This is a genomic window from Selenomonas sp. FC4001, assembly GCF_000701565.1.
Lineage (GTDB): Bacteria > Bacillota > Negativicutes > Selenomonadales > Selenomonadaceae > Selenomonas_A > Selenomonas_A ruminantium_B.
This window is the reverse complement of sequence record NZ_JNJF01000015.1, coordinates 1-57,671: the sequence shown is the minus strand read 5'-3', so window position 1 is coordinate 57,671 and position 57,671 is coordinate 1. Positions and strand designations below refer to the sequence as shown.

The following is a 57,671-nucleotide window of genomic DNA, read 5'->3' as shown; positions in this document are numbered from 1 at the left end:
ACTTCAATGTAATCAGCCGTTACATTTTCAACCACACCGGCGCGCTTAGCCAGAATCATAACGCCGGAGTCGCAGGCTGCCTTGTATTCCATACCAGTACCAACGAGCGGTGCCTGCGTACGGAGCAGAGGTACAGCCTGACGCTGCATGTTCGCACCCATGAGGGCACGGTTCGCATCGTCGTTTTCCAGGAACGGAATCATAGCCGTTGCAATGGAGAACACCTGGCGCGGGCTAACGTCCATGTAGTCAACGGATTCGCGGGTATGCAGACCGGTTTCCTCATTGAAACGGGCCGTTACACGCGGGTTAACGAACCATTCGTTTTCGTCGAGCGGTTCGTTGGCCTGTGCGATTACGAGCTCATCCTCTTCATCAGCGGTGAGGTAACGCACTTCATCCGTTACACGGTGGGTTTCCTTGTCCACACGGCGGTACGGCGTTTCCATGAAGCCAAACTGGTTCACGCGGGCATAAGTAGCCAGAGAACCGATAAGACCGATGTTCGGACCTTCAGGAGACTCTACCGGGCACATACGGCCGTAGTGAGAGTTGTGTACGTCGCGGACTTCGAAGCCTGCACGCTCACGGGACAGACCGCCCGGGCCGAGGGCCGACAGACGACGCTTATGCGTAAGTTCGGACAGCGGGTTGTGCTGGTCCATGAACTGGGACAGCTGGGAGGAACCAAAGAATTCCTTGATAGCTGCCACAACCGGACGGATGTTGATGAGTGCCTGCGGCGTGATAACATCCACATCCTGAATGGTCATGCGCTCACGAACGACACGTTCCATACGGGATAGACCGATGCGGAACTGATTCTGCAGGAGTTCGCCCACAGCACGTACGCGGCGGTTGCCCAGATGGTCGATATCATCCGTATTGCCTACACCATCCATGAGGTTCAGCAGGTAGTTAATGGACGCAATGATATCGTTCTTCGTGATGGTACGGTCATGGATATCGAGCGTCGGCGAGCACAGCAGTTTCATACGGCTGCCATCTTTCTTCAGCAGATAGAGCTGAACGATTTCACCTTCGCCGAAAATCTGACGTTCACGCTCGATGTCAACGGCATCCAGCATGTCTTCCGTAACCACTTCGCCCTGCGGAATGACGATTTCGCCCGTTTCCTTATCCACAATGGGTTCTGCCAGCACTTTGCCCAGGATACGGCGCTTCCAGCCCAGCTTCTTGGTCAGCTTGTAACGGCCAACCGTAGCGAGGTCATAGCGCTTCGGGTCAAAGAACAGCGAATCCAGCAGCTGCTGAGCATTGTCTTCATTGGCGGGTTCACCCGGACGCAGACGGCGGTAAATTTCGATTACAGCCTTGCCCTGGGATTTTACATCCTCGCCATCACGTTCCAACGTGTTCATGATGCGGGGATCTTCACCAAAGAGGTCAATGATTTCTTCATCAGTAGCAAAGCCAAGGGCGCGAATGAAGTAGGTCACCGGCATCTTACGGGTACGGTCGATACGGACGGAAACCACATCATTGGTATCCGTTTCGAGTTCAATCCACGCACCACGGTTCGGAATAACCGTTGCATTATAAAGATGCTTACCCGTCGGGTCAATTTCCTCTCCATAATATGCACCTGGAGAACGAACCAACTGGCTGACGATAACACGCTCTGCACCATTGATGATAAACGTACCGGTATCGGTCATGAGCGGGAAATCGCCCATGAATACTTCCTGTTCTTTAATTTCGCCTGTCTCACGGTTGATAAGACGAACATTTACGCGGATAGGTGCAGCCAGCGTTACGTCACGCTCTTTGCACTCATCGAGCTCATACTTGGGCTCGCCCAGCGAGAAGCTCTCAAAGGACAGCACGAGATTGCCCGAGAAGTCCTGAATCGGCGAAATGTCATTAAAGATGTCCTGCAAACCTTCATCAAGGAACCACTGGTAGCTGTTCCGCTGGATATCCAGCAGATGCGGCATTTCCATGACTTCCTTGATTTTAGCATAGCTATACCTGGTTCTTTTGCCTACCGGCACAGGATTAAATAACAAATCCTTCACCCCTTAGCCTGATTTTACTAGAATATTATTTCTTGAAATGAAGGGCATTATAGCGCGCTTAAAGAAACGGAATGGATGAACAAGAAAAAAAACAAGGTCTAACCTAACTTTACACCTTGCTTCCAGTTCCTTTCCGCTTGCGCACACTAATCCCTATTCAATTTCCTGTAGTTTACAATATTAGCATCTTTCTTCAAATCTGTCAAGGGCCTGTCCTTGGCAAATTTGAAAAAATAACAAGTGATAAAAAAAGGGACGTTCCCGCAGGAACGTCCTCTTTGTTATTGCTAATTATCAGCAAACTGAAATTACTTCAGTTCAACCGTAGCACCAGCTTCTTCGAGCTTCTTCTTGAGTTCTTCAGCTTCAGCCTTAGCAACGTTTTCCTTAACAGCAGCCGGAGCGCCATCAACGAGTTCCTTAGCTTCCTTCAGGCCGAGACCCGTAGCTTCACGAACAGCCTTGATAACGTTGATCTTCTTGTCGCCAGCGGAAGCGAGCATAACCGTGAACTCGCTCTTTTCTTCAGCAGCACCTGCAGCAGCGCCACCAACAGCAGCAACTGCAACCGGAGCAGCAGCGCTAACGCCGAACTTTTCTTCCATAGCTTTTACGAGCTCAGACAGCTCGAGGACAGTCATGTTTTCAATGGCTTCCATGATTTCTTCTTTAGTCATTTGAATATACCTCCAAAAATCTTTCTTGTTAATTCTTAATTAATTATATAGGAAGAACTCGCAAATTATGCGGATTCTTTCTGAGCGCGAACAGCATCAAGCACATAAACAGCGTTGCGAATAACACCCTGCAGTACGTTGACCGTATTGCTGATAGGAGCATTCATGCTGCCCAGCATCTTGGCGATGAGTTCTTCGCGAGACGGCAGGGATGCCAGAGCCTTAACTTCGTTAGCATCAATAACCTTACCTTCAACGGTACCAACTTTAACAGTCAGCACTTCGTTTTCATCAAGCTTGTTCTTCTTGATGAAGCCGCAGATAACCTTTGCCGGAGCAATAGCATCCTCCGTGGAGAATGCGAAAGCCGTGGTGCCCTCAAGATGAGCATCGAAGCCTTCGATACCTGCTTCTTTCGCTGCCAGGCGGAGCATCGTGTTTTTAACAACATGGTACGTTACACCAGCGGCGCGAAGTTCACGACGGAGCTGCGTATCCTGAGCAACCGTAAGACCACGGTAGCTGGTCAGCACAACACCTTTAGCATTCGTCAGCTGATCCTTAAGTTCAGCAACGATAGCCTGTTTCTTCGTCAGATTTGCCATTTTCTAATTACACCTCCTGCCTGTTTGAGATTTATTAAAGCCTGTAAAAAAACCTCCGGCTGCGTCCGCCGGAGGTAGAATTTTCAAAGTTCATCTGCTCCGGCCTCGGCAGGCGACAAATTGTCGTTAGATGATAAATTATCAAACCTGCTGTCTACAGCCATCGTTATACAGTTGTCGGAACATTACATTCCTGAGACCGGAGCCTCGTTTCTGAACCTTCTCTAAAAGATTAGAGCTGCACCGGGATGCCAGGGCCCATCGTTGCGCTAACCGTGATGGAGCGCATGTACTGGCCTTTAGCAGCCGCCGGTTTTACGCGGTTCAGTGTATCAATCAGGGCCTGGAAGTTCTGCTGGAGCTTCTCAGCGTCGAAAGATGCCTTGCCGATCGGGCAATGCACGTTACCGGCCTTATCGGTACGGTATTCGACTTTACCTGCTTTAATCTCGGATACTGCCTTCGTGAGGTCCATGGTAACCGTACCCAGTTTCGGGTTCGGCATGAGGCCGCGGGGGCCGAGAACCTTACCAAGACGACCGACAGTGCCCATCATGTCCGGAGTAGCTACTGCGACATCGAAGTCGAGCCAGCCGCCCTGGATCTTCTGGACGATTTCATCGGAACCAACGAAGTCTGCACCTGCAGCTTCTGCTTCCTTAACCTTTTCGCCCTTAGCGAAAACGAGTACGCGCTTGGATTTACCAGTGCCGTGCGGCAGTACCATAGCGCCACGTACCTGCTGATCAGCATATTTCGGATCTACGCCGAGACGTACGTGCAGTTCGATGGTTTCATCAAACTTCTTCGTAGCCGTCTTCTTAACGAGTTCCATAGCTTCAGCAGCCGTGTAGAACTTGCCAGCTTCAACGAGCTTGCAAGCGTCCTGATATTTCTTACCAGCTTTAGCCATTGTAAGTTTTCTCCTCTCGTGGTAATAACGGTTATTGCCTCCCACAGGGATGAAACGTGAACTTATTAGTCAACGATTTCGATACCCATGCTGCGAGCCGTGCCCTCGATCATGCGAGTAGCAGCCTCGATATCAGCAGCGTTGAGGTCTTCCATCTTGCTTTCTGCAATCTTCATTGCTTCAGCGCGCGGCAGCTTAGCTACCTTGTTCTTGTTGGGTTCGCCAGAAGCCTTGTCGATCTTAGCAGCCTTCTTCAGAAGTACAGCAGCCGGCGGAGTCTTCGTGATGAACGTGAAGGATCTATCTTCGAAAACCGTGATTTCAACCGGAATGATGAGACCAGCCTTATCTTTGGTTCTTTCGTTGAATTCCTTACAGAACCCCATGATGTTGACACCAGCCTGACCAAGTGCCGGACCTACCGGAGGAGCCGGATTAGCCTTACCTGCAACAACCTGAAGTTTTACAACCTTAGAAACTTTCTTTGCCATTTATATTCACCTCCCAAAAAGGATTTACGCGGTTTCAATCAGATAGCTTCTACCTGATCGAAACCAAGGTCAATCGGGGTTTCCTCGACGAGAACCTTGAGACGGCCCTTTTCAGCATCGATAGCTGTAATGGTGCCCGTGTAGTTCTCGAAAACGCCCGAGTTGATACGAACCACATCCCCGACCTCGACATCGAGTTCAGGTTTGAGCTCTTCCTCGCCCATGGATTTCAAGATACGTTTCGCTTCAGCATCGGTAAGCGGAATCGGGTGTTTTTCAGAACCAACGAAACCGGTAACACCGGTAGTGTTGCGCACAACGTACCAGGAATGCTCATCGACAATCATGTCAACCAGCACGTAGCCTGGGAAGACTTTTCGCGGAACGACTTTTTTCTTGCCGTCCTTGATTTCGACCTCATCCTCAACGGGAACCACAACATTAAAAATCATGTTGCTCATGTTGGCCGTATGAATCAGGCGTTCGAGATTGGCCTTAACCTTGTTCTCATAGCCCGAATAGGTATGCACTACATACCATGCTCTGCCAGGATTGTCCTGCCGCAGATTCATCTCTTCGTTTGCCATGCTGCCCTCACTTAGCTTACCGTAAAATGATGTGGAACAATCTTGCAAAGATGGTATCACAGAACCAAATCAGCGCGCAGACAATTGCTACGGCGATGCCAACCACGATTGTGTAGTTGACCAGTTCTTTTTTGGTCGCCCATGATACTTTTTTCATTTCGGCGATTACTTCGTCTATGAATTTCTTCACAGTTACTTCACATCTCCGTTCAATCCGCTAGAAGCGATTATTTCGTCTCTTTGTGCGTCGTATGTTTCTTGCAGAACTTGCAGTACTTATTGAACTCCAGACGATCCGGGTTGTTCTTCTTGTTCTTGTTGGTACGGTAGTTACGGCTATGGCACTCCGTGCACTCCAACGTGATATTGTTGCGCATCTCTTATTTACACCCCTTACGCTCAGAAACTATGACTCTTTCACAATGTCACTAATACAATTTAGCACACTTGGAAAAGCCTGTCAACAAGAAACCCTTGACAAGTCAAAAATTTTCTTACCGACATAAAACATAAAATAAAACCCCTGATACAGGGGTTCATTGGTAAATTTGGTGGCGGCAAAGAGATTTGAACTCCTGACACTGCGGGTATGAACCGCATGCTCTAGCCAACTGAGCTATGCCGCCATATATGGAGCTGATAACCAGGATTGAACTGGTGACCTTATCCTTACCAAGGATACGCTCTACCGACTGAGCTATATCAGCAACATTAACATTTGGTTGCGGGAATAGGACTTGAACCTATGACCTTCGGGTTATGAGCCCGACGAGCTACCGACTGCTCCATCCCGCGATTACTTTATCATAACCTGTCAGCCTTGTCAAACATAAAATTGGTTGCGGGGACAGGACTTGAACCTGTGACCTTCGGGTTATGAGCCCGACGAGCTACCGACTGCTCCACCCCGCGATAACCTTCGCTCTGTTGCGCTGTCGCGCTTCATCGCTGTGCCGTATCGGCGGCTGACAATAAAAGATTATAGAGCAAAAAAAAGAGGGTGTCAACCCCCTTTTTTAAGTTTTTTTGATTTTTTTATGCTTCAGCCGTTACTTCCTGTTCTTCCGGGAACAGATAGCTGTATCTTTCCTTGAACTCTGCCGGTTCCATACGGTAAGCATTAGCCAGGCCCGGGTCATCCAAATCGCCTTTTTCGAGGCGCATCATCAGGCCGCGGGCAATCTGATAATGAACAGAGTTGATATTGACCTTGCGCACCATGGTCTTGCCGGTAGCCGGGTCCTTGATGTCTTCGAAGCGCATGGGCACGGCTTTGTTATCCTGAATGGAAATCAGGGCGCCGCTGTCGCCGGACATCAGGAACTGTACAGCGGAGTAACCCAGCTGACGGGCATAGTCGATATCGTAAGCAATCGGTGCCGTGCAGCGCAGTTCATAGCCGATTTCCTTATCGATGATGCTGACCTTGATGCCCAGCTTCTTGACTTCTGCCAGTACAGCCTGCTTGAGGATTTCACCGAAGTCGAGTTCGCTGTAGCGGATGTGGCCATGTTCGTCAGTGACCACCGTCCCCAGCTTCTTGAAATCTTCCGGTGCAATCTTTTCAATAACGCCTTCCGCGATTACAGCCACGCCGTAATTCTTGCCGGTCAGGTAACGCTTCACGATAGCACCCGTGATGATGTCCACCACCTGCTGCAGGGGAATCTTGTCTTCCGGGAATTCTTCCGGAATGATGGTCAGTGCTGCGCCGGCGCTGCGGCCCATGCCCAGTGCCAAGTGACCTGCGGTACGGCCCATGGCGATGGTGAAGTACCAGCGGTTGTTGGTGGTGCGGGCATCTTCCATCAGGTTTTCTACTTCCTGCGTACCGAATGCTCTGGCGGTTTCAAAGCCGAATGTCGGAATCCCCTCCGGCAGCGGCAGGTCATTATCAATGGTCTTCGGCACATGCACTACATTGATGGTGCGGCCCATCTTGCGGGCATAATCAGAAACTGCAGCAGAGCTGTATGCCGTATCATCACCGCCGATGGTCACGAGATGCGTAACACCTAGTTCCGTCAGCGTTTCCACCACCGTGCGCAAATCCGATTCTTTCTTGGTCGGATTGAAGCGGGACATCTTGAGAATGCAGCCGCCGGTCAGGTGAATGCGGCTGATGTTCTTCGGTTCCAGACGAACATAATTCTTCTCACCGCGAGCCAAACGGGAAAAACCGTCATACATGCCCAGAACATCCCATCCCTGACGGGTGGCTTCATTAACCACACCAGAGATAACGCTGTTAATGCCGGGAGCAGGTCCCCCTCCGCAAACCACGGCAATCACATTTTTGATACCAATCATGACAAATCCCCCTTTATTTAGTCTACAATGGTAAAAATTCGACTAAAAAGGGGGATTTCCTGCTTTATTATGAAATTTTCAGCCTGTTAATGCTTGCCCATATGGGAACGCTTAGTGGCGTTGGATTTATTTCTGACTTTTGCCCGGCGGCTGCGGTCATTTCTGCCCTTATGAGCAGCACCTTTGCGGTTGGCGTATTTGGATAAAGGTTTGGCCTTGGCCTTCTTCTCCTGGCGTTCCTTCTTGATTTCCTGCATAATCTGCGCCTGCTTTTCCAGACGCTTGTGATGGCGCTCGGAATGCTCCTTGCGAATACGGCTCTTGATGCCGGCTTCAATGCGGCGCAATAAATCATACTGGCGGGCGTTGACGAAAGTCACGGCCTTGCCATCCTGCCCCGCCCGTCCGGTACGGCCAATACGGTGGATATAGCTTTCCGTATCATGGGGAATATCGTAGTTGAATACATGGGTCACGCCTTCGATATCGAGACCACGGGCTGCAATATCCGTAGCGCAGAGAATCTGCAGTTCTGCCTTGCGGAAGCGCTTGAGTACAAGCGCACGCTGTACCTGAGACAAATCACCATGAAGCTCGTCCACCAGATACCCACGGGCTGCCAGCGCCATCGTGACCATATGTGCCCGCTGTTTCGTATGACAGAATACCATGGCCAGATACGGATTATCGCTGTTGATGCACTCACAGAGGCGGTCAATCTTATTTTCTTCCGTAGTATCCAGAATTACCTGCTCAATGGCATCCAAAGTGATGTGCTCGCTCTGGATTTGGATGTTTTCCGGTGCTTTCATATACTGTGCGGCCAGTGCCTTGACCCGCGGCGGCATGGTAGCGGAGAACAGCATAAACTGACGGTCAGCAGCAGAAGCCTTCAATAATACTTCTACGTCTTCGATAAAGCCCAGCTTCATCATTTCGTCAGCTTCATCCAGAACCACCTTGTTTACATGGCTCAAGTTGATGGTCTGACGGCGCAGATGGTCCAGCAGACGTCCCGGCGTGCCGATGATGAGCTGAGGATGGCGGCGCAGTTTCTGCTTCTGGCGTTCGATATCCTGCCCGCCGTAAATAACCAGCGAGGATATGCCTGCAGCTTCGCCGACAATAGAAGCTACCTTAGCCACCTGAATGGCCAGTTCCCGCGTCGGAGCCACAATCAAAGCCTGCGCCACATCTGCCTGGGGCTTGATTTTTTCCAGAATGGGCAGCAGGAAAGCCAATGTCTTGCCTGTGCCGGTCTGAGCCTGCACGATAACATCCTTACCGGCCCTGGCCAGCGGAATGGCCTTTTCCTGTACCGGCGTTGCCTCGCGAATTCCTTTTTTCGCCAAGGTTTCGCATATTTCCTGGGAGATGCCCAGTTCTTTGAACATAGTCATTACGACGAAAGTACCTCCGTGCCTGTTTCCGTAATCAAAATCGTCTTTTCCCACTGAGCGGAGAGCTTGTTGTCCTTGGTGCGCACTGTCCAGTTGTCCTTGCTGTCAACAACCACGGTCTTCTTGCCCTGGTTAATCATGGGTTCTACCGTCAGTACCATGCCCGGCACCAGCAGCATGCCTGTGCCAGCTTCGCCTTCATGGGCCACAAAGGGTTCCAGATGGAAATCCTTGCCCACGCCGTGGCCGCCCAAATCCGTCACGACCGAATAGCCGTTGGCATGCGCGTAGTCTCCGCAGGCAGCGCTGATGTCCCCCAAAAAGTGCCATGGCTTAGCGGCAGCAATGCCTCGTTCCATGCACTCTTTGGTGACCCGCACCAGACGTTCCGCTTCTTCCGATACTTCCCCTACCATAAACATACGGGAAGCATCTGCATAATAACCATTCAGCGTAGTGGTGATATCCACATTGACAATATCCCCTTCCTTGAGGATGGTCTTTTTCGAAGGAATGCCATGGCACACCACTTCATTGATGGAAATGCAGCAGCTCTTGGGAAAGCCTTCGTAATTCAGGCAGGAAGGATAGCCCCCTCTGGATTCGATGAATTCACGCACCGCATCATCAATCGTGGCCGTATCCACGCCCGGCTTAATCAGTGAAGCCGCCAAATCCAGCGCGCCGTCATTGACTACACCGGCAGCTTTTATCATTTCAATATCATGCTTGTTATTGATGATTTTCTTGGGCGGTCTGACCTGTCCCTTGAAGGCGTTATACTTAATCTCGCTAATCCGTTCATCAAAATCTGCGTGGCATTTTTTATATTTCTTGCCGCTGCCACACCAGCAAAGTTCATTTCTCTGCATAAAATGCACAATCTCCTTTAAGCTTTTTCCTAATATATTGCCCATACTGTCATCCTAAGTTAATACACAATAATCTATTATAACGCCATTGTTCAGATTTTGCCATAGTAATTTTAATTTTTTATGACCTATTTGACCTGCTAGCTACTAATATGGTATACTACCTCCAGCTAAGCTTTGTGTTCACAAGTTAAGGAGGTTTTTTACTTGCGATTTACAAAACCGTGCTGTCTGCTCGCTGCAGCAGCAATCTTCTTTGGCTCTAGTTCCCTTTCCGAGGCCGCCAGCTTCCAGCTCGGCGACACAGGTAATGAAGTTATTGAAATCCAACAGGCTTTAGCCAGTCAGGGCTATGATGTACCCGTGGATGGTGATTACGGTCCTGCCACAAAAGCCGCTGTCGCCGAATTCCAGCGCGACAACCATCTGGCCGTTGACGGTGAGCTGGGCAGCAGTTCCTATCAGGCACTGCTCCACCGCGCATTGCCAACCACCAGCCATAAATCCTACTTTGCCGGGGCTAACGGTATCATCAGCCTGGCCCGTCAATATCTTGGAGTGCCTTACGTCTGGGGCGGTTCTTCTCCCAACGGCTTTGACTGCTCGGGCTTTGTCCAGTACGTTTACGCCCAGAAGGGCATTCATCTGCCCCGCACCGCTGACATTCAGGCCACGGCCGGCCGGCCGATTTCCAAAGCCGAGCTCATGCCCGGGGATTTGGTTTTCTTCGCCGGTGACTACGTGAACATCTCCCATGTCGGCATCTATGTGGGCAACGGACAGATGATTCATGCTTCCAGCACCTACGGCATTGCCTACGATTCCCTCTCCCGCGACTACCGCGTAACTCACTACGCCGGAGCCTGCCGGGTACTCAATTAAAGATGCAGCCTTCCTCTTGAGGAAGGCTTTTATATTGACAAGGGCCCTTCATTGTTATATAGTAGTCGGTATGCAATAAGAAACAAAGGATGTGTCGTCCAAAATGAAAATATGGATAAAGAGGTTGGCGCTGTTGGTGCTGGCTCTCATACTGGCAGGACTGGCCGTCTGCGCTTATATCATGCACAGCGCCAAGGATTCTGTACCGGTTCTTAACTATCACCAGATAAACGACCGGGATGAAAACGCCCTGACAGTTCACACGGACCAATTCGAGGCCCAGATGAAGTATTTGGCGGACAATGGCTATCATACCATTACCCCGGAAGAAATGATTGCAGCCTGGGATAGCGGTACTGCCCTTCCCGACAAGCCTGTTATCATTACCTTTGACGATGGTTATGCGGACAATTATCGCTGTGCTTTCCCCATTCTGCAAAAGTACAATCTGCGGGGAACCATCTTCCTGATTTCCGATTTCATCGGCACCTATCCTAACTATCTCACCTGGGCGCAGGTGGACGAAATGCAGGAAAGCGGTTTTATCGACTTTGAAAGCCACACCCTTTCCCATGAACAGTTGGACAGCACCAGCCCGGAAGAAACTTGGAACCAGTTGGACGGCTCCAAAAAAGCGCTGGAATGGCATTTGCACAAAGAGGTAAACTTCCTGGCTTATCCCTGCGGCTCCTATGATGAAGAACTGCAGCAGATGGTGAAAAAGGCCGGCTATAAGGGTGCCTTCACCGTAAACTTTGGCCTGGCTGACAAAGGGGAAAATCATTACATCCTTGACCGTGTTCCCATCTTTGGCTGCACCAATCATACCCTGATGCGTTTCAAGATGCGCCTTAACTATGCGCCCATCTTCGCACCACTGGCCAGACTCCACAAAGACATGTACGAATCCGGCCATACATTTATCGCCAGGTTTATACCGACACCGTAATTTCAAACGATATGCTTTATGTTATACTTAGAGCATATCGTTTTTTTATATTAAGGAGAAATTCGTGAACTATAAATTCCTTATCCGCCCCCTGCTGATACTTTTGTTCTTCATGGGCCTATGGCATCTGAGCCATCCTTTCGCTGCTCCCTCTGCAGCAGAAACGGTGAGCGCCAACGTGCCTGACAAAAACATCATCCTCGTGCCGCTGGATGGCCGCCCGCCCTGCAAACAATTCGTCGTGGATGGCGGCGCCATTGCCGGCTTCCATGTCCTTACGCCGCCCACGGAACTGCAGGACTACTACTCGGCCCCCGGCGATACTATAGGCATGCGCCATTGGCTCGCAGAAAATATCAAAGGCCAGCAGGCTGCCCTTATCTCCATCGACCAACTTCTCTATGGCGGATTGCTCGCCGCCCGCGAAAAGGAAGCGCCACCTGCCCAGCAGGAAGCACTCATTAAGTATCTGCGTCAACTGCACGCCGATAATCCCAACATCCCCCTGCTGGCCTTCAGCATCCTGCCCCGCCAGACGCCACAGGATACCATTGACGGCTATCAGGAACGCAAGGATTTGCTGGCCTATTCCCGCTTGAAAGGACGTCAGGCCGCAGGCCTTGCTATCGATGAAACTGAACTTGCCCGGCTCGAAGCTGCTATCCCGCCCGCCAGCAAAGAAAAATATCTGGCCCACTTCGCTGAGAACGAGGAACTCAACAAGAAGCTCATCGCGCTCGTCAAAGAGGGCGTACTGACGAAACTCGTCTTAGGACAGGATGATGGCGAGGAATACAGCATCCCCAATATTGAAAAGGCCCATCTGCGGGAATTTATAAAAGCCGAAAATCTGCCATCCCATAAAGTAATCCTGACCCACGGCGCTGACGAAATCGCCCTGACCATGCTGGCCGCCTTCCACAACGAACAAAATCATTTCGCCCCTAATGTCTATGTCACCTATAATCACCCCGAAACGCCTGATACCATCATGCCCTATATGGCCATCGATATGCAGGAAACCGCCCATGAAAAAATCGCCCTAATTGGCGGGCAGGAAACCAGTGATGCGGCTGCGGCGGACTACATCCTCTACCTGTCTGCTAACGATTACGAAAAAGACACGGTGAGCAAACGCAGTACCAATGTGCAGGAGCTTCAAAAATTGACCGCACAGGGCAGACCTGTCGCTCTCGTTGACCTCTCCAAACATTTCACGGCTCAGGAAACGCTGCTGCCTTTGCTCTTGGATAAGGATTTTCCCGTAAACAGCCTCACCGCCTACGCCGGCTGGAACACCGCCAGCAACGCCATCGGTACAGCCGCAGCCACCGCCAGTCTCTACACCAACGCACAAAAAAATGCCCCAAGCCGTAAAGAAGCTCTGGGCATTGCCGCCAGCAATCTGAAATTCCTGCACAACCGTATCTTAGAAGATTACTTCTACCTCAAAGAGGATATCGATACCATCAACCATACGCTGAAAAAGGCCGGCTATCAAAACACCGCCGATTTGGATTTGGAGCATAACTGGCGCTGGGCCAATAATATGCTGCAGCAGAGTATGCAAAAACATCTGGCTGCCTATAAGCACAGCAAATCATTCTTAGCGCCTAATATTTTTCATACGCCACAGGGAGATTTTACCCTGACCGTCAAAGATTTGACCGTCGAACTTAGTTTTCCCTGGCCCCGCACGTTCGAGATTTATCTGGAAACTATGCCTTATATCGTAGTGCAGTAAATTGGTTCGAGGCACGCCATCACCACACCCGCTTGAATTGGACGTTGCCACGCTGCAGTTTGTTTCTGCCCCAGCCATAGTCGGCATAGATAAAAGCATCGGCAGCATTTTTGTGATAGCCTGCATAGACACCGAACCGGGTATCATAGATATTCGCACTGCTGGATTCAGGAACAGGTATTTTTATGGACGATGCGTCCCGTAATTCCCAAACCCAGGAGGTATTTCAGCTGTCTTATTATTTGCCCCTGGCGTATTTGGCAAGATACCAGGACGCCGATCTACCGGTCTCTCTGTATTTTTTATTTCCGTAAAGACCTTTTTGACTCCTTTTACCAGTTTGCCACCAACTATTTCAAGGGCATTGGGCTTATCACGATTGACACTCATGATTCCGCCAGCTACCATGTCCAGTTCCATAACATCCATCTTGTTCATAAGCTTCTTATCCATTTTATATTCCTCCTCACATCTTAGCGTGTTGTTATCTTGCTTTCTATTCTTTATATCCCCGAAAGCCAAAAGTGTGTAGGAGAAAAAAAGGAGCGATTGACAAGTCAATTTTTGACATGTCAACCGCCTACCTTATGTCATTTTTCCAAATATGAAAAGTCGTTTTTTTAGGGAAATTTCTAAACGAGCTAACCTAACCGCTCATCAATAACCTTCATCGCCTCTTGCTGGATAACTTTCAGCGGCACCTGCTTCTCGACTGCCAGCGCCTTGCAATCCTCATACTCCGGCGATACACTGCAAATCTTCCCTTCCCAGGCACTGACCTTACAATTCACCACGCCGTATTTTGTCTCCACCTTGGCAATATGACGGGATGCCTCCAGGCGCTGGGCCACAGGCATAATCCGCAGGCCAATGCTTGTGGTTTCCGCAAAGATAATGGCCACGCAGGCATTCTGCTTTTCCTCATCCACCAATACCGAAAGCATCTGAGCTGGACGATTCTTCTTCATGAAAATTGACGTCGTCCAGACATCGAGTGCCCCTGCCGCCAGCAGTTTTTCGTAGAGATAGCCATAAATCTGGGGATTCATATCGTCAATATTGACTTCAATGACGGCGAGTTTACTGTCAACGGCACCGTTGTACTCACCACGATACACCCGCAGTACGTTGGGGATGTTCAGCTCGTGACTGCCTGCCCCGTAGCCAATGCACTCCGTCACAAAACCTTTGGGCAGGCTTTCACTGTACAGCCCCAATGCCCGGACGATACCGGCCCCCGTAGGCGTTACCAGTTCCTTCTCCTCTGAGCCTTTGACCGTCTGCCAGCCCATTAAGAGCTCAGCTACAGCTGGAGCAGGTACAGGCAGCAGGCCATGAGCACACTTGACAAAGCCGCCGCCCACAGTCAGGCGGGACACGAAGATGCGCTCCACTTCCAAATAGTCCAGACAAATAGCCGCCCCGACAATATCGACAATGGAATCCACGGCTCCCACTTCATGGAAGGCCACTTCCTCTGCCGGCTTGCCGTGCACCTTTCCTTCCGCCTCAGCAATGACTTCAAAGATAGACAAAGCCTGCTGTTTTACCGCCATGGACAGCGCGGATTTTTCCAGCAGTTCGCGAATATCCGCCATCCTGCGATGACCATGATGGTGTTCCTTGACATTCAGCAGAATGACATCAACATACAGGGCATGAATGCCGTTACGGGAAGTTTCATTTACTTCCAGCTTAAACTCATCAGCCATGGGCAGTTTGCCCAGTTCTTTTTCCAGATAAGCTATAGGCACCCCTGCCTGCAGCAAAGCTCCCAAAAACATATTGCCGCTGATACCGGCAAAGCAATCCAAATACAACGCCTTCATTTTAGTACAGTCACCTCAACTTGTTTATCTTGCTGGCCAAGGCACCTGCACCAAAGCCGTTGTCAATATTCACCACAGAAACTCCCATGGCACAGCTGTTCAGCATAGAAAGCAGCGCCGCGACCCCTTTGAAGGAAGCACCATAGCCCACACTGGTGGGCACCGCAATGACAGGTTTATCCGTAAGGCCGCCCACCACACTGGCCAAAGCACCTTCCATGCCGGCAATGACGATAATGACGTTTGCCGCCTTAATCTCCGGCAGATGGGCAAAGAGGCGGTGAATGCCCGCCACTCCGCAGTCATAGCAGGTCTTAACCACATTGCCAAAAAGATACGCTGTAAGCCGCGCTTCCTCAGCCACCGGTACATCACTGGTACCGGCAGTCAGAATCAAAATCTGATGGTTCTCATCCCGCTGCAAACTTCTGTCCCGGTCAAGATAGATAAGCCGCGCTGTTTCGTCATACTCAGCCTCGGGAACTTTTTCCAGCACCTTGTCATAATGCGCCCGGCTGGCCCGTGTAGCCAGCAGATTTCCGTCGCTGTGGCTGTAAAGCGAGGCGAAGATATCCCGCACCTGCTCCGGGGTCTTACCAGCGGCATAAATTACCTCGGGCATCCCCTGCCGCAGTTCCCGGTGATGGTCGATTTCCGCAAACTGCATTTCCTCAAAAGGAACTTCGGCAATCTTCGCCGCCGCTTCCTCTTCACTCAATGTTCCTTGCTTATAATCCTGCAACAGTTTTACGATGTCTTTTTTCTTCATCTCTTGTAATATCCTTAATTGTCCCAAAAACTCCACATGCGTTCTGCCTGCGCTTCTTTTTTCTCCGCTTCCACTTCCTGGGCGATATTGAGGTCTTTCTGACCATAGCCCGGCGTGAGGTTGATATTCTGCGGCAGCCATTCATCCGAGAACAGCGGCTTATTCATCAGTATCGCGCGAATCTGCGTGGCAGCTTTCTTCTGCGCCGCTTCATCACCACTGGACTGAATAAATTCGCCTAAGGTTCTCCCGATGGCCTGCATGGAGGTTTCCTTTAAGGCCCGGGTCGTGGGGTCAAGGGCTGAAAGGCGCAGGATGGGGAAGGTCACCCCGTCATCCGAGGTCAGCATAGTATCCCCCTTCACCAGGAAACCTGCCTCCCGCAATTTTCCCACCATATCATCCGGTGCCGTTCCCTCCGGCAGGCAGGGCAGAACCAGATGGTTTTCCGTATTTCCGCAAAGCGTGCGGACGCCTGCGTCGTGAAGGCCTTTTTCCAACGCCTTGGCATTTTTGAGCACCTGCTCGCAGTAGGCCTTGAACGCTTCACTGCCCGCTTCGAGGAAAGTAGTAGCCAGAGCCGCCAGCACATTTTTCTTCACCATGGAGTGACCGGTATCGAGTACGGCCTTATCCATATTGTCCGCCAATTCCTTGCTGGTGAGGATAACCGCATTATGCGGCCCCTGCAGGGAATCGCCCGTAGGCAGGGTCACCACATCTGCATAGGGAACAGGTGACGGTGCACATCCTGCGGCCACAGCTCCGGCATTCTGGCCGATATCCACCCAGAGATACGCCCCTGCGGCCTTGGCAATTTCCTTAAGTCTTGCATAATCCAAATGCAAGGGATAATTTACAGGCGAATAGATAATCAGCCGGGGCTTGCGGGCTTTTGCCAGCTGTTCCACCCGGGCCAAATCTATCTGCTCCGTTTCCGGCTCTATGCTAAACGAGATAAAATCATACTGCAGATGTTCGCCGATGCAGTGTTCAAGTTTGCGCCGATTGAAGGACAGAATGGTGTCCCCGGTCGTAGCCAAGGCCTGAAATACTACACGGGAAGCCGCGGCGATATCCGAAATGCGCACGATGGCATGGTCGGCGCCGAAAAGTTTTGCCGCCCGCGTCTCAGCAATATCCTCCAACTTCATATGGCTCTGTACCGCATGATAATCCAGCTGGCCATTGCCGAAGATACTGCCCTTCAAATATGCGCTAAAGGGAGAAACCGCATTGGATGTAGGCAGAAGCGACAGCGTAAAGCGCTGCTTTTGAATTTCTTCCTGCAGCAGCCCATATATTTCCGGGTCGAAAGCCGCGAGGCTCTCTGTAAGGGTTTGATTTTGCATAGCTTTATTCCTCCTCACATTCCCGTAATCCAGTTGACAAAGTAAATGGCCAGCGGAATCGTCACGCAGGCAATCCCGATAAAGTCAATGTAGACACCGGTCTTGATCATCTTGGTAATGGGAATGTAACCGGATGCGTAAACAATGGCGTTAGGTGGTGTAGATACTGGCAGCATAAAGCCCAAAGATGCCGACAGCGCAATACCTACGGACACCGGCACTGGACTGATGCCAGCCGAAAGGGCTGCCGTAATCGCCAGCGGGCCAATCATGTTGGTCGCTGCCGTATGGCTCGTGAGTTCCGAGAGAAGCAAAGCCATCACCGAGAAGATCGCCACCATGGCCACTTCCGAGGGGGCGCCGCCCATGGAGCTGACAATGAGGTCGCCCACCCACTGGGAAAGGCCCGTCTTGTACATCATACCACCCATGGCCAAACCGCCGCCGAAGAGAATGAGTGTCCCCCATTCAATCCCCTGCATGGCTTCCGACCATTTCAAAGTGAACTGGCGTTCCTTGAAATTCACCGGCAACAGGAACAGCAATAGTGCACCTGCCATAGCCGCAATGGCTTCCGGGAACAGGCGGTTATACATTTTGAGCGTGGGGTCGGTGCTGCCGAGGGCAATGGATAAAAAGCCCGGCAGTATCCAGAGGGTTACAGCTACAACAAAAGCCAGCAGTGTATTTTTCTGCGCGCGGGTCCAGCCCCCCAGTTCCTCCCGCTTGGTTCTGATAAACACATCCGCGCCTTCAATCCGATCCACATCAGCGGGGAACATATGAGAAAGCACCACATAGGCAATCACAAAATAAACAACCATTGCAATAAGGCCCCAGGTCATCCACTGGAAGAAGGAAACATGAATATCACACATGGTATCCAAAAAGCCCAGCATGATGAGGTTAGGCGGCGTGCCAATGGGCGTCAAAACACCGCCGATGGAGCAGGAGTAAGCCGTCATCAGCATAAGTCCGGTCGCGTATTTGTATTCATGGAGATGAATTTCCCGCCCATTGGCGGCGAACATTTCCTTGATGGAAGTTAAGAGACCCAGACAGATGGGGAACATCATAGCCGCAGTAGCCGTGTTGCTGACCCAGCCGGAGCAAAGGGCCGCTGCCAAACCGACCGCGAGGAAAATCCGCTTGGGATTCGAGCCCACCCATTCACGGGAGAGCAGCCAGTAAGCAAAGCGCTTGTCCAGTCCATGGGTCATCATGGCCTTGGCCAGAATAAATCCGCCCATAAACAGGAAAATCATGGAATTGGCAAAGGCTGCAAAAGCTGTGCCCACCGGCACCACGCCGGTAATAACCGCCAGCGTCGGCCCGATAAGGGAAGTAACAGGAATCGGCACCGGCTCCGTGATCCACCAAAGAGCAACCAATACCATGATGGCCAGCAATTTGTGAGCGGCCAGAGTCAAACCGTCAATGGGTGTCATAAACACCAGCAATGCCAGTATGGGGGCGCCGAACAAACCAATGGTTCGCCGCCTGCGGTCAAAGGCTTCTTCCGCCGCTTTCACCGCCGCCGCTTCAGATTCTCTTTTGTCCACGTTACAAACCTCCTTTACTCAATACACTTCATATCAAACAGTTCTTCTATTTGAGGTTATTCGCCTTCTCCCCCATTATTCCTGCAAGATAAAACAAAAAGCTGCCCCAACCGATAATTCGGCCACGGCAGCTGGATAATACTTATATTCTAAATAATTACTCACTCTGCTTCAGCTATAAAATGCTGTTCCTGCTGATGAGCAGCCTGCTGATTCATCTGATTCTTGGCCTGCTGCAGAACGTTCAAAGCCTGCTGCAGACCTGCTTCTGCCTGACGAACCCCCTGGAAGGTGCCATTTACATGACCAATCAGCTGATCAAATACCTGATTAGCATAGGCATCCGCATTGCTCTGGAGCTGCGTTGCATTCGCCTGCGTGCGCTCCATGATTTCCTTTTCCTGATCCTGAGCCTGCTGGACAATAGCCCGTGCTTTTTCCCGGGACTGCTTGACAATCTCACTCTCCTCAGTGATGCTCTCTGCATATTCCCGCGCCTTGCGCTTGATTTCCTCGGCTTCTTCTTCCGCCTCGCGAATAATCTGGTCATGGTTGCGCATGATTTCATCAGCCCGGTTGAGTTCCTTGGGCAAATCGTTGCGCAGTTCCTCCACATAATGCACCAGTTCGTTATCGTTAATAAGAGTTTTCTCCGTAAAGGGCAGGCGGGAAGCTCCCACCACCATATTCTCAATTTTGTCCAAGGTCTCGCGTACTGACATAGCTGCTACTTCCTTTCCCCATACTCATTTCTCTTTTTTATCTTGCATCGCCTGCTCAACACAGGCCGGGACCAAACCATGTACACTGCCGCCAAAGCGGAACACTTCCCGAACCCCTGACGAACTCACATAGGAAAGGTCAGGCCGGGTCAGCAGAAAGACGGTATCAATTTCCGGGTTCAGATGCTTAATCATATAAGCCTCATTTTCCTCGTATTCCAAATCTTTTACCGAGCGCACGCCCCGCACAATAATGTGGGCATCCTGCTGAACCATAAAGTCCGTAATCAGACTGGAAAAGGAAGTCACCCTTACATTGTTCAGATGAGCGGTTGCTTCTTCGATAAGCCGCACCCGTTCTTCCACTGAGAAAAAACCTTTTTTATCGATATTGCGGAACACGCAGATGATCAATTCATCAAACATGCGGCTGGCCCGCTCAAATACATCCACATGTCCTAATGTAACCGGGTCAAAACTGCCCGAACATACCGCCCTTCTCATTCCTCTTCCTCCTCGGCTTCCACATAAGAACGCCATTGAAAGAAACTCAGTTGGGTGGTATGACCATAGCGGCGGTTATGTACCAATTTCAACCGGTCAAGCTGCGGCACATCGTTTTCATCAGCGCCGTGCTCCACCACCAAAATTCCATTCTCTGCCATAAGGCCGACTGACTTGTCAATCTGCGCAAGCGCCTGCTGCCAGAGTCCCTTATGATAGGGAGGGTCACAGAAAATCAGCGAAAACGCCGCCTTGCCTGCCCCCTGACGGGAAAGTTCTGCAAACACATCACTGCTGCGCACCACCGCTTTTTCCGCCAGACGGGTCAGCTGCAGATTTTCACCGATGAGTTTCGCCGTGGCTTTATCCACAAAAACCGCCGACTGCGCGCCTCGCGAAAGGGCTTCAATGCCCAGATTCCCGGTCCCGGCGAAGATATCCAGTACCTTCCGTCCCGCAACCATGGCCCCCAGGATATTAAACAGCGACTCCTTCACCCTGTCCGCCGTAGGCCGTGTCACCTCTGCCCCCTTGGGCGTTTTCAAGCGGCAGCCACGGGCCGAACCGGTAATTATGCGCATCCTTTTCACTCCCTAAACACAGAAACACTATTATTTTAACATATTTTTTATAAATAGTGAACTACTATTACATAAGGAAAGGAATTTTATCGCTCCATATCCGCATAGTTTACAGGAACAATGCCTTTTTCGTCCAGCAGTGCCTTGAGTTTAGGCGAGCAGCTGGCCGCATATTCGGCTTCGTAGTCATGTTCCCAGCCACTGTATTTGACGAGTTCGTTATTGGACAATCCCGGATGCAGCATGACCTCTGTCACGCCGGCCGGCATTTCCTCAACAATAGATAAAACCGTAGCCTCATCCACGGCATCCCCGGCCACCTTGCCGGAAAAATAATCCGGGGTCGCAAAGCCGCGCCCCTTGGCCTGCCGTTTGCCAAAAGCGGAAATTCCCCAGAGGCCCCAGCGGCCAATAATCTGCCCCAATCCGCCTGTGAAGAAATCCATCGGCCGTCCGCTGACCTTAGGCGTGCGCACCCGCTTGATGCCATGTTCTTCCAGTATATCCAACACGATAGGGAAAATTCCCGGCAGGATATGGATGTGCTGATGACTGTCAGCATGGGTGGGCGTAATGCCCGCCGCTAAAACCTTATCGAGCTGTGCCGTAAGTTCTGTGCGAACCTCGGCCAGCGAAATCCCGCCCTGCAGATATTTTTTGACAAAAGCCGTGTGATTCGGCAGGAATTTGCCCTCCGGCGTAACGAGTGTGGGAATTTCTCCTGCCGGCGAAACGGGATTGCCATCCACCAGCGTAAAATGAATCCCCACTCCCAACTGGAGATATTTCTTGGCCAGCGCCACTGCCTCAGAAAAGCAGGGTTCTCCGGGCATCAAGCTGGCAGAACGCAGGCAGCCTTCCGCTACACCTTTTTCCACCGCGCCATTTATCAGCGAATGTCTGCCAAAGTCATCGGCATTCAGCAATAATCCACGCTGCATTACACTTCACTCTCCCTGTCCGGCAGTTTTCTCCCGTTCTTCACGCGTCAAATATAACGGACGATTCTTCACTTCTTTGAAGATACGGCCGATATATTCGCCCATGATGCCGAGAATCATCAACTGCACACCGCTGAACAGAACCACACAGACCATAATGGTAGTCCAGCCGGTAACCACGTTGCCATGCAAAAATTCCCAAATCACATGCCCCAGCAGCAAAATGCTGAACAAGGCAAACACACTGCCCAGATAGAAGGAAAGGCGCAGGGGAACAACAGAGTACCCCAAAATGCCATCCATGGCCAGCTTGCTCATTTTTTTCACGGAGAACTTGGATTCCCCGGCGAAGCGTTCCGGCGCCGTAAAGGGCAAAATGGTCTGCTTAAAGCCCAGCGTGCCAACCATGCCGCGGATAAAACGGTCATGTTCACGGTAGCGGCAGAGTGCATCGCAAGCCTTTCTGTCCAGCAGACGGAAATCCGAACCGCCAGGATAAACCTTCGTTTCCGACATCATATTCAGGAAACGGTAATAATACTTGGACGTGAGCTTCTTGAAGAACGAGACACCTTCCGTAGCTTCACGGATGGTCTGCACGACCTCATAGCCTTCCTCCCACTTGCCCAGCAATACCGGCAAGAGTGCAGGCGGATGCTGCATGTCCCCGTCCATGGTAATCACCGCATCCCCTTTGGCATGATCCAAACCGCAGGTCAGGGCAATCTGATGGCCGTAGTTGTGCGACAGGAAAATCGGTTTGACCTGTTCGTACTGCACAGACAACTCATCCAGAATTTTGCTGCTGTCATCACTGGAACCATCATCTACAAAAATAAGTTCAAACGCATAGCTGGTTTTCGTCATTACCTCATGTACAGCCTGCGTAAAATGAACCAGATTTTTTTCTTCGTTAAAAACTGGTACAACAATCGATACTTTTTTCATTGCTACTTAACATCTTCTTTCACTTTGCTGCGGGCCGGTAATAAACCTGATATTCACCAGCTGCCCCCAACGATTGCCACTGACCCGGAATCGCTTTCTTCAACGCTTCATAATTATTCCCGCCTGTAATCACCATTACCGGGCTATCGTCCGAAACCTCGTCATAAGCCGTTAAGGACATGACATTCTTGGCATCCCAGGATATCTCTTTATTTTTCTTAGCATTGATGCGCTCCCTGCTTTCCAGGCGGCGGGGTATCGTCTCCGTATAGAACGCAAAGGAAGCGGGCTCGCCGCAGTTAAAACAGTACACCTGCGTATCAGCAGTCAGATGCGGCTTCACCATCACAGCTATATCATGAGCAGAACGCTCATGCATGATGGGCGCAGCCACGAGGAACAACAAGGCCACATAGGTTACGGCCATTGCACCGGCCATACGGGTAAAGAATTTGGTATGCTGCTGGAACCAGGACACCATCAACAGGGCGACCGGTATCATATACGGAAAGGTATAGCTGACATATTTAGTCGCAAAGCTCTGGAAAACCACAAATACCGTCACGGCCCAGAGTAAAAGGAAACGCTCTCTGGGCATCTGCGGCAGGCAGGGACGTTTCTTAAACCACTGTCTGATTTTTGCCGGCACAAAGACAAAGGACCAAGGGAAAAAGCCTGCCATAAAAATCAGCGTATAATAATACCAAACATCATCCCGCGGATGTTCCGAAACAGTTGCCCGAAGCACATTGTGAACGCCCAGGAAGGTCAGAATAAAATCGCTGCCATGCTGCAGGTACATGGGTACATACCAGAGGCTGACAACGGCAAAGAACAGCACAAAGCCGCCCAGCGTGTGACGATTAAACAGGAATTTGAAATCCCGCTGCCAGAGCAGAAACAGCATGATGATAAGTCCCGGCAGGCACAGGCCGATAGGCCCCTTGGTCAATACCGCAATGCCGGAGGCTGCAAAAGCCGCATAATACCATTTTACATTCTTTTCTGTATAGGCAATGTAAAAGCCAATCAGCGATACCGACTCGGCGATAAAGAGCGTCATATCCGTGATGACAGCATGCCCCAGATACCAGTATTCCAGGGAAAGCATCATCAGTACAGCAGCGTACAGACCCGTCCGCTGATTGTAGAAGCGTTTACCGGTCCAATAGGTCAGCATAATGCCGCACCAGGACATGATGGCCGGGAAAAAACGCGCCGAAAAATCCGATAAGCCAAACAGCTTAAACGCCGCAATCAATTCCAGATAGAACATGATGGGCTTGTCGTACCAATAATTGCCATAAATCTGCGGTGAAAAATAATCGCCTGCAGCCAGCATTTCTCTGGCCGTTTCTGCGTAATTTCCTTCCACCGGGTCAGTGATGACCAAAAAATTATTCCCCAATACATATAGTAATAACCAGGCTAAAGTCAGCCCCACTATTACCTTATGCTCCTGCTTCATACAACGTCCTCCAATTTTCTAAATTCTCCGTATATTATTCAATCTCTAAAGCGCCGATCAAAGGCAAACCATTTCACCAAAATATAAGTCACCGGCATCCCCAAAACTGCCGCCAGCAGGAAGCTCACCAAAGGCGGCGCACCCAGCCAGTTATAGAACACGACCACAATTACGTTCTCGATAACAGCATTTGGTATATAGGAAATCATAAATTTCACATACCGCCGCCAGGACAGTGGTTCTGGGAAAATCCACCAGCTGTTCAGGGCATAAGCCAGCATATTACTCAGAAGATACCCAAGGTTAAAAGCCAGATTGCCATCTATGCTGAGCATCATCAACAGCATGGCAAACAGCGAACAGTCAAAGGTGTTAATGACCCCCACTACGAGGAACTTAAAAAAAGCAACGGTGAAAAATTCACTTGCCATATTATGCAGCCAGGTCAATTTCACTCCCACTCCTCCATTTTCAAAACTATTTCTTATAGTATCATCATTTTGCTGAGATGTAAATGAGGCCGCCCATTTTTATGGACAGCCTCAACAAAATTTTCTTATGCCGTTGTAAAGGTAAACTCACCATTAGCAAAGCCGATATTCACCGTATCGCCTTCCTGCACATCCCCGCGGATAATGGCCTTGGAAAGAGCCGTTTCGACGGTATGTACCAAGAGTCGGCGCAAGGGGCGGGCACCAAAGTTGGGGTCAAAGCCCTGCTCGGCCAGCGCCGTAAGGGCATCTTCATTCCAACCCAAGGTGATTTTGACCTGGTGTTCAAGCCGCTCGCCCAGAGCTTTCAGCAGAATCCCGGCAATATTCTTCACCTGTTCCTTGGCCAGTGCCTTGAACACAATGATATCATCCACACGGTTCAGGAATTCCGGACGGAAGTAATCCTTGAGGATATCCTTGACCGCCGTCTGGGCTTCTTCATAATCCTTGTTGAGAATTTCGTGAGAGCCCAAGTTACTGGTCATAATGATGACCGTATTCTTGAAGTTCACCACGCGGCCCTTGCCATCAGTCAGGCGGCCATCATCGAGAATCTGCAGCAGCACATTGAACACATCACGGTGTGCCTTTTCGATTTCATCGAGCAGGATTACGCTATACGGACGGCGGCGCACTGCTTCGGTGAGCTGGCCGCCTTCATCATAACCCACATATCCCGGAGGCGCACCGATAAGACGGGCCACGCTGTGTTTTTCCATGTATTCGCTCATATCAATACGAATCATGCTGCGCTCATCATCAAAGAGCGCTTCGGCTAGCGTCTTGGCCAGCTCCGTCTTACCTACGCCCGTCGGCCCAAGGAAGATAAAGGAACCAATCGGGCGGTTGGGGTCCTTGATGCCCGCGCGGGCACGCAGAATGGCTTCGCTGACGGCTTTGACCGCTTCATCCTGACCGACTACCCGCTCATGGAGCACATCTTCCAGATGAATGAGTTTTTCCCGTTCGCCCGTGAGCATCTTGCTGACGGGAATGCCCGTCCAGCGGCTGATGACCTTGGCGATATCTTCCTCGCCCACTTCTTCTTTGAGCAGGGTTTCGCCCTGGGCGCGGGCGGCAATCTTTTCTTCTTCCTCTTTTAACTGCTGCTGCAGCTGCGGAAGCTTGCCGTATTTGAGTTCCGACAGGCGGTTGAGGTCATAGGCGCGTTCCGCGCTTTCCATCTGACTGTTGACCTCGTCGATTTCCTTCTTGATGGCCCGCACGCGCAAAATGGCCTGCTTTTCGCTGTCCCATTTTGCTTTGAGCGTGTTTTCCTGTGCCTGCAAATCGGCTTTTTCTGCGGTAATTTCCGCAAGTTTTTCTTTGGATGCCGCGTCGGTTTCCTTCTTCAAGGCCTGTTCTTCGATTTCAAGCTGCATGATTTTGCGGCGGATTTCGTCAATCGGTGCCGGCATGGATTCGATTTCCGTACGCAGCTTGGCGGCTGCTTCATCCACAAGGTCAATGGCCTTATCCGGCAGGAAACGGTCGGAGATATAGCGATCAGAGAGGACCGCTGCCGATACCAGAGCCGCATCGCGGATGCGCACGCCATGATGTACTTCATAGCGTTCTTTGAGCCCGCGCAGAATGGAAATCGTATCTTCCACGCTGGGCTGGCCGACCATGACCGGCTGGAAGCGGCGCTCCAACGCCGTATCCTTTTCGATATACTTGCGGTATTCATTGAGGGTTGTCGCACCGATGCAGCGCAGTTCCCCGCGGGCCATCATGGGCTTCAAAAGGTTGCCCGCGTCCATAGCGCCTTCGGCGGCACCGGCACCGACAACCGTATGCACCTCGTCGATAAAGAGCAGAATTTGACCATCGGATTTGACGATTTCATTGAGTACCGCCTTCAAGCGTTCCTCGAATTCGCCACGGAATTTCGCACCGGCAATCAAAGAACCCATATCGAGCGAATAGAGGGTCTTGTTTTTCAGCGATTCCGGCACATCCCCGGCCACAATACGGCGGGCAAGACCTTCAACAATCGCCGTCTTGCCTACGCCCGGTTCACCAATCAACACAGGGTTATTCTTCGTGCGGCGGGAGAGAATTTCAATCGTGCGGCGGATTTCCTCGTCACGGCCAATCACCGGGTCAAGCTTGCCCTGCCGCGCAGCTGCCGTCAAATCACGGCCAAATTTTTCCAGCGATTTATAGCCTTCCTCGGGATTTTCGCTCGTGACATTCTGCTTGCGGTACTTTTTGATGGCGCCCTGAATATTGCTCTTGGTCAGCTTGAACTCCTTGCAGATGGACTGCACATCACTGCTGCCATCTTCGGCCAAGCCTAAGAGCAGATGTTCCGTGGAAAGGTAATCGTCCTTCATGGACTTGGCAAATTCCTCGGCCCGCGCCAGTACGCGCACCATATCCATGCCCATGGAAAGGCGGTCTGTGCCCCGGACGCTCGGAATCTTGCCCAGTTCCTGTTCCAAACGGGCTTTGAGCATCGGCAAATCCGTCTTGCACTCATTAAAGATATCCGTCAAAAGTCCTTCCGGTTCCTTAGCCAGTGCCAACAGCACATGCAGGGATGTGATTTCCTGATGGTAGCGCATCGCCGCCATCTGTTGGGCAGCCTGCAAAGCCGCCATGGTTTTTGCGGTGTATTTTTCCTGTCCCATAATATTTCCTCCGTAACTTCGCGGTTATTACCAACATCATCTTTACCCTTATTATACAGGATAAAGTCAAAAAGTCAAATACTATTTCTGACTTTTTGACTTTAATTCTAGTTTTCTTCTCCGATTTCATGTATAATAGGAAACATGATAAATGCAGGAGGATTGCAATATGACACAGAATGAATTTCATAAATTGGTACATCTCGTAATGGACTCCAAGGCTCATCCGCCCGAAAATCTCTTTGCCGGTGGCATGGACAGTTGGCGGGCACGGGCCAGACTTGCCCACTTCCTCGCCATGGACGAAATCGACAAGAAGGACGAAGCCAGCGAACTTTTCCACAGCGTGGTCGAAGCTAATTATAATGAAGAAAACAGCGAAGAAGTCGAAGAATACGCCTTTGCCCTGCAGAAGTTAAGCGCCTTGGAAAAGGAACAGGGGAAGTTTGACGAAGCCCTCTCCCATATCAATCAAGCGATTGAAGCTGCCGAAGGCACTGATTTTCTCTACAAGTACATCCTGCGCGGCGAGCTTTGGGCTGACCGCTGGAACCTCATGCACAAGATGAACCTCACCGCCGATGCTGAAAAGGAAGTCGATGAGCGCATCGAGGCCTATAAGGACATTCCCATCGAGCACAACAGCTACCTCTATTACGGCTACCGCTTCAAGGCTCAGCTGGCCGCTACCCGCGGTGTAACGCTCGTGGCCAAGGATTATATGCACATGGCCATTCACGCCATGGAAATTCCCGAAAAATATCAGGCAGGGCTCGAAAAAGCCTTTGCCGCTACCCATGATAATGCGGCGTGGATTCTGACCGAAGTGGATAAAGCAACGCCGAATCCGGATATGCTGCATTGGGATATATAAAATACCACCATTGATTCGATAATATTGTCCATTCCATAATAAAAGCCCGGTATAACTGTTTCTTCCACTGAGAAGCTGCGCTTCAAACGCTCCAGAAACAGTTATACCGGGCTTTTTGTTATAATATTGCTTTATTAACAGTCTTTTTCGCAGTCTTTTCCACGTCTATTCATTGACCGGTCAAAAGCTCAATACTTCTTCCAGTTCATTTTTAATAACCGTTACCTGCGGGCCGTAGATGACTTGAACGCCAGTGCCACTCTGCAGGACACCGCGGCAGCCGCTTTCTTTGAGCATGCGTTCACTGACCTTACTGCCGTCCTTAACGGTGACGCGCAGACGGGTTGCACAGCAATCCAATTCCACAATGTTGGCCCGGCCGCCTAAGCCATTGATGATTAATTCTGTGCGCTCTGCATCCTTATGGCCGGCCACCTTCTGAATGTCGGCTGCTTCCAGCACTTCATCCTCATCTTCGCGGCCCAACGTCTTGAAGTCAAACTTCAGAATCAGGTACTTGAAGGAGAAGTAATAGAGGAAGAACCAGGGAATGCCCACCATGGGAATGTAAATCCAGTTGGTCTTGTCTGCCCCCTGCAGGATACCAAACAGAATCAAATCGATGCAGCCGCCGGAGAAAGTCTGGCCGACAGTAATCTGCAGGATATGCGCGAGCATGAAGGCACAGCCATCAAAGAAGGCATGGAGAACATAGAGCATCGGTGCCACAAACAGGAAAGAGAACTCGATGGGTTCCGTGATGCCCGTAAGGAAGGAAGTCAGACCAGCCGACAGCAGGAGGCCGCCCACCAGTTTTTTCTTCTCCGGTTTTGCCGTATGATACATAGCCAGGCAGGCACCCAAAAGACCAAACATCATAGTGATGAAACGGCCGGACATAAACCGGGAAATGCCGATGTAATACTGCGTCGTATTCGGGTCACCAAGCTGGGCAAAGAAAATCCGCTGCGTTCCTTCCACCAGCTGACCCTGAATGACTTCCGCGCCGCCCAGAGCCGTGGTCCAGAAGGGAAGATAGAAGATGTGATGCAGACCGAACGGGCCAAGCATACGCAGCACGAAACCATAAATCAACGTGCCGATATAACCCGTGGATTCCACGAGACCGCCCATGCCAAAAATCAGCTGCTGAAAATGCGGCCAAATCACAAACATGGCCACGCCCAAAAAGATGGCGGAAAAGGACGTCACGATAGGCACGAACCGCGAACCACCGAAAAAGCCTAAGAACTGCGGCAGTTCAATCTTGTTGAAACGGGTATGCAATAAATACGTCATGATACCTACGGCTACACCGCCAAATACACCCGTTTCCAAAGTCTGAATGCCCAGGGCCATCCCCTGACCGACCCCGGCTAAATTATCCTTAGCCAGCGTTCCCGTAATCTTCAGCATAGCATTGATGGTGGAATTCATAACCAACAGTGCCAGTGCTGCCGACAGTCCTGCCGTCCCCTTATCGGAGCGGGCCAGACCTACCGCAATACCGATGGCAAACAGAATCGCCAGATTGGCAAAAACCACATTGCCTGCTGCCGCCATAATGGTGAACACATTCTGCAGCCAGCCAATATCCAGGAACGGATACGCCTTCACCGAATTGGGATTGGACAAAGCCCCACCAATCCCCAGCAAGATACCCGCTGCCGGCAATACCGCAATCGGCAGCATAAATGACTTGCCAAAGCGCTGTGCTTTAGCAAACAAGGAACTGTTGCTCCCCTGATTCTGTGCAAACAAATCCATGAATAATCCCCCTTATAAAATTATATGCTTCACACAGACAAAGCCTGCGCGAATCTTGCCGTAATCAGCTGCGGTCGCGTAATGGCTGAGCCCACAATCGGTGCATAGGCACCTGCCGCCATGACCCGCTGAATATCCGCCGACTCATTGATGCGGCCTTCGGCAAATACCGGAATGTCCAAATCCCGGCTCAATGCCGCCACAAGTTCCACATCCGGGCCGGAAAGCTGTGGCGAATACGGCGTATAGCCGGATAAAGTGGTCGAAATGGCATCTGCCCCCAATTTTGCCGCAGCCATGCCTTCCTCGTAGGTGGAAATATCCGCCAGTACCAGCCTGCCGCCTTCATGAATTCTAGCCAGCAAATCCGGCAGCTTTTCCCCATGTGGCCGTGTTCTGTCCGTCATATCCAGCGCAATCATCTCACAGTCTGTCGTGAGCAAATCCTCCACCTCGGCCATGGTAGGCGTGATGTATATGGGGGAATCCTCATAATTCCGCTTGACCAAACCGATAACCGGCAGGCCGGTCACCTTTTGGATTTCCCGGATATCATCACTGCTCTGGGCCCGGATGGCCACTGCCCCTCCTTCCTTAGCTGCCAGCGCCATGCGTCCCATGATAAACGAACTGTGCAGCGGTTCATCGGGCAAAGCCTGACAGGATACAATGAGCTTTCCCTGCACATCTGCCAAAAAACTCATCCAATCGCTCCCTTCATTCTTTATAGGTTATATTGACACCGCGGATAATGGGCGGCAGCAAAGCAGCCGCCTCCCTGTCCACGATAACCACCACATCCCGGTGCAGCTGCAGGATGGAAGCCGGAGCCTCCGGGGTCACATCCCCGCAAACAGCCTTGCGCACCGCTTCGGCCTTGTTGCGGCCATTGGCCAACAGAATGACATGTTCGGCCATCATAATCGTCTTGATGCCCATGCTGATGGCATACCTTGGCACCTCCGCCGCACTCTTGAAAAAGCGGGAATTGGCCTGAATGGTTTCCTCGTCCAGCTCGACCTTATGCGTGGTAGCCGCAAACTTCAAATCCGGCTCATTAAAGCCAATATGCGCATTCTGACCAATGCCCAGCACCTGCAGGTCAATGCCCCCTCTGGACTCAATCAACTGTTCGTAGCGTTCCCCTTCTGCCACCATATCCTCTGCCATGCCGTTGGGCAAAAAGACATTTTCCGGACGGATATTGATATGCCGGAAAAAATTTTCCTGCATGAAGTAGTGGTAGCTTTGGGGATTGTCCGGGCTCATGCCGATGTATTCATCGAGGTTAAAAGTTGTCACCTCGGAAAAATCCAGCCCCACACTTTGGTGAACTGCCACCAGCCGCTGATACATGGAAACAGGCGTACTGCCCGTGGCCAGCCCCAAAACACTGTTTGGCTTCAGGTATACCTGCCCCGCCACAATATTGGCAGCCTCCATCCCCATCGTTTCGTAGGAATCGGTAACGATTAAACGCATAACTATTCCTCCCCATTTAACATGCGCACGGCCTCTGCTGTACGCCGTTTATTTTCCAAAGCCTGCTCCGGCATCTTCTTGACCACCTGGGTATAGAGCAAATCCATCACGAAGAACTGCGCCAGCTTCGCCTTGATAGAGCCGGTTTCGAGCAGAGATTCCTTGGCTTCATAGATGATGCAGGCGTCGATAAATTCCTGCTGCCCCGCTGCTCCATCAGCCGTAACCAGCATGCAATATGCTCCCTGCTTATGTGCCAGCTGTAATGTCTGCAAAAGTTCCGGTGACTGCCCAGACTGTGACACGGCCACAATCACATCCCCTTTGCCCGCTAGCGCCGCCATCATAAACATATCGTGACTGTTGTCGAGTCCCGCACTTTCGAGGCCAATCCGGTAGAACTTATACGCCGAATCCCGTGCCGTAAAACCGGAATTGCCCAAGCCGATAAACCGAATCCTTCTGGCCTCCAGCAGCTTCTGGGCACAATTTTCAATCAGTCCCTCCGGCAGGGCCGCCAAAGTCCTCTCCAACGTGCTGACATTCGCTTCGAGCAGCTTGCGGCCTGTCACCAATGCCGATTCATGCGCGTCAATGTCACGGTTGATGATAAAATTCCGGCTGTTCTCCGTAAGCTCGGCCGCCAGTGCCACCTTAAACTGCTGCAGACTGCCATAGCCCATCTTCTTGACGAAGCGGGTCACCGTCGCTTCCCCTGTGCCACAGGCCTCCGCCAGCTGAGAAATCGTCATATGAGGCACCTTTCCGGCATTCTCCCGCAGATACGCCAGCAATTTTTGATCCAGCTTGGAAGGCCGGAATGCAGGCCTGTCCATCTGTGGCAATATTTTCATGTCACACCTCATTACGCGAAAATTTATTTCATATTTTAATTACATAATACCATTTCGATGCAAAATACGCAAATTATTTTCATATAAACAAAAATTGACAAGTCAATTTGACTTGTCAACATTGCTTAGCATGGCCTTTTCTTTTTTCTTCTTATCCCGCCGTTCCTTGAAGAAACGCTTCATGATCCCCGCGCATTCCTCCTGCAGGACGCCTGCTGTAATCTCAGGGCGATGGTTCAACTGCTCATTGCCGGGAATATTAAACACGGACTCGCAGGCTCCCGCCCGGCTGTCGGTACTGCCGTAAACCACCCGATCTACACGGCTCATGACGATGGCACCGGCACACATCGGGCAGGGTTCAATGGTGACATAAAGGGTCAGCCCGGACAAGCGCCAGCGGCCCAAATCCCTGCAGGCATTCTGTATGGCAATCAGTTCGGCATGCGCCGTGGCATCATGCCAGATTTCGCGCATATTGTGCCCACGCGTTACGATTTCGCCCGTCTCATTTTCCACCAGCACGGCACCGATGGGAACTTCCTCCAAATCGTAGGCAATTTGTGCCTCTTTGAGCGCCTCTCGCATATAATAAACATCATCTTGCATGAATGAATCTTTCCTCCTGCATAAAGAATCTCCCTGTACTTATTCTAGCACAGGGAGATTTATTTGACTATGGTTATACCGTTGTATTAATCTTCCCTTCAATATCGCTGATATCCACCATCTCACGATAAAACAGGGACTGGGTAGGACGCGCGGAGAGCTCCAGCCGGTAGGCATTGGGAACTCCGAGGCCTGCCTCATTAGCGGGACGAACTTCTTTGTCCATTTCTTTTGTCAGAGCTTTTTCAAAGGATTGTTTGTTTTTCTTGGACTCATTATAGCCTTCCTTCCGTTCAAATGAACGGTCAATAGCCGACTCCACGCCCTTTACCCGGGCCACGCGCTCAATCCGGTCTAACATATGGCAGCACCTCCTTTTCCGCAAACTGCCTTACACAGTATATATCGTCTTTCTACAGCTGAAACTTAATAGTTTTACAAAATAAAAACTGCCCCCGAAGGGGCAGCCTTGAATTTCTTATTTCAGCGCATCGCCGAGTTTGGAGTTGGTGTTGCGGGCTGCAGCTACGCTTTCATCAAACTTAGCTTTTTCGTCGCCTTCCAGCTTGTACTCAACGATTTTTTCCATGCCGTTCTTGCCGAGGATAACGGGTACGCCGATGCAGAGGTCTTTTTCACCGTATTCGCCATCGAGGTATACGCAGCAGGGCATGAGTTTCTTGGCATCGAGAGCAATTGCTTCAACCATTGCAGCAGCAGCAGCGCCCGGAGCATACCAAGCGGAGGTGCCGAGGAGGCCAGTCAGCGTAGCGCCGCCAACCTTGGTCTGAGCAACAGCGTCATCCAGCTGTTCTTTCGTAAGGAGCTGGGTAACAGGAATGCCACGATAAGTAGCCAGGCTCGTCAGAGGAACCATGGTCTTGTCGCTGTGGCCGCCGATAACCGTGCCATCGATGTCGGTCGGAGTTGCCGGATAGCCAGCTTCCTGCAGAGCCTTGGACAGGAAATAACGGAAACGGCTGCTGTCGAGCATACCGCCCTGACCGAGAACGCGGTTGCGCGGCAGCTTGGAATCTTTGAGCGTCAGGAACGTCATAGCATCCATCGGGTTGGAGATGATGATGAAGATAGCGTTCGGAGAATATTTCAGCGCCTGGTCAACAACACCTTTGACGATTTTTGCATTTACGCCGATGAGTTCTTCACGAGTCATGCCCGGTTTACGCGGCATACCGGAAGTAACAACCACAACATCGGAACCTTCCGTCGGTGCATAGCCGTTTTCGTCACCGATTTCAGCCGTAACGCCCGTTACCGTGGTGTCAAAGTTCAGAAGATGTGCCGTCTGCATGATGTCCATAGCCTTGCCTTCAGCAAAACCTTTCTTAATGTCCACCAGCATAACTTCGCTGCAGAAATTCTTTACTGCCAGCACATTTGCTACGGTAGCGCCTACGTTACCTGCACCAACAACTGTTACCTTCATAATCAAATGCCTCCTTAGAATTAGAAAGCGACTCCCGAAACCAACTAAATAACTATAATAGAAACCGCTTTCGGAATGCCATGAATTATGAATCACACTTATGATTCATTACGTGATAATTATAACAAAGTCGGACGAAAAAATCAACAAAAAGCGGCAAATATTTTTATTATTTTTTATCTTATCATAAATTTGTTTAATAGTCTTATGACCTGCTAACAAGAAAAATGACCAGTCAAAACTGACCGGTCATTCCCCTAAAAAGCTATCCTATTGTTCTTCAAACATATCCTTGCCGACACCGCACAGAGGGCAGACAAAATCCTCCGGCAAATCCGCAAAAGCCACACCCGGAGCCAAATCATACTCACTGTCGCCCTGCGCCTCATCATAAATCCATCCACAAACCGTACAAACCCAAGTCTTCATCACAAGCCCTCCTAACACCTACCACCACGAACACATAAATGTATATCGTTGCCCGGCGCTCAAGGACGAGCGCCGTCAGCCGTAAATCCCGTGATGGGATTTCAGGCTGAGGTTTCTTTTGGTACTTTTCTTTGCATCAAAGAAAAGTACACACAACCACTCTGTCATTAGTTAGGAACTTCTATCCAGTTCAGTATAAATCCTGCCAATTAAGAAAATTATTTCGTAAGCCGCGCTTTGACTTCCTGAAAAAACTCATAGGGCACGGCCATATTACCATTCATTCCCGTCCCCATCTCTATCCCGGGCCGGTTCGTCCCATGGAAATCCGTCCCGCCCGTAGGCAGCAAATCATATTTCTGAATCATCTGCGCCGCAAACTCCTCATCTTCGGCAGAGTAATTAGGGTAGAACCGTTCCATACCATCAAGCCCCAAACGATGCAGTTCCACAATGGCCTGTTCCTGTTGCTGGCGGTTGTCCAAACTTCCCAACCCGATATTTTTATGGAAATGTGCCAAAGAAGTTATACCGCCCGCCTCGTGAATAATGGGCAGAGCCTCTTCCGCCGTAATATTGAAATTCAGCCCCATCTCCACCACTGCCGGGTCAAGGTAATTATCCCAAAGCGGCTGGGCCCTGTCGTAAAGATGCAGGGACACCAGATAGCGCATTACCGCATAGCGGTCCAAAAGCCCTTTATAAGTGAATTCCTGTACCTTTTCCAGACTGATGTCCAATCCCTTGCGGCGCACAAACTCGATGATATCCTCAATGCGCCCTTCCTTAATGGCACGGATTTTCTTATACATGGCCTGAAAGGCAGGATTATGCGCATCAAATCCCAAGCATACCACATGAATCTTAAGCCCCTGAAAATCTGCCGTCAGTTCCATGCCATTGATGAATTCCACGCCGGCCTTTTCAGCTGCAGCTGCCGCCTCATCCGAGCCTGCAATCACATCATGGTCCGTCAGCGCAAAGGCTGCCAGTCCCTGCGCCTTGGCATGAACAGCCAATTCTCCCGGCGTAAAGCTGCCATCCGACACCAGAGAATGTACGTGCAAATCAATTTTCTTCATTATATCCTCACTATCCACATCTATAAAAATTTACTTACCTCTTAACTCTGCCTGAGCCGCGAAGAAATTATACACGGCTTCCGCCGCAGGCTTATTCATACCAGGAGCCATAGCCAGCTCCTCCACCGTGGCCGCCTTAATCTTATTGATACTGCCAAAGTGACTCCAAAGAGCCTGCCGCCGTTTCGGCCCAATGCCGACAATATGGTCGAGCACCGATACCAGATTGCGCTTGCCCCGCAGTTTGCGATGATAGGTGATGGCAAAGCGGTGCGCCTCATCACGAATCCGCTGAATCAGATAGAGCGCCTGACTATGGCGCGGCAAAACCACCGGCTCAGGATTTCCTTCGGTGAACACGAGCTCAAACTGCTTGGCCAGCCCCACAACAGGTACGTGCATGTGCCCCGCCACATTGCGGATGATTTCCAACGCCGAGGAAAGCTGTCCCTTGCCGCCGTCGATAATAATCAAATCCGGCAGTTCTTCCTCCGGCAAATCCACATAACGGCGGGTTGTGACCTCCCTCATGGAGAGAAAATCGTCCGGCTTGCCCTCGGTGCTCTGAATCTTAAACCGTCGATAATCGCTTTTCTTAGGCAAACCGCCTTCAAAGACCACCATGGACGCCACCGTTTCACTACCCTGATTATGGGAGATATCGAAACATTCCATGCGGTCGGGCGGTTTTGGAAGCCCCAGATAACGGCCCAGCTCCTCCACTGCGCCCAAAGTTTGGTCATTGGCCTGCTTGATGCGTGCCGCTTCATCATGGAGGTATTTCTCCGCATTGGAGGCAGCCATATCCACAATATCCTTTTTTGTACCACGCTGGGGCAGGATGAGTTGGACTTTGGCTTTCTGTTTCTTCGCCGACAGCCATTTTTCCAATAGCTCCTGCTCCGTCTGCGGAATTTCAAGCGGCAAAAGAATTTCCCGCGGAATAAACGTGGCCCGATGATAATACTGCTGCAAGAAGGCCGCCAGTACCTGCCCGTCGCTTTCATCCTCGCTGCCCTGCAAGAGGAAATGCTCCCGGCCAATCATCTTGCCGCCGCGAATCATAAAGACCTGCACGACAACGCCGATTTCGGAACGGGCCAGCCCTATAGCATCCTGGTCACCAGAGCCGGTGACGATATTCTGCTTTTCGGCCACCTTGCGCACAGCGAGCAGCTGGTCGCGCAGGCGTGCCGCAATTTCAAAGTGAAAGTTCTCGGCCGCCTGCTCCATACGCAGCTGCAATTCACGCTCCACATCTTCCGTGCGGCCTTCCAAGAACAAGAGTACCGCTCGAATCATGGCATCATAATCACCCTTTTCGACCTTGCCTGCGCAGGGTGCCAGACACCGCTTAATATGATACTCCAAACAGGGCCGTTCCTGCAAATGCTTACAGGTACGTAAAGGAAAAAGCCGCCGCAAAAGCTTAAGGCTCTCATGTACCGCCGTGGCATTGGTATAGGGGCCAAAGTACCTTGCTCCATCCTTCAGAATCCTGCGAGTGATAAACACGCGCGGGAAATCCTCCTGCAAGGTCACCTTCACATAGGGATAACTTTTATCGTCCTTGAGGCTGATATTATAACGGGGCCGGTGCTTCTTAATCAGATTGCACTCTAAGATAAGGGCCTCCACTTCCGAGGCGGTCATGATGATTTCAAAATCCGCAATATGGGAAACCATGGCCCGCACTTTGGGCGTGTGGTTCTTGCCGGACTGAAAATACTGCCGCACCCGGTTCTTCAACACAATGGCCTTGCCCACATAGATAATACGCCCCTCGGCATTCTTCATTATATATACACCGGGCTTATCCGGCAGTAATTTTAGCTTCTCCTCAACAATCTCCGTCATAATCTCACTTCCTGCCCATCCTTATTTTCTATAATATCACACTATACACCAAAAATATGAAAATTTCTTGTATACATGATTCTTTATTCTTTTCAGGAATGATTCGATACCTTCACTTTATTATTGACCCTTCTATAAAATTGTGCTACAATTCAATCCATAGTTGTTTAGCAATAGGTCTTAATACCTGTTGCTGTACAATATGATACAACAATCATCAATAATACCAATCTAGTTGTAAAGTTTTAGGAGGTAATCCTATGTTCAAACGCATTTTAATTGCTAACCGTGGCGAAATCGCCGTGCGCATTATCCGTGCCTGCCAGGAACTGGACATTGAAACCGTGGCTGTTTATTCTGACGCCGATGCCAATGCCCTGCATGTGAGACTTGCCGATATGGCTGTCAATGTCGGCCCGGAAGACGCTCTGGAAAGCTATCTCAATAAACCGGCCATCCTCAAAGCTGCCCGTGAAACCCATGCCGATGCCATTCATCCCGGTTATGGTTTTCTCTCCGAAGATGCAGACTTTGCCGAACAGGTAACGGAAGCCGGCATCACTTGGATTGGCCCCATGCCGGAAACCATCCGCCTCGTCGGTGACAAGGACATCGCCCGCGCTTCTATCGCTCCCTCCGGCATTCCGATGGCAAAAGGCAGCGACCCGCTGACGAGCAACGAGGAAGCCATCAAGGTTGCCGCTGAAGTCGGCTATCCCGTTATCCTGAAGCCGGTATCCGGTGGCGGCGGCAAGGGCATGTGCGTAGCACATGACGAAAATGACCTCAAGAACATCCTGAACCTCTTGGTGGACATTACCAAGACCAAATATTACTTTGAGCATTATATCGAGCGCTCCCGCCATATCGAAGTGCAGATTGTGGCCGATAACTACGGTGAAGTTCTCCATCTGGGCGAACGTGAATGCTCCCTGCAGCGCCGTAATCAGAAACTCCTGGAAGAATCGCCGTCCATCGCGCTCACGCAGGATATGCGCAACCGCGTAGGCAGACTGGCGGTAAAGGCTGCTAAGAGCGTTCACTACTCCAATATCGGTACGGTTGAGTTCCTGCTTGACCTGTCCAACAACGAATTCTACTTCATGGAAATCAACCCGCGCATTCAGGTTGAGCATGGCATCACCGAAGCCGTCACGGGTATCGACCTCGTGCGCACGCAGATTCGCATTGCCGCTGGTGAAGCACTGGAAATCACCCAGGAAGATGTGAATTTCACTGGCCACGCTATCGAATGCCGCATCAACGCCGAAGACCCGGAAAACAACTTCATGCCCTGCCCGGGACAGATTACGTTCCTGCATGAACCCAGCGGCCCGCGTGTCCGTTTCGACTCCGGTGTAACGGCAGGTCTTTCCATTGAGCCGTACTACGATTCCATGATTGCCAAGATTATCGTTCATGGCCGCACCCGTGGTGACGCCATCAAAATCATGGAACGCGCCCTTAAGGAATTCCGCATTGACGGCGTCAAGACCACCGTTTCCCTGCACAAAAAAATTCTCAAGGATACCTACTTCCGCACGGGCAACATCGACACCCAGTTCATCAAGAAACGCATGGATGCCTATGAAGCTGCCCCGAAAGATACCAAGGATATGAACGAGGAAGAACTCGCCAACACCATCAGCGAAAGCATGTACTTCGCTTAATATCATCAATACCTGAAAGACCGTTATCGTATTTTCCTTCACTTAGAAGCTACGCTTCAAACGTTACGGAAAACACGATAACGGTCTTTCTTATGCTATGTGCGATAAAAAAAGAAAAACAGGCATCGCCGGAGAATTTCACGGCGATGCCTGTTGTAATGCTTAAATTAAATTATTTGAGCTGAGCAGCAACTTCGGCAGCGAAGTCATCCTGCTTCTTTTCGATACCTTCGCCCAGCTGGAAGCGGGTGAATTCGGTAACCTTAACGTCGCCCAGAACGTCTTTGATGGTCTTTTCGGAATCCTTAACGAAGATCTGTTCGTTGAGGCAAACTTCCTTGTAGAACTTGTTGATACGGCCTTCAACCATGCGTTCGATGATGTTAGCCGGTTTGCCTTCTTCTTCAGCCTGCTTGCGGAGAACTTCCTTCTCGTGTTCGAGAGCGGAAGCATCAACGCCATCACGGTCAACAGCCATCGGAGCAGCTGCAGCGATCTGCATAGCGATGTCCTTGCCGAGCTGTTCGTCGCCGCCCGTCATGTTAACGAGAACGCCGATTTTACCGCCCATGTGGATGTAGCTGGCGAGACGGCCTTCGGTTTCGTAGCAAGCGAAACGACGCAGGGAAATCTTTTCGCCGATGGTAGCCGTAGCTTCGGTAATCAGCGTGGAAACCTTCTTGCCTTCGATTTCGCTGTCGTTCAGAGCGTCCATGTCAGCCGGCTTCGTAGCAACGATGTGCTCAGCAACCTTAGCCAGGAGTTCTTTGAACTGGTCGTTGCCAGCAGCAAAGTCGGTTTCGCAGTTGATTTCAACAACGCAGCCCGTCTTGCCATCAGCAGCAACGAAAGCGCCTACAGCACCTTCAGCAGCTACGCGGCCAGCCTTCTTTTCAGCTTTGGCAATGCCCTTTTCACGGAGCCAGTCAACAGCCTTGGCAGCGTCACCATCGGTAGCCGTCAGAGCCTTCTTGCAGTCCATCATGCCTGCGCCCGTCTTTTCGCGCAGTTCTTTAACCATTGCAGCCGTAATTGCCATTTATTATTTCCTCCCTAAATTCGCAAATAATATAAAAGGGTAAGGGATAATAGTCCCTTACCCCATAAGTTTTACCTTGAGCGAGTAATCAATTACTCAGCGGCAGCTTCTTCAGCGTCGCCGCCTTCACCCTGACGGCCTTCCATGATGGCATCAGCCATGCGGCCAGTCAGCAGTTTCACAGCGCGGATAGCGTCATCATTACCCGGGATTACGTAGTCAACTTCATCCGGATCGCAGTTCGTGTCAACGATAGCAACGATAGGAATGTTGAGCTTACGAGCTTCAGCAACAGCGATGCGCTCTTTGCGCGGGTCTACTACGAACAGAGCACCGGGGAGCTTGTTCATTTCTTTGATACCGCCGAGATACTTTTCGAGCTTTTCCATTTCATGACGGAGGCCCTGAACTTCTTTCTTCGTCAGAACTTCGAAAGTGCCATCAGCTTCCATAGCTTCGAGTTCCTTCAGACGGCTAACACGCTTCTGAATGGTCTGGAAGTTGGTCATCATGCCGCCCAGCCAACGTTCGTTGACATAGAACATGTTAGCACGGAGAGCTTCTTCTTTGATAGCTTCCTGAGCCTGCTTCTTCGTACCAACGAAGAGGATGCTCTTGCCTTCAGCGGCAACGTCACGCAGGAATGCGTATGCTTCATCAACCTTCTTAACGGTCTTCTGCAGGTCGATGATGTAGATACCGTTACGCTCCGTAAAGATGTATTTAGCCATCTTCGGGTTCCAACGGCGGGTCTGGTGTCCGAAATGAACACCTGCTTCAAGTAACTGTTTCATGGAAATAACTGCCATGTTGGTGCACCTCCTGTTTTTTTCTTCTGGGCTCCTCATCCTCTGCACCACCTCCATACCAAGAGGCACAGGGCAGATATCGGTAACCCATGCTTTTTTCTTACACCGCGAAAAATTATATCATAAGAAGAAGCGGGGCGCAATACCCCGCAAAAAATATTTCTCTTTATAATTACGCACAAAGCCCGGTGACTGATAATGCTTTCCCGTCGCGTTAGGCAAGCCTGCATAAGCAGAGGGAAAGTATTATCAGTCACCGGGCGTCTTAGCAGCTAGATGTAAACCATATAGTATTTACTTGCCAGCCTGCATACGATTAATAGCACTGAAAAGCGCCTGAATGGAAGCGGTGATAATATCCGTATCCATGCCGGCCCCCCAATGGATGGTACCTGCTTCATTCTTGATGCCAATATAAGCAATGGCCCGGGAATGCTGGCCGATTTCGAGAGCGTGCTCACTATAGGTAAGGTCTTTGTACGCTATGCCCAGATTCTTCTGCAGGGCATTGGACACGGCATCCAGACGGCCGTTGCCCTTAGCGACAAAGGTTTCCGGCTGGCCGTTTATCTTGATGTCCACGGTGCCGGAACGGGTGCCGTCCGGTTCCTTCTTTAATAAGAAATCAACCAGTTCATAGGGTTCTGCTACATTGACGTATTCATGCTGGAAAATCTGATAGATTTCATCCGGCATAAGTTCCTTGTGCTTGTGGTCGGAAACGGATTTTACGCAGTAACCGAAATCCTCCCGCATCTTCTTGGGCATATCGATGCCGTACTTCTGCTCCATGATAAAGCCCACGCCGCCCTTGCCGGACTGGCTGTTGATGCGGATGACATCGCCATCGTATTCGCGCCCCACATCCTGCGGGTCGATGTACAGATAGGGCAGCGTCCACTTGTCGGGATTCTTCTCAGCCTTCCACTTCATGCCCTTGGCAATGGCATCCTGATGGGAGCCGGAGAAGGCGGCAAAGACCAGCTTGCCTGCATAGGGCTGGCGGTAGCTGACCTGCATGCGGGTCAGGCGCTCGTAGGTATCCACGAGTTCGGACATATTAGAAAAGTCCAGTCCCGGGTCCACGCCCAAGGCAAACATATTCATACCCACGGTAACGATATCCACATTGCCCGTGCGCTCACCATTGCCGAACAGGGTACCTTCCACCCGGTCAGCGCCGGCCAAAAGCCCCATTTCCGTATCGGCTACGCCACAGCCGCGGTCATTGTGGGGATGGAGGGACAGCACCACATTGTCGCGGTATTTCAAATGCTTATTCATATAGGCAATCTGCATGGCATAGACATGGGGCATGGACATTTCCACCGTTACCGGCAGATTGATGATGGCCTTACGGTCTGCCGTAGGCTGCCATACATCGAGCACTGCATTGCAGACTTCCAAAGCGTATTCCGGTTCCGTGCCCGTGAAGGATTCAGGCGAATACTCAAAACGATAGTTTTCTCCGGCTTCTTCCGTGAGCTCTTTGAGGAGCTTTGCTCCTTCCACCGCAATCTGCTTGATTTCTTCCTTCGACTTGCGGAACACCTGCTCACGCTGCGCCACCGAAGTGGAATTATAGACATGAACGATGGCGTTCTTGACCCCTTTCAACGCCTCGAAGGTCTTGCGGATGATATGCTCGCGGGCCTGGGTCAATACCTGAATGGTCACATCATCCGGGATAAGGTCATCTTCCACCAGACGGCGCAGGAATTCATACTCCGTTTCCGAAGCAGCCGGGAAGCCCACCTCAATTTCCTTAAAGCCGACTTTCAGCAGCATCTTGTAGAACTCCAGCTTTTCATCCAGGTTCATGGGGATAATCAGGGCCTGATTGCCATCCCGCATATCCACACTGCACCATACCGGCGCCTTGTCAGGAGCATCCTTCTTTGCCCATTCCAGGTCAATCTCCGGCGGCATGAAATATCCTTTGCTGTATTTCTGATAATTCTTCATCGGCTTTCCCCTCCATATCAAAAAAAATCCCTTCATCTCCTTAAACAAGGAGACGAAGGGATTTACTTTAACGGCTTACAATATTTACGCGTTTCCTTGTGTCGTATACTACAATAACACAAAGAGTCTAATTTGGCAAGGTTTTTGTGTAACTTTGTAAACCGTTTTACTCATTCGCTCAAAGCTGAGCGAATGGCATTGCAGGTTTCCTCATAAACTTTTTCCACCTGCACAGCCAAAGGCTCTAGTTCATCACAGTTCTTACCAGCCCGAACAGCCTGCACCATTTCATCAGCCGCAGCAAAAAGCCGCATAAGGCTGAGATTTCCTGCCGTCCCTTTTAAGGTATGGACATGCTTGCCCGCTGTTTCCAAATTGCCTGCAGCAAAACTTTCCTGGAAGTGGGCAAAGGAGCCATCCCCTAAGAATTTCAGCAAAAATTTGTGGTACAAGGCCACGTTTCCCATAAAGCGTTCCAATCCTTTGTTGTAATCAACACCTGCATCACCGAATACCTGCTTGATGTCCAACTGCTCCATACAGCTCGCTTCCCTTCTACAACACCTATGGCTTCATCCTTACTTGATAAACTGATCAATCGCCTTATTCAACTGTTCCAGAGCCTCCTGGTCGTTATCCCGCACGGCATCCACAATGCAGTGTTCCATATGGTCCTTGAGGATAATCTTGCTGACTCCGTTAATGGCGCTTTTGACCGCCGACAGCTGAATCAGTACCTCGCTGCAGTCACGGCCGTCCTCCACCATGGTCTTGATGGACTCCAGGTGGCCGATAAGCCGGGACATGCGGTTCAGCACTGCTTTGGTATGGGCATGGCTATGGGTGTGACCATGGCCCGGCCCATGGGAATGTGTTACGACTGTGCCGTCTGCCAGCACATGGGTATGTTCATGTTCGTGGTGATCCTGTTTGCTATGTTCCATAACATTATTCTACCGCAATTATAATATTCTCGCCGTTGATGTTCCATTCCTTCTCGTTGCCGGAAAGTTTTCCATAATTTACTTCGTCAGCGAGGGTAATTTCTTTGAGATAGTCCTCATTCTTCGCCACAATGGCCTGCAGTTTTTCATTGCCGGACAGGCTGACTTTGATATGGTCGGTGACTTCAAAGCCATTTTCCTTACGCATGGTCTGTACCTTGCTGATGATTTCGCGAACGAAACCTTCTTCTAAAAGTTCTTCCGTCAGCGTGGTGTCGAGCGCAATGGTTACGCCGTTATAACGCTGGCAGTTGAAGCCTTCGGTCTGCGCCATGGAAACTTCCACATCTTCGGTCGTGAGCGTCACTTCGCCATCCGGCAGAGCCACGACGAGTTTGCCCGTGGCATCGAGTTCAGCCTTGGCCTTATGCCCGTTGAGTTTTTCCAGAGCGGCCTTGACGGCACCAATCTGCTTGCCAACCTTCGGGCCGAGCACGCGGAAGTTCGGCTTGAAGCTATAAGTCAGATATTCTTCCATATCGTCCTTGAACACAACTTCCTTGACGTTGAGTTCGTCAGCCACGATTTCCTTGAAGAAGTCGGAGAGTTCGCGTTCTGCATTCACATACATATGGGCCACCGGCTGGCGGTTCTTGATGTTGGTTTCGTTGCGGGACGCACGACCAAGAACAACGATTTCGAGCACGAGTTCCATGTTCTTTTCGAGTTCTTCATCAATCCAGGCCTCGTTGACCGTCGGATAATCGGCCAGATGAACCGATTCCGGAGCCGTCTTATCAATGCTGCAAACGAGGTTGCGGTAGATGGATTCGGTGATGAACGGAACCATGGGAGCGGCAGCTTTGGCCGTGGTTACGAGTGCCGTCCAGAGGGTCATGTAAGCGTTAATCTTATCCTGCTCCATGCCCTTGGCCCAGAAACGGGCACGGCTGCGGCGCACATACCAGTTGGACAGTTCGTCCGTGAAGGCCTGCAAAGCCTTTGCAGCTTCGGTAACCTTGTAATTTGCAAGGTCGCTGTCCACTTCCTTGACCATGGTATTTAAGCGGCTCAGCACCCATTTATCCATGACCGGCAGCTTGTCGTAGTCGAGCGTGTACTTCGTGGCATCGAAGTTGTCGATGTTAGCATAGAGCACGAAGAACGCATAGGTATTCCAGAGCGTGCCCATGAACTTGCGCTGACCTTCCTGCACTGCATCATCATGGAAGCGGTTCGGCAGCCACGGCGCACTGTTTTCGTAGAAGTACCAGCGGATAGCGTCAGCGCCATGCTGGCCGAGTGCCTGCATGGGGTCAACAGCGTTGCCCTTAGACTTACTCATCTTGCGGCCGTCCTTATCCTGTACATGGCCGAGCACGATGACGTTCTTGTACGGTGCTTCATCAAAGAGCAGCGTGGAGATGGCAATCAGCGAGTAGAACCAGCCGCGGGTCTGGTCAACGGCTTCGGAGATGAAATCTGCCGGGAAGCGCTTCTCGAAGATGTCCTTGTTCTCAAACGGATAGTGCCACTGGGCAAACGGCATGGAACCGGAGTCGAACCAGCAGTCGATAACTTCCGGTACACGGTGCATTTCCTTACCGCATTCCGGGCATTTGATGGTCACGGCATCGATGTACGGACGGTGCAGTTCGATATCATCCGGGCAGTTGTCGCTCATTTCCTTGAGTTCAGCAATGGAGCCAATCGTGTGCTGATGACCGCATTCGCATTCCCAAACCGGCAGCGGCGTACCCCAGTAACGGTTACGGGACAGGCCCCAATCCTGTACATGTTCGAGCCAGTCACCGAAACGGCCTTCGCCGATGGATTTCGGAATCCAGTTGACCTTGTTGTTGTTGGCAATCAGCTTGTCTTTGACATCCGTCATCTTGATGAACCAGGTTTCACGCGCATAGTAGATGAGCGGCGTGTCGCAGCGCCAGCAGTGCGGATAGCTGTGCTCAAACTTCGGTGCCTTGAAGAGCTTGCCGCTCTTTTTGAGGTCGTCGATAATCAGCGGGTCAGCATCTTTTACAAATACGCCAGCCCAGTCGGTTTCTTCCGTCATTTCGCCCTTGTTGTTGACGAACTGCACGAACGGCATATCGTACTTGCGGCAGACGCGGTTATCGTCCTCACCGAAGGCCGGGGCGATATGAACGATACCCGTACCATCGGAAGTCGTAACATAGTCATCGCAGACCACGAAGAATGCCTTTTTCTTGAGTTTGCCGACAGCATAGTCATAGAGCGGTTCATATTCGCGGTATTCGAGGTCCTTGCCCTTGTACTTTTCGAGGACTTCGCGCTCGCCTTCGACACCTTCAAAGACCGTATCCACGAGAGCTTCGGCCATGTAGTAAACCGTGCCGTCAACCTTAATTTTTACATAATCCACTTCCGGATTTACGCAGAGGCCGAGGTTCGAGGGCAGCGTCCAGGGCGTCGTCGTCCAAGCGAGGAAGTAAGCATCTTCGTCTTTAACCTTGAACTTAACCATGGCGGAACGCTCTTTGACGTCCTTATAGCCCTGGGCTACTTCGTGGGAAGACAGCGGTGTGCCGCAGCGCGGGCAGTAGGGAACGACCTTATGGCCCTTGTAGAGCAGGCCCTTCTTCCAGATTTCCTTGAGTGCCCACCATTCGGATTCAATGAAGTCATTTTCGTAGGTGATGTAGGGATGCTCCATATCAGCCCAGAAGCCAACGACATCGGAGAATTCTTCCCACATGCCCTTGTACTTCCAAACGGATTCACGGCACTTCTTGATGAACGGCTCGATGCCGTATTCTTCAATCTGTTCCTTGCCGTTGATGCCCACAAGTTTTTCGACTTCGAGCTCTACCGGCAGGCCGTGCGTATCCCAGCCAGCCTTGCGCAGAACTTTCTTGCCCTTCATGGACTGGTAGCGCGGCAGCATATCCTTGATAACACGCGTCAGCACGTGACCGATATGCGGCTTACCGTTAGCCGTCGGTGGGCCATCATAGAACGTAAAGGTATCGCAGCCTTCACGCTGGTCAATCGCCTTCTGCGCGATGTTATTCTTCTTCCAGAAATCCAGAACTTCCTTTTCTCTGTCCACGAAGTTCAAATTGGTGTCAACCTTGCTGTACAAACGAACTCCTCCTCCAAAAACAAGCAAGATGAAAAATCTCCCGATTTTTCATCAGCCCTTACATGAAATCTAACTGATTCTGCGTCCTGCGGACTTGACTCACTAAGATTTCCTAGTAAAAAAGCCTGCACCCCAAAAACAGGATGCAGGTATACCTACACTTATAAACCACCTATTTTTCACGTACCATCATACGCTATTCCGTAACGGGGAATACCGGCGAAGCTTACTGCCTCCCAAAAGGAATTTCAGCCCGCTGCTCCGAAGTGATTTTCGCCCCCTAATACTCTCTACCGGCTTGCACCTGCCCCGGCTCGCTAAAGATTTCTTTCAGAGGTTACTGTCTTCATCAACGCATTTACACATTAACAGGTCATAGTTTATCATAAATTCCACACAAATACAACGGCAATTTGCAAATTATGCCAAATTGGCAGCTTCACTCTGCAATTCGATAAGGTATCTGCCCACGGCATCCTGCCAGCGCGGCAATGGCTTAAAGCCAGCTTCGACCAGCGCCGCCTTGCTCATGCGGGAATTTTTCGGCCGCACGGCCTTGGTCGGATAAGCCGAAGAATCCACCGGCGTAACCGTAACTTCCCTGCCCGCCTGACGAAAAACTTCCGCGGCAAATTCAGCCCAGGAGCAGAAACCTTCATTGGTCGCATGATAGACGCCGTATTTTTCCGTGGCTGCCATGTCAGCCAACAGCACCGCCAAATCCCGCGTGTATGTGGGCGAACCAATCTGGTCGCCGACCACGGTGAGTTCCTTGTGGGTCTTAGCAAGGTTCAGCATCGTGCGGATAAAGTTCTTGCCGTTAATACCGAACACCCACGAAATGCGGACGATAAAATATTTCTGCAAGAGTTCCTGCACAGCCTGTTCGCCGAGCAACTTCGACTTGCCGTAAACATTCTGCGGACCCTTATCATCAGCAGGTTCATAAGGTTCTTCCCCCTCCCCGGGAAAGACATAATCCGTGCTAATATAAATCATCTTGGCACCGATTTCAGCACAGGCCTTGGCAATATGGCGCGACCCTTCTGCATTGACCGCCATACACTTTTCCTGTTCATCCTCAGCCTTATCCACCGCCGTATAAGCCGCACCATGCAGCACCACATCCGGCGCATATTCCTTGATATATTTTTCCACAGCCGCACCATCGGTCAGAGAAAAATCCTTGCTCGACACGCCCTGCACCTCAACGCCACGGCACTTGAACTCATTGACACAATCATGCCCTAACTGACCAGTCCCCCCTGTGACCAAAACCTTCATTAAGAACATCCTCTCCATTTATATCAAATAATAATTTTCTCAATGTTAGTCATAATTCTACACAAACGAGCAAACTCCTGCAAAAATATATAAGTTGGTGATGTTTTCCGCAGCTTTTGACAAACCTGTCTATGGCGAAGGAAAATATTACCAGTTCCCACGGGCGCCTTAACATATCATTGTGACACACGCAATAAGCCCGGTGGCTGATAATGCTTTTCCGTCGCGTTAGGCAAGCCTGCATAAGCAGAGGAAAAGTATTGTCAGCCACCGGGCGTTTTAGCACATATTTGTAATGCAATCATTACCGGTCACCGCGCGCCTTATCACTGCGGTGTCAACTTACCCCAAACACCGTCCTTATACAACTTCAAGAGCTCAACGGTATAAATCTCTCCGCAAGTCACTTCATCATCCGTATAAACGCGGATATAATTATCCGTGAGCCCATCGGTAACACCATCGGTATTGGTTTCAAACAGCACCCGCATGGTCTTGCCCAAAAAGCTCTTATGGAACTCCTCGGTCTTGCGGGCTGCCAGTTCCTGCATGCGGTGCGCGCGTTCCTTCTTCACCGTCTCCTGAATCTGGTCCTTGCGCTCTGCCGCCGGCGTGCCGCTGCGCTTAGAATACGGGAACACATGCATGCGGGAGAAGTTCATCTTCTCCACAAATTCCAGCCCGCGGGCAAACTGTTCTTCCGTTTCCCCTGGGAAGCCCACGATAATATCTGTGGACACCGCCACCCCCGGCACTTCCCGCTTCACCTGCTCAATCAGGCGGCCAAACTCTGCCGTGTCGTAATGGCGGTTCATATCCTTGAGCACTTCATCGGAACCTGCCTGCAAGGGCAAATGCAGATGGGCACAGAAACGCTCGTCCTCGCGAATAAGGGCAAATAAATCCGGTGACAGTTCAATGGACTCCAAAGAACCCAGACGCAGGCGCTTTAAGCCCTCCACCTTGAGCACTTCGCGGCAGGCATCAGCCAGCGTGACTTCGCCGCCCAAATCCTTGCCATAAGCGCCCAAATGAATGCCGGTCAGCACGATTTCCTTAAAGCCGGCATCCACGAGTTTCTTGGCTTCGCTATGAATCTTATCCAAATGCCGCGACTTCACGGGGCCACGGGCATAGGGAATGATGCAGTAGGAGCAGAAATTCTGACAGCCGTCCTCAATCTTGAGGAAAGCGCGGGTACGCTGAGGCATATCGTAGATGGGGATATCCTCGAATTCACGAGCCTCCATGATATTGCCCACTTCGTCCAATATGCCATCTTCGCGGGCCGCCTGTTCCACGTATTCCACAATCTTACTGCGTTCCTTCGTGCCCAGGACCACGCGCACGCCTTCAATGGCCTTGATTTCTTCGGGGTGAACCTGCGAATAACAGCCGCATACGGCGATAATCGCCTTATCGTTGGTACGCTGTGCACGGCGGATAATCTGCCGGGACTTTCTATCACCCAGACTCGTCACCGAGCAGGTATTTATCACATAAAAGTCTGCCTTTTCCTCGAAGGGTACGATATCGTAGCCGCTTTTCTTGAACAGACCTTCCATGGTTTCCGTTTCAAACTGATTGACCTTGCAGCCCAAGGTCGTAAGTGCCACCTTTGGCAATATACTTCTTCCTTTCTTAACCTAAGTCTCCATTTTCATACTGCGCTATTGTTACTGCGGCAATAGCTGCAGTTTCCGCCCGCAGGATTCTGGGGCCTAAAGTCACCGCCTTACCGCCTGCTTCCTGCACCGCTTGCGCCTCATCAAGCGTAAAGCCGCCTTCGGGACCGATAAGCAGTACCAGCCGCTTGCCTTTAGCTCCCTGCAAGCATGATTTTACCGTGTAATCCTCTTCATTTTCGTAACAAAAGACAATTTCCGTATCTTCGCCGCTAAAATTCTGGAGCAAAGTTGACATGTCAACAATGGCGGAAACCTCGGTCAATGCCGTGCGGCCACACTGCTTAGCGGCTTCTTCGGCAATCTTCTGCCAGCGCTGCTGACGGGCCGCTGCTTTTTTCGCATCATAGCGCACCACGCAGTTATGGCTCTTGACGGGGACGATTTCCGTTACCCCCAACTCTACCGCCTTCTGCACCACATAGTCCATCTTGTCAGCCTTTAAGAGACACTGCGCGAGCACCAGTTCCAAAGGAGATTCGGTATTGGCCGCGAGGCGCTCTTTCAAGACCAGCGTCACTGCATCTTCCCGAAAGGCCGTCATTTCCATGCGGGCTACACTGCCTTCATCATCCACTACCGTGACTTCCTGCCCGGCTTTGGCCCGCATCACGTGCATGAGGTGATGGGCATCACTGCCAGTTATCTCGATGGTGTCGGCAAGCAGCCCTTTATAAAACAGCCGTCTCATTTATTTTCTCCCCGGCTGATGGTCATGGCCACCCAGCCTTTTTCTTCCGTCACCTTGTCCACGACAAAGCCATGTGCCAGGCAGGCTTCCGTCACATCGGCCAGGCGCTCGGAGATAATGCCCGACGCCAGCAGGCGGCCGCCTTCGGCCAAATGTTCATCGAGTTCGTCAAAGAGCATGATGATGATATCGGCGATAATGTTGGCCACGATTAAGTCCGCCTTGCCGTCAAAGGATTTCAAGATATCGCTGACGCCAGTTTTGACCACATCTTCCACGCCGTTCTGACGGATATTTTCCGCCGCTACATCCACGGCTACCTTATCGTAGTCCATAGCGGTAACATCCGTGGCGCCAAGTTTAGCGGCGGCAATCGAGAGCACGCCGGAACCCGTACCCACATCAAAAATCCGCATGCCGCCCTTGACAAGCGTTTCCAATTCCCGCAGGCACATTGCCGTAGTCGGATGAGTGCCGGTACCAAAAGCCGAACCGGGGTCAAGCTCAATCACGATATCGTCAGGGCTGGCTTCGTAATCTTCCCAGGTCGGCTTAATGACCAGCATGCCGCCCACCTTTTCCGGATGGAAATAAGCCTTCCAATTATCCGCCCAATCTTCATCACGGACGGTATTCCAGGAAATCGTGCAGGGGCCCTTTTCCATATCATCATCCGTCATGGATTTGAAGTCCTTAATCCGCAGTTCAAAGGTGCGCAGCTTGTCATCCAAATCCTCGTCCACAGGCAGATAAGCCTTTACCGTCACGATACTGGTGTCTTCCGCCCGCTCAATGCCGGAAAAATCCCACTGCCCCGCATCTATATAGTTGTTCAAAAGCTCCGGGTCTTCAATAACCACACCGGATGCGCCCAGGTCATGATAAATTTCTGCCACCACATCCGTGGCCTCATGGGTAGTCTGAATACTGACTTCCGCCCACTGCATGTACATCGCTCCTTTATATTTTCAGCAATTATCTAATTATATAAGCTTACTCCACCGCCGTCAATCATTTGGGCAAACTCTATAGCCATCAAGCCAGCGACGCCAAAAGGATTTTGACATTTTCCGTGCTGTACTCAATCTGCTCAGACCAACGGCGTATTGACTCGTCAAGTTGACCGGTCAATTGACATGTCAAATAGATAAAATCGGCGTTCATCTGTGCATAGGAAAGCACCGTCCCCCAGCCGTACTGCGGTACATGCTCCAGCGCACGATACAGAATATATTGATAGATACGGTCAAAAACCTGCGGAACTTCACCACCAGCCACAAACGGTGCAGCGCGCAACTGCTCCATCTGTGCCGTCCATGCCGCATCAATTGGCTCGGTCTTTTGCATGCAGGCCAGCACAAAATCTGCATCCTCGGCCGTCATACCTGCCTGATAACATAAATCCTCATCACTTGCCGGCAGTGCCAGGCATTGCAATAATTCATGCAGCGACAGTTTCTCGCCGTTTTCTGTCCGAAAACTCAGTGGCGCAGTATCTGCCAGTAATAATTCACAGCTTTTTTCACAGCTAAGCCCCACACCAGCCAGCTCATAATCGCCCACCATCACAAAGAATCGCGGATGATTCGTGCAAATATCACAAAGGATGGACTCGCCAGCCCTGCGGATGAGTTCACATAAGCCATCCGTACAAAGGAACGGACAGCGCTCATCCCCCCCCAGCCGAAACTGCCAGACGCCATCATTCTCAACGATATTTTGCCGGATTTTCTCACCGAGCGCTCCCTCAATCTGCTGATATTTTGCCGACGTTGCCGCATCAATATCGATTTCCCAGCCAGCACAGCAAGTATGCCGACATTTATCGGCCTTGCAGCAGAAATCCTCATAAAAGTCAGGATATATTGTTGTTGAAAGCAAACCAACACTCCTCATATATACACAGATAAAGATACGCTATATTATAGCACATTTCTCCGCAACATTTTTAGCCCAGGCGGACGAATCGTACGCCTGGGCTTCTTTTACTTATTATCTTTTACTTAAGATTATTTTCTTTGTCGAAGTTCTTCCAGAATTCTTCACGGCTGATTTTCTGCCCCTGCTTGTTGACGTAAATAGTCGGGGTGTCTAAATCTGGAATGGGATTGCCCTGTGGGTCATAACCGCTGATAGCATTGGCTTTGTATCCGGTGTACCCCAGAGATTTCATTACCGCTTCAACCTCTTGCCCGTCCTTGATAAGACCACGTTTCATAAGCTCGAATCCATCTTCCAGAGCCTCTTGGAATGAACCACCTGCCACATTATCAAGCTGTGCGTCGTCCATCTTGCTCATTTTCTTTAATTCAGCTAACGTTGTCATTTGTGATTACTCCCTTCTTTTTTAACCGTTTCCCTGCCATCCGTGCAGGTTTTTCTTCTTTCTAGTCTTTATATCCATGAACTCAAAAATTGTGTGGTGAGTCATGGAAAAAATTTAATTTTTTTTGGCATCTCCATAAGTGATTGCCAACATGGTGATATCATCGGACTGTTCCGCATCTCCAACAAATTTCCCCAAATCCGCCCAGACACAGCCCAAAAGCTCCTGCATAGAACGAGCCTTACCTGCTGCTTCACTATTTAGGAAATCCGCCAGCTTATCCATCGAATACATCCTGCGTTCTTTATTTTCCGCCTCGGTTACGCCATCCGTATAAAGGAAAATGACATCCCCTTTGGTAAGTTGCACTTCATCACTAGCATATTGCCAATCTTCCATCACAGCAAAAGCAAAATTCCGTTTCATGCGCAATGGCTTGAAAACATTGCCATCCTGCTGCTGGCGTAACAACGGCGGATTATGGCCAGCATTCACGAAACGTAACAGGCCAGAACTTAAGTCAAGGACACCGAGGAATACCGTGACAAAAAATGTTTGGTCGTTATTTTCGCACAGGCGTTCATTAGCCTTTATCACGGCTTTTTCCAGTTCATCAGGATTTTCCATGGATAGCAAGCAGAGTTTCAAGCAGTTCTTCGCGGCAGCCATAAATAGTGCCGCTGGAATGCCCTTGCCGGACACATCAGCAATTACAAAAGCCAAATGATTTTCATCCAGCATATAAAAATCATAAAAATCACCACCCACGGTTTTGGCTGGCACCATGGATGCGAACATATCGAAACGGCCACTTCCCAAAGTGAAATCGTTGGGCAGCATGCTGAACTGGATTTGCGATGCTACATTCAGCTCCGTAGCAATGCGCTCCTTATCAGCTGTGATTTTGGTAAGATTGGCAATATACTCCTGCAGTTCATGCGTCATGGTATTAAAGGAGTTCGCCAACAGCTCAATTTCATCGCCAGTATGAACATCAATCTTCTTTTCCAAATTACCCTTTGCTATTTCCTGTACACCAGTTGTCAGTTTATGAATGGGCCGTACAAACTTCTTTGCTAGTACATGGCTAAGGATTAGCAAGAGCACCAATACCACCAGCAAAGCAGCTGCCAGTATCAGATTGAAGTGATGATAGGACGCATCCACGTTGGTTTGAAAATCCTTCAGCATATTCAGGAACATTTCTCGTATACCATCAGCCTGATTATGCACCACATCAATCGGTGTAAGTATGCCTAAGCTCCAACCAATGGTTTTCATTGGGGCAAATGCGAGGTAATAGGGAATGCCATTTACTTCGACATAACGTACACCACTTTTTTTATCGACCATCTCCGTGGCAGCTTTGGCCATAGTGCCGGACAGGGCTTTGCGAATATCATTGCCCGTGGATACAGTGAGGTCACCAGTTTCATGTGAGGAAACGACCACCTCCCCCTTGTCGGTCAATACAAAACATGGATAGGGATTGACGGTTGGATCCATCAGCACATCATGCCAAACATCCAAATACATGCCAAATCCCAAAACTCCGGCAAAGCCATTGTCATCATAGTAGGGTGCGCCACAGGTAATACATGGTTTTCCTGTCACATAGTCCGTATACACATCGCTAAACACCAGCTTATCTGCCTTCTTGGCCGCCAGATACCAAGTACGCTCCCGTGCCTCAAAGATATGCGTTCCATCCATCTCATCACTCGGACCATCGTCAGGCATGATATCGACCGTGAGAAAATAGCCATGCTCCGACGCCGCATAAACCGACACCCGGTGCGGTTTATAGGTTAACGCAATGTTCACCATTTCATCCTGTATCGTCGAGGCAATCCCAATTTCATGCCGCAATGCCTTGTCCTGAGCAATTTCTTCGTTGCTATAAAGGATATAAGCCTGTCCGCTCATAATTTTATCTTTCAGCGGGTCAGCGATAGTTCTCTCATTGTAATACTCCGGATGCTTAGATATCCTCGTCATGCTTTTGGATAAAACCTTAACATCATTGACGACATCAACGATCAAGTCATCAGCTTGATGAGCCTGTGACGCAGCCAATCGCAGCAAAGTGTCTTTTCCCTGATTCTCCGAACTCTGCCATAGTTCAGTTGCTGTTGTTTTGGAAAAATCATTGACCAGCTGCGCCGTAGACTCCTGAATGGCATCATGCGTAAGCAGTGTTATCCCCGTATATATAAGGAAACTTAGACCTATCCCCAATAACATCAGGAGTAATATACGAATTTGTATCTTCATGATAACTCCTCTTTTAGTTAAAACAATTGCTCAGCACGCTTTCCTTATTTAGGGATAATTCTCCACTATGGCTGACAAATCCTTTAATTGACTTTTCCCTGTCAGTGTATACATCCGATTGTCGTGAAGTATCTCGTCTGACCAAGATAGCAAAAGGCACTGTGAAAATGTGGACTATAAATTAATCACACATTTCACAGTGCCTGCTACTGTATTAATCTTTACTTGTTTTATGGCAACTGCTCAGTTGTAGCATAAATGTCAACTAATATATCCATATTAGAATCTTTCAGCATATCCTGTACAAATCCCCTCACACCACACAGCGCAAAGGATTTCTTGACCGCTTTGGCTTGTTTAATCAATCGGAACATTGCACGCAAGCCAGCACTTGAAATGTATTCCAGCCCTGTAAGGTCAAGCGCCAGTTTACTATTCTCTGCCAGCAGCTTTTCCCCTTGCCTGCCTGTTTCATCGGCGTTCATTCTATCCAAACGCCCGCTGATAGATAAGATGACCCAACTGCCTTCCTCTCTGACATCCCAATTCATATTCTCCATAATCTACTCCTTTAATCAGCAACGGATGAAAATCTGTCACATTCCTACAAAAATTATTCATTTTTAATTTTATCGCCTAAATCATCAAAGAACTTTTTGCTGATGCGCCCAAAGATTCCCTGCTGGCCATGGTCTGAACTGTCACGCTTACGCAGTTCGTCCCGGCTCATGACCTTCTTGCCTGTCTTGGCATCATACACATCAAAGCGAACGCGAACCGTGGAGGTCGGTACGGTGCGAGCTGGATGATAGACTGGCACCGTGTAATCATATCTTTCCTCATGCCAGGTTCCATCCGACCATTTTACTTTACGGGTGGAAGTACGCGTTTCCCAAGAAGTATAGGCATCAATGACATAGGAATCATTATGCCATTTCAGCATCTCCGCCATGATGTAGATATCCGCGCCCTCCAGCGGACTGCCGGGCGAAATTGCCACAGTCTTGTCGGCTCTAATCATCTTATACGGCGGGCGGGCTGCTGTTTTAAGGTATTCCTCCAGCATGACCGCCTCAATCAAATCGTTGTCAATTTCTGACTTGTCAACTACGACCACATCATAAACAATGGCCTTCTTCACCCGCGTAAAATCATAGTGTTCATCCACCCAGTTAATCTTCTCTGCACTGGCCGCCAGCGGATAAGCCATGAGCAAACACAGAACAAGCAACCACCGCCAAGATTGAACAACATGCTTAGACATTTCCTTTACCATCTTCAGCCCCCCTCGCAAATTTCTTATCATAATTTCTTATCATATAGTATTTATCGTACAAATGCGCGTACAACTTAAATGTTTATAACACAATTCAGGTCATTCTCTATCTGGTACATGATGGATGCGCATATACAAAGAATTTTGACCCTTGAAATTGTAATATGATGGTGTAATAAACGTATATATAGACAAAGGTGATAAGGTCAAAAATAACTAGGCACATGAGATAAGGGGGGGAATGAGCATGTCAAAGAAGGTCGAATTAAACGAAATGGAACTGGAAAAAGCTTCCGGCGGTAATATTATTAAAGATATCACCAATTTCGTTGAAGATGTGGTCGACGAGGTATCGGAAAATATACTTGGGCTAGACACAAAAGAATTCGCGAAAGTTTATGATAAAACAAATTATGGCGGAGATGACAAAGATGATAGCAGCAAACCAGCACCGTCGATATCACATCAAAACAACAGCATAGCAGATCGTGGCCTGTGAAAAATATCATAAAAAACAAAGAGGTTTGCCGACATAAGTTAGCAAACCTCTTTTTCTTAGACCATAGCAGAGCGCAGGCGAGGGTGTGAATAAAAGTCTGTAAATAGGTCTTCTATGACTTTAGCATTTATGTATTTTACGGTTGTAATCTGTCAGGGTACATAATGGTCAACTCGCCCCTTACCTTACCCCAGTTCCGAATTGGCATAGTCCATTTCTTGGTAGCCTCAAACGTTGCCAGATACAATGCCTTCAGCAATGCCTGCTGGCTGGGGAAAACACTTCGCTGGCTGTTCAGACGGCGATATGAGGAATTCAGGCTCTCAATGGCGTTGGTCGTGTAAAAGGCTGTACGGACGTCTGTTGAGAACTTGAATATCGGCGTTATTACATCCCAGTTGTCAAACCA

The 57,671-nt window shown here is 50.3% G+C and carries 56 protein-coding genes, 4 tRNA genes and 1 other annotated feature (1 of these 61 running past the window's edge); of the genes, 6 read left to right on the top strand and 54 right to left on the bottom strand.

Features of this window, described 5'->3' with window-relative positions; genetic code table 11:
- From rpoB to map, 15 genes are all read right to left on the bottom strand, one after another.
- A protein-coding gene (gene rpoB / locus T320_RS07845; RefSeq protein ID WP_026760218.1) for a DNA-directed RNA polymerase subunit beta crosses the window boundary here: on the bottom strand, nt 1–2,030 show its 5' portion. The gene continues 1,690 nt to the left of window position 1, outside the view; the window shows 2,030 of its 3,720 coding nt (coding positions 1–2,030); it begins with the start codon at nt 2,028–2,030; the stop codon falls past the left edge of the window.
- A gap of 317 nt (nt 2,031–2,347) precedes the next feature.
- Entirely contained in the window at nt 2,348–2,716 is a 369-nt protein-coding gene (gene rplL, locus T320_RS07840; RefSeq protein WP_026760217.1) for a 50S ribosomal protein L7/L12, read from the bottom strand.
- Between the two features lie 65 nt (nt 2,717–2,781).
- On the bottom strand, nt 2,782–3,321 hold the full coding sequence (gene rplJ, locus T320_RS07835) for a 50S ribosomal protein L10 (RefSeq protein ID WP_026760216.1): 540 nt from the start codon (nt 3,319–3,321) through the stop codon (nt 2,782–2,784).
- A gap of 37 nt (nt 3,322–3,358) precedes the next feature.
- Nucleotides 3,359–3,499, bottom strand: a sequence feature (ribosomal protein L10 leader region).
- A 54-nt stretch (nt 3,500–3,553) separates the two neighbouring features.
- Complete coding sequence (rplA, locus tag T320_RS07830; RefSeq protein WP_014423821.1) at nt 3,554–4,234, bottom strand: 50S ribosomal protein L1; 681 nt, start codon at nt 4,232–4,234, stop codon at nt 3,554–3,556.
- Nucleotides 4,235–4,299: 65 nt separating this feature from the next.
- A complete protein-coding gene (rplK, locus tag T320_RS07825) occupies nt 4,300–4,725 on the bottom strand; it encodes a 50S ribosomal protein L11 (RefSeq protein ID WP_026760215.1) in 426 nt (141 codons plus the stop codon).
- Between the two features lie 38 nt (nt 4,726–4,763).
- Nucleotides 4,764–5,312, bottom strand: coding sequence for a transcription termination/antitermination protein NusG (gene nusG, locus T320_RS07820; RefSeq protein WP_026760214.1), 549 nt, complete (start codon nt 5,310–5,312; stop codon nt 4,764–4,766).
- Between the two features lie 16 nt (nt 5,313–5,328).
- A complete protein-coding gene (gene secE, locus T320_RS07815) occupies nt 5,329–5,502 on the bottom strand; it encodes a preprotein translocase subunit SecE (RefSeq protein ID WP_080695392.1) in 174 nt (57 codons plus the stop codon).
- 37 nt (nt 5,503–5,539) lie between these two features.
- Nucleotides 5,540–5,689, bottom strand: a complete 150-nt coding sequence (gene rpmG / locus T320_RS07810; RefSeq protein ID WP_014423817.1) for a 50S ribosomal protein L33 — start codon at nt 5,687–5,689, stop codon at nt 5,540–5,542.
- 172 nt (nt 5,690–5,861) lie between these two features.
- Nucleotides 5,862–5,938, bottom strand: a tRNA-Met gene (locus T320_RS07805).
- A gap of 5 nt (nt 5,939–5,943) precedes the next feature.
- Nucleotides 5,944–6,019 (bottom strand) — tRNA-Thr (locus tag T320_RS07800).
- A 12-nt stretch (nt 6,020–6,031) separates the two neighbouring features.
- Nucleotides 6,032–6,107, bottom strand: a tRNA-Met gene (locus T320_RS07795).
- A gap of 41 nt (nt 6,108–6,148) precedes the next feature.
- Nucleotides 6,149–6,224 (bottom strand) — tRNA-Met (locus T320_RS07790).
- A 123-nt stretch (nt 6,225–6,347) separates the two neighbouring features.
- Nucleotides 6,348–7,622 (bottom strand): diphosphate--fructose-6-phosphate 1-phosphotransferase, encoded by a 1,275-nt coding sequence (pfp, locus tag T320_RS07785; protein WP_026760212.1) that lies wholly within the window; start codon nt 7,620–7,622, stop codon nt 6,348–6,350.
- Nucleotides 7,623–7,708: 86 nt separating this feature from the next.
- Nucleotides 7,709–9,022, bottom strand: coding sequence for a DEAD/DEAH box helicase (locus T320_RS07780; protein WP_037354599.1), 1,314 nt, complete (start codon nt 9,020–9,022; stop codon nt 7,709–7,711).
- Nucleotides 9,022–9,894 (bottom strand): type I methionyl aminopeptidase, encoded by an 873-nt coding sequence (map, locus tag T320_RS07775; RefSeq protein WP_037354693.1) that lies wholly within the window; start codon nt 9,892–9,894, stop codon nt 9,022–9,024. Before map ends, T320_RS07780 begins: the two co-directional genes overlap by 1 nt.
- Before the next feature lie 207 nt (nt 9,895–10,101).
- Here map and T320_RS07770 point away from each other — a divergent pair, with 207 nt between their 5' ends.
- The 3 genes from T320_RS07770 to T320_RS07760 all read left to right on the top strand — a co-directional run bounded on the left by T320_RS07770 (nt 10,102) and on the right by T320_RS07760 (nt 13,469).
- Nucleotides 10,102–10,776 (top strand): C40 family peptidase, encoded by a 675-nt coding sequence (locus T320_RS07770; RefSeq protein WP_081349973.1) that lies wholly within the window; start codon nt 10,102–10,104, stop codon nt 10,774–10,776.
- A 103-nt stretch (nt 10,777–10,879) separates the two neighbouring features.
- The gene (locus T320_RS07765; RefSeq protein ID WP_037354597.1) at nt 10,880–11,725 is read left to right on the top strand and encodes a polysaccharide deacetylase family protein; all 846 of its coding nucleotides are present in this window, start codon (nt 10,880–10,882) and stop codon (nt 11,723–11,725) included.
- Between the two features lie 64 nt (nt 11,726–11,789).
- Entirely contained in the window at nt 11,790–13,469 is a 1,680-nt protein-coding gene (locus tag T320_RS07760) for a DUF4127 family protein (RefSeq protein WP_231465867.1), read from the top strand.
- A gap of 183 nt (nt 13,470–13,652) precedes the next feature.
- Here the strand turns inward: T320_RS07760 and T320_RS07755 are convergent, their stop codons facing one another.
- From T320_RS07755 to clpB, 13 genes are all read right to left on the bottom strand, one after another.
- Nucleotides 13,653–13,922, bottom strand: a complete 270-nt coding sequence (locus T320_RS07755) for a hypothetical protein (protein WP_037354594.1) — start codon at nt 13,920–13,922, stop codon at nt 13,653–13,655.
- A 188-nt stretch (nt 13,923–14,110) separates the two neighbouring features.
- Complete coding sequence (gene larC, locus T320_RS07750; RefSeq protein WP_037354592.1) at nt 14,111–15,298, bottom strand: nickel pincer cofactor biosynthesis protein LarC; 1,188 nt, start codon at nt 15,296–15,298, stop codon at nt 14,111–14,113.
- 10 nt (nt 15,299–15,308) lie between these two features.
- A complete protein-coding gene (larB, locus tag T320_RS07745; RefSeq protein ID WP_037354590.1) occupies nt 15,309–16,067 on the bottom strand; it encodes a nickel pincer cofactor biosynthesis protein LarB in 759 nt (252 codons plus the stop codon).
- 14 nt (nt 16,068–16,081) lie between these two features.
- Entirely contained in the window at nt 16,082–17,419 is a 1,338-nt protein-coding gene (locus T320_RS07740; protein WP_037354588.1) for a PLP-dependent aminotransferase family protein, read from the bottom strand.
- Between the two features lie 14 nt (nt 17,420–17,433).
- On the bottom strand, nt 17,434–18,981 hold the full coding sequence (locus T320_RS07735; RefSeq protein ID WP_037354585.1) for an SLC13 family permease: 1,548 nt from the start codon (nt 18,979–18,981) through the stop codon (nt 17,434–17,436).
- A 161-nt stretch (nt 18,982–19,142) separates the two neighbouring features.
- Nucleotides 19,143–19,703 carry a hypothetical protein gene (locus T320_RS07730; RefSeq protein ID WP_026760201.1) on the bottom strand — a complete coding sequence of 187 codons (561 nt, stop codon included), beginning with the start codon at nt 19,701–19,703 and terminating at the stop codon, nt 19,143–19,145.
- A 24-nt stretch (nt 19,704–19,727) separates the two neighbouring features.
- A complete protein-coding gene (gene coaD, locus T320_RS07725) occupies nt 19,728–20,207 on the bottom strand; it encodes a pantetheine-phosphate adenylyltransferase (protein WP_026760200.1) in 480 nt (159 codons plus the stop codon).
- Complete coding sequence (gene rsmD / locus T320_RS07720; RefSeq protein WP_037354581.1) at nt 20,204–20,788, bottom strand: 16S rRNA (guanine(966)-N(2))-methyltransferase RsmD; 585 nt, start codon at nt 20,786–20,788, stop codon at nt 20,204–20,206. Before rsmD ends, coaD begins: the two co-directional genes overlap by 4 nt.
- 86 nt (nt 20,789–20,874) lie before the next feature.
- Entirely contained in the window at nt 20,875–21,729 is an 855-nt protein-coding gene (locus T320_RS07715) for a ChbG/HpnK family deacetylase (protein WP_037354579.1), read from the bottom strand.
- A gap of 6 nt (nt 21,730–21,735) precedes the next feature.
- Entirely contained in the window at nt 21,736–22,677 is a 942-nt protein-coding gene (locus tag T320_RS07710) for a glycosyltransferase family 2 protein (RefSeq protein ID WP_026760198.1), read from the bottom strand.
- A 19-nt stretch (nt 22,678–22,696) separates the two neighbouring features.
- Complete coding sequence (locus tag T320_RS07705; RefSeq protein WP_037354576.1) at nt 22,697–24,145, bottom strand: ArnT family glycosyltransferase; 1,449 nt, start codon at nt 24,143–24,145, stop codon at nt 22,697–22,699.
- Between the two features lie 38 nt (nt 24,146–24,183).
- Nucleotides 24,184–24,600 carry a GtrA family protein gene (locus T320_RS07700; RefSeq protein WP_230578448.1) on the bottom strand — a complete coding sequence of 139 codons (417 nt, stop codon included), beginning with the start codon at nt 24,598–24,600 and terminating at the stop codon, nt 24,184–24,186.
- 101 nt (nt 24,601–24,701) lie between these two features.
- A complete protein-coding gene (clpB, locus tag T320_RS07695; protein WP_037354573.1) occupies nt 24,702–27,275 on the bottom strand; it encodes an ATP-dependent chaperone ClpB in 2,574 nt (857 codons plus the stop codon).
- 169 nt (nt 27,276–27,444) lie between these two features.
- Between clpB and T320_RS07690 the strand changes: the two genes are divergently transcribed.
- The gene (locus T320_RS07690; RefSeq protein ID WP_037354571.1) at nt 27,445–28,149 is read left to right on the top strand and encodes a hypothetical protein; all 705 of its coding nucleotides are present in this window, start codon (nt 27,445–27,447) and stop codon (nt 28,147–28,149) included.
- Nucleotides 28,150–28,329: 180 nt separating this feature from the next.
- Here T320_RS07690 and T320_RS07685 read toward each other — a convergent pair whose 3' ends face one another.
- The 10 genes from T320_RS07685 to uvrC form a co-directional block, all read right to left on the bottom strand.
- Entirely contained in the window at nt 28,330–29,916 is a 1,587-nt protein-coding gene (locus T320_RS07685) for a PTS transporter subunit EIIC (RefSeq protein WP_037354569.1), read from the bottom strand.
- Nucleotides 29,917–29,945: 29 nt separating this feature from the next.
- A complete protein-coding gene (locus T320_RS07680) occupies nt 29,946–30,620 on the bottom strand; it encodes an N-acetylmannosamine-6-phosphate 2-epimerase (RefSeq protein ID WP_037354567.1) in 675 nt (224 codons plus the stop codon).
- 13 nt (nt 30,621–30,633) lie between these two features.
- Nucleotides 30,634–31,398, bottom strand: a complete 765-nt coding sequence (gene nagB, locus T320_RS07675) for a glucosamine-6-phosphate deaminase (protein WP_037354565.1) — start codon at nt 31,396–31,398, stop codon at nt 30,634–30,636.
- Nucleotides 31,399–31,400: 2 nt separating this feature from the next.
- On the bottom strand, nt 31,401–32,252 hold the full coding sequence (locus tag T320_RS07670; protein WP_037354562.1) for a MurR/RpiR family transcriptional regulator: 852 nt from the start codon (nt 32,250–32,252) through the stop codon (nt 31,401–31,403).
- A gap of 102 nt (nt 32,253–32,354) precedes the next feature.
- Complete coding sequence (gene tadA, locus T320_RS07665) at nt 32,355–32,861, bottom strand: tRNA adenosine(34) deaminase TadA (protein ID WP_037354560.1); 507 nt, start codon at nt 32,859–32,861, stop codon at nt 32,355–32,357.
- A gap of 73 nt (nt 32,862–32,934) precedes the next feature.
- The gene (locus T320_RS07660; RefSeq protein WP_026760189.1) at nt 32,935–33,222 is read right to left on the bottom strand and encodes an FhaA domain-containing protein; all 288 of its coding nucleotides are present in this window, start codon (nt 33,220–33,222) and stop codon (nt 32,935–32,937) included.
- Nucleotides 33,223–33,339: 117 nt separating this feature from the next.
- The gene (locus T320_RS07655; RefSeq protein ID WP_026760188.1) at nt 33,340–34,308 is read right to left on the bottom strand and encodes a malate dehydrogenase; all 969 of its coding nucleotides are present in this window, start codon (nt 34,306–34,308) and stop codon (nt 33,340–33,342) included.
- Between the two features lie 270 nt (nt 34,309–34,578).
- Nucleotides 34,579–34,737, bottom strand: coding sequence for a rubredoxin (locus T320_RS07650; protein WP_026760187.1), 159 nt, complete (start codon nt 34,735–34,737; stop codon nt 34,579–34,581).
- A gap of 218 nt (nt 34,738–34,955) precedes the next feature.
- Nucleotides 34,956–35,819, bottom strand: a complete 864-nt coding sequence (locus tag T320_RS07645) for a PHP domain-containing protein (RefSeq protein ID WP_037354558.1) — start codon at nt 35,817–35,819, stop codon at nt 34,956–34,958.
- Nucleotides 35,820–35,849: 30 nt separating this feature from the next.
- Nucleotides 35,850–37,676, bottom strand: coding sequence for an excinuclease ABC subunit UvrC (gene uvrC / locus T320_RS07640; protein WP_037354556.1), 1,827 nt, complete (start codon nt 37,674–37,676; stop codon nt 35,850–35,852).
- Nucleotides 37,677–37,936: 260 nt separating this feature from the next.
- On the opposite strand from uvrC, the gene T320_RS07635 reads away from it, so the two are divergent.
- A complete protein-coding gene (locus tag T320_RS07635) occupies nt 37,937–39,346 on the top strand; it encodes an acetyl-CoA carboxylase biotin carboxylase subunit (protein WP_037354554.1) in 1,410 nt (469 codons plus the stop codon).
- Between the two features lie 172 nt (nt 39,347–39,518).
- Here the strand turns inward: T320_RS07635 and tsf are convergent, their stop codons facing one another.
- From tsf to T320_RS07560, 15 genes are all read right to left on the bottom strand, one after another.
- Nucleotides 39,519–40,385, bottom strand: a complete 867-nt coding sequence (gene tsf, locus T320_RS07630) for a translation elongation factor Ts (protein WP_026760183.1) — start codon at nt 40,383–40,385, stop codon at nt 39,519–39,521.
- Nucleotides 40,386–40,477: 92 nt separating this feature from the next.
- Nucleotides 40,478–41,194, bottom strand: a complete 717-nt coding sequence (gene rpsB / locus T320_RS07625; protein WP_037354550.1) for a 30S ribosomal protein S2 — start codon at nt 41,192–41,194, stop codon at nt 40,478–40,480.
- A gap of 294 nt (nt 41,195–41,488) precedes the next feature.
- A complete protein-coding gene (locus T320_RS07620) occupies nt 41,489–43,159 on the bottom strand; it encodes a 2-isopropylmalate synthase (RefSeq protein ID WP_037354548.1) in 1,671 nt (556 codons plus the stop codon).
- A 170-nt stretch (nt 43,160–43,329) separates the two neighbouring features.
- On the bottom strand, nt 43,330–43,698 hold the full coding sequence (locus tag T320_RS07615) for an Hpt domain-containing protein (protein WP_051608663.1): 369 nt from the start codon (nt 43,696–43,698) through the stop codon (nt 43,330–43,332).
- 39 nt (nt 43,699–43,737) lie between these two features.
- Entirely contained in the window at nt 43,738–44,103 is a 366-nt protein-coding gene (locus T320_RS07610) for a metal-sensing transcriptional repressor (RefSeq protein ID WP_051608662.1), read from the bottom strand.
- Nucleotides 44,104–44,107: 4 nt separating this feature from the next.
- Complete coding sequence (ileS, locus tag T320_RS07605; RefSeq protein ID WP_037354546.1) at nt 44,108–47,227, bottom strand: isoleucine--tRNA ligase; 3,120 nt, start codon at nt 47,225–47,227, stop codon at nt 44,108–44,110.
- A gap of 420 nt (nt 47,228–47,647) precedes the next feature.
- Nucleotides 47,648–48,511 (bottom strand): dTDP-4-dehydrorhamnose reductase, encoded by an 864-nt coding sequence (gene rfbD, locus T320_RS07600; protein ID WP_037354544.1) that lies wholly within the window; start codon nt 48,509–48,511, stop codon nt 47,648–47,650.
- Nucleotides 48,512–48,837: 326 nt separating this feature from the next.
- Nucleotides 48,838–50,136 carry a tRNA (N(6)-L-threonylcarbamoyladenosine(37)-C(2))-methylthiotransferase MtaB gene (gene mtaB / locus T320_RS07595; protein WP_037354542.1) on the bottom strand — a complete coding sequence of 433 codons (1,299 nt, stop codon included), beginning with the start codon at nt 50,134–50,136 and terminating at the stop codon, nt 48,838–48,840.
- A gap of 16 nt (nt 50,137–50,152) precedes the next feature.
- A complete protein-coding gene (locus T320_RS07590) occupies nt 50,153–50,887 on the bottom strand; it encodes a 16S rRNA (uracil(1498)-N(3))-methyltransferase (RefSeq protein WP_037354540.1) in 735 nt (244 codons plus the stop codon).
- Nucleotides 50,884–51,834, bottom strand: a complete 951-nt coding sequence (gene prmA / locus T320_RS07585; RefSeq protein WP_037354538.1) for a 50S ribosomal protein L11 methyltransferase — start codon at nt 51,832–51,834, stop codon at nt 50,884–50,886. The genes T320_RS07590 and prmA overlap by 4 nt, the downstream gene beginning before the upstream one ends.
- Nucleotides 51,835–51,922: 88 nt before the next feature.
- A complete protein-coding gene (fliB, locus tag T320_RS07580) occupies nt 51,923–52,768 on the bottom strand; it encodes a flagellin lysine-N-methylase (protein WP_051608661.1) in 846 nt (281 codons plus the stop codon).
- Between the two features lie 118 nt (nt 52,769–52,886).
- Entirely contained in the window at nt 52,887–53,213 is a 327-nt protein-coding gene (locus T320_RS07575; RefSeq protein ID WP_037354533.1) for a hypothetical protein, read from the bottom strand.
- Nucleotides 53,214–53,327: 114 nt separating this feature from the next.
- Nucleotides 53,328–55,487, bottom strand: coding sequence for a SpoIIE family protein phosphatase (locus tag T320_RS13985; RefSeq protein ID WP_081824793.1), 2,160 nt, complete (start codon nt 55,485–55,487; stop codon nt 53,328–53,330).
- 230 nt (nt 55,488–55,717) lie between these two features.
- Nucleotides 55,718–56,047 carry an STAS domain-containing protein gene (locus T320_RS07565; protein WP_051598517.1) on the bottom strand — a complete coding sequence of 110 codons (330 nt, stop codon included), beginning with the start codon at nt 56,045–56,047 and terminating at the stop codon, nt 55,718–55,720.
- Between the two features lie 53 nt (nt 56,048–56,100).
- Nucleotides 56,101–56,763, bottom strand: a complete 663-nt coding sequence (locus tag T320_RS07560) for a hypothetical protein (protein WP_037354531.1) — start codon at nt 56,761–56,763, stop codon at nt 56,101–56,103.
- Nucleotides 56,764–57,010: 247 nt separating this feature from the next.
- Here T320_RS07560 and T320_RS07555 point away from each other — a divergent pair, with 247 nt between their 5' ends.
- Nucleotides 57,011–57,262 carry a hypothetical protein gene (locus T320_RS07555; protein ID WP_037354529.1) on the top strand — a complete coding sequence of 84 codons (252 nt, stop codon included), beginning with the start codon at nt 57,011–57,013 and terminating at the stop codon, nt 57,260–57,262.
- Between the two features lie 136 nt (nt 57,263–57,398).
- On the opposite strand, the gene T320_RS07550 is transcribed toward T320_RS07555, so the two are convergent.
- Nucleotides 57,399–57,671, bottom strand: a 273-nt coding sequence (locus T320_RS07550; protein WP_037354528.1) for a transposase, incomplete at its 5' end; no start/stop codon positions are given.

Excerpts from the sequence above, each read along its gene's own strand:
- rfbD (WP_037354544.1), bottom strand. The coding sequence starts at position 48,511 with ATGAAGGTTTTGGTCACAGGGGGGACTGGTCAGTTAGGGCATGATTGT.
- larC (WP_037354592.1), bottom strand. The coding sequence starts at position 15,298 with ATGAAGGCGTTGTATTTGGATTGCTTTGCCGGTATCAGCGGCAATATG.
- T320_RS07615 (WP_051608663.1), bottom strand. The coding sequence starts at position 43,698 with ATGGAGCAGTTGGACATCAAGCAGGTATTCGGTGATGCAGGTGTTGAT.
- T320_RS13985 (WP_081824793.1), bottom strand. The coding sequence starts at position 55,487 with ATGAAGATACAAATTCGTATATTACTCCTGATGTTATTGGGGATAGGT.
- T320_RS07780 (WP_037354599.1), bottom strand. The coding sequence starts at position 9,022 with ATGACTATGTTCAAAGAACTGGGCATCTCCCAGGAAATATGCGAAACC.
- T320_RS07740 (WP_037354588.1), bottom strand. The coding sequence starts at position 17,419 with ATGCAAAATCAAACCCTTACAGAGAGCCTCGCGGCTTTCGACCCGGAA.
- uvrC (WP_037354556.1), bottom strand. The coding sequence starts at position 37,676 with ATGACGGAGATTGTTGAGGAGAAGCTAAAATTACTGCCGGATAAGCCC.
- clpB (WP_037354573.1), bottom strand. The coding sequence starts at position 27,275 with ATGGGACAGGAAAAATACACCGCAAAAACCATGGCGGCTTTGCAGGCT.
- T320_RS07710 (WP_026760198.1), bottom strand. The coding sequence starts at position 22,677 with ATGAAAAAAGTATCGATTGTTGTACCAGTTTTTAACGAAGAAAAAAAT.
- T320_RS07660 (WP_026760189.1), bottom strand. The coding sequence starts at position 33,222 with ATGTTAGACCGGATTGAGCGCGTGGCCCGGGTAAAGGGCGTGGAGTCG.
- T320_RS07705 (WP_037354576.1), bottom strand. The coding sequence starts at position 24,145 with ATGAAGCAGGAGCATAAGGTAATAGTGGGGCTGACTTTAGCCTGGTTA.
- T320_RS07650 (WP_026760187.1), bottom strand. The coding sequence starts at position 34,737 with ATGAAGACTTGGGTTTGTACGGTTTGTGGATGGATTTATGATGAGGCG.
- T320_RS07680 (WP_037354567.1), bottom strand. The coding sequence starts at position 30,620 with ATGAGTTTTTTGGCAGATGTGCAGGGAAAGCTCATTGTATCCTGTCAG.
- T320_RS07645 (WP_037354558.1), bottom strand. The coding sequence starts at position 35,819 with ATGAAGAAAATTGATTTGCACGTACATTCTCTGGTGTCGGATGGCAGC.
- pfp (WP_026760212.1), bottom strand. The coding sequence starts at position 7,622 with ATGATTGGTATCAAAAATGTGATTGCCGTGGTTTGCGGAGGGGGACCT.
- T320_RS07620 (WP_037354548.1), bottom strand. The coding sequence starts at position 43,159 with ATGAAGAATTATCAGAAATACAGCAAAGGATATTTCATGCCGCCGGAG.
- rpsB (WP_037354550.1), bottom strand. The coding sequence starts at position 41,194 with ATGGCAGTTATTTCCATGAAACAGTTACTTGAAGCAGGTGTTCATTTC.
- T320_RS07565 (WP_051598517.1), bottom strand. The coding sequence starts at position 56,047 with ATGGAGAATATGAATTGGGATGTCAGAGAGGAAGGCAGTTGGGTCATC.
- larB (WP_037354590.1), bottom strand. The coding sequence starts at position 16,067 with ATGAAGAAAAAAGACATCGTAAAACTGTTGCAGGATTATAAGCAAGGA.
- T320_RS07560 (WP_037354531.1), bottom strand. The coding sequence starts at position 56,763 with ATGGTAAAGGAAATGTCTAAGCATGTTGTTCAATCTTGGCGGTGGTTG.
- T320_RS07655 (WP_026760188.1), bottom strand. The coding sequence starts at position 34,308 with ATGAAGGTAACAGTTGTTGGTGCAGGTAACGTAGGCGCTACCGTAGCA.
- rpmG (WP_014423817.1), bottom strand. The coding sequence starts at position 5,689 with ATGCGCAACAATATCACGTTGGAGTGCACGGAGTGCCATAGCCGTAAC.
- tsf (WP_026760183.1), bottom strand. The coding sequence starts at position 40,385 with ATGGCAATTACGGCTGCAATGGTTAAAGAACTGCGCGAAAAGACGGGC.
- T320_RS07765 (WP_037354597.1), top strand. The coding sequence starts at position 10,880 with ATGAAAATATGGATAAAGAGGTTGGCGCTGTTGGTGCTGGCTCTCATA.
- T320_RS07670 (WP_037354562.1), bottom strand. The coding sequence starts at position 32,252 with ATGAAAATATTGCCACAGATGGACAGGCCTGCATTCCGGCCTTCCAAG.
- T320_RS07590 (WP_037354540.1), bottom strand. The coding sequence starts at position 50,887 with ATGAGACGGCTGTTTTATAAAGGGCTGCTTGCCGACACCATCGAGATA.
- rplA (WP_014423821.1), bottom strand. The coding sequence starts at position 4,234 with ATGGCTAAAGCTGGTAAGAAATATCAGGACGCTTGCAAGCTCGTTGAA.
- tadA (WP_037354560.1), bottom strand. The coding sequence starts at position 32,861 with ATGCAAGATGATGTTTATTATATGCGAGAGGCGCTCAAAGAGGCACAA.
- prmA (WP_037354538.1), bottom strand. The coding sequence starts at position 51,834 with ATGCAGTGGGCGGAAGTCAGTATTCAGACTACCCATGAGGCCACGGAT.
- T320_RS07730 (WP_026760201.1), bottom strand. The coding sequence starts at position 19,703 with ATGTCAGTACGCGAGACCTTGGACAAAATTGAGAATATGGTGGTGGGA.
- nusG (WP_026760214.1), bottom strand. The coding sequence starts at position 5,312 with ATGGCAAACGAAGAGATGAATCTGCGGCAGGACAATCCTGGCAGAGCA.
- rplL (WP_026760217.1), bottom strand. The coding sequence starts at position 2,716 with ATGACTAAAGAAGAAATCATGGAAGCCATTGAAAACATGACTGTCCTC.
- T320_RS07610 (WP_051608662.1), bottom strand. The coding sequence starts at position 44,103 with ATGGAACATAGCAAACAGGATCACCACGAACATGAACATACCCATGTG.
- T320_RS07635 (WP_037354554.1), top strand. The coding sequence starts at position 37,937 with ATGTTCAAACGCATTTTAATTGCTAACCGTGGCGAAATCGCCGTGCGC.
- rsmD (WP_037354581.1), bottom strand. The coding sequence starts at position 20,788 with ATGCGCATAATTACCGGTTCGGCCCGTGGCTGCCGCTTGAAAACGCCC.
- rplJ (WP_026760216.1), bottom strand. The coding sequence starts at position 3,321 with ATGGCAAATCTGACGAAGAAACAGGCTATCGTTGCTGAACTTAAGGAT.
- T320_RS07755 (WP_037354594.1), bottom strand. The coding sequence starts at position 13,922 with ATGGATAAGAAGCTTATGAACAAGATGGATGTTATGGAACTGGACATG.
- T320_RS07685 (WP_037354569.1), bottom strand. The coding sequence starts at position 29,916 with ATGGATTTGTTTGCACAGAATCAGGGGAGCAACAGTTCCTTGTTTGCT.
- nagB (WP_037354565.1), bottom strand. The coding sequence starts at position 31,398 with ATGCGTTTAATCGTTACCGATTCCTACGAAACGATGGGGATGGAGGCT.
- T320_RS07715 (WP_037354579.1), bottom strand. The coding sequence starts at position 21,729 with ATGCAGCGTGGATTATTGCTGAATGCCGATGACTTTGGCAGACATTCG.
- rplK (WP_026760215.1), bottom strand. The coding sequence starts at position 4,725 with ATGGCAAAGAAAGTTTCTAAGGTTGTAAAACTTCAGGTTGTTGCAGGT.
- map (WP_037354693.1), bottom strand. The coding sequence starts at position 9,894 with ATGCAGAGAAATGAACTTTGCTGGTGTGGCAGCGGCAAGAAATATAAA.
- coaD (WP_026760200.1), bottom strand. The coding sequence starts at position 20,207 with ATGAGAAGGGCGGTATGTTCGGGCAGTTTTGACCCGGTTACATTAGGA.
- T320_RS07575 (WP_037354533.1), bottom strand. The coding sequence starts at position 53,213 with ATGACAACGTTAGCTGAATTAAAGAAAATGAGCAAGATGGACGACGCA.
- T320_RS07555 (WP_037354529.1), top strand. The coding sequence starts at position 57,011 with ATGTCAAAGAAGGTCGAATTAAACGAAATGGAACTGGAAAAAGCTTCC.
- T320_RS07690 (WP_037354571.1), top strand. The coding sequence starts at position 27,445 with ATGACACAGAATGAATTTCATAAATTGGTACATCTCGTAATGGACTCC.